This is a genomic window from Streptomyces sp. NPDC005820 (assembly GCF_040630255.1).
GTDB lineage: Bacteria > Actinomycetota > Actinomycetes > Streptomycetales > Streptomycetaceae > Streptomyces.
The window spans coordinates 1-57671 of record NZ_JBEXXE010000012.1 but is presented as its reverse complement, the minus strand read 5'-3'; the positions used below and the strand labels follow the sequence as shown (position 1 = coordinate 57671).

The window sequence follows — 57671 nt, the reverse complement described above, 5'->3', positions numbered from 1 at the left end:
GCGCGCTCCAGGCGTGCCAGAAGGTGATGGTCTGCTCCTTGGACGCGTCGTCGCTCGCGCCGGAGGACGCGGCCTGGCCGGTACAGGCGGTGGTGCCGAGGAGCAGGGCCGTCGAGGCGGTCAGGGCGAAAGCCGCCTTTCGGGCGACTGAGGGGATGCGTGCAGACATGGCGGGACCTCCCGGGGGCAGGGCAGGGCAGGGCAGGGTGAGGTGAGGGATCTGCGAAGAGGGAACGCGTGAAGGGAGCTTCTAGCGCGAGGTGTCGAAGACCTCGTCGCGGGTGGCCGCCAGCGCGCTCTCCAGCGCGCCGCGCAGCACGGGCCGTTCGGTGACGTCGCCCAGGACCAGCTGGGGCCGGGACGCGGCCAGTTCCTCCAGTTCCGCCTGGACGAGGGCGCGCAGCACTTCGCCGCCGGCGGTCAGGGAGGCGCCGCTGAGGACGACGAGTTCGGGGTCGAGGACGGAGACGAGCGAGGCGAGACCGGTCGCGAGCCGGGTCGCGTACGTCTGGAGCAGCAGCCGGTTCAGGACGGTGTCCTCGGCGGCGGCGCGGTGAAGAGTTGCGGCGGCGACCTCGGCGTACGGGCCGTCGGGGATGCCGGTCATCCCGAGTTCCCGGGCGAGCCGGGGGATGGCCTGGGAGCCGGCCAGCTCCTGGTAGCCGCCACTGTTGGCTTTGGTGACATGCCGGACCAGGGGCGCTCCGGGAACGGGAAGGAAACCTACCTCTCCCGCGCCGCCGGTCCAGCCGCGGTGCAGCCGGCCACCGAGGACGAGGGCGGCGCCGAGTCCGCCCTCGTTCCAGACCAGGACGAAGTCGTCGTGGCCCCGGGCCGCGCCGAGGCGTTGTTCGGCGACGGCGACGAGGTTGACGTCGTTCTCGTACTCGACCGGCATCGGCAGGGCTGCGGCGAGTTCGTCGAGCAGCGTCGGCGCGTGCCAGCCGGGGAGGTGGGAGGCGTAGCGCAGCCGGCCGGTGGTGGGGTCGAAGGCGCCGGGGGTGGCGACGACGAGCCGCCGTACGTCGTCCCGGGTCAGCGCCGCGGCCTTCACGGCGCCGTCGAGGGCTTCGGTGACCTGCCGTACGACGGTCCCGGCGGTCCTTCGTCCGGGGGTGGGCACCTCGTAGGTGCCCACGGTCCGGCCGGTGACGTCGGCGACGGCGGCGAGGACGCGCTCGGGGGTGACGTCCAGGCCGGCCGCGTAGGCGGCGGCCGGGTTGACCTCGTACAGCTGGGCGTTGGGGCCGGGTCGTCCCTCGGTGGTGCCGGTGGCGAGGACCAGGCCCGCCGCCTCCAGGCGGGCGAGCAGTTGGGAGGCGGTCGGCTTGGACAGGCCGGTGAGCTTGCCGATGCGGGTGCGGGACAGGGGGCCGTGCGCCAGGAGGAGATCGAGGGCGGCGCGGTCGTTCATGGCGCGCAGGACGCGCGGGGTGCCCGGCGTACCGGCGGTTCCTGCCATGGGGATCGACACCTGCCTTTCTGGACTGCCCAGCTTTTCAGTGAGGCCGGAGGCAAGTCCACTTCCGGTCACTGTTAGGAAAGTTTCCTATCGATGGAAGGGAAGGTAAGCCCGGCATGAAGGGGGCGTCAAGGCAGGAAAACGGAAACCGCCCCCCAGGCAACCCAGTCGTTACCTAGGGGGCGGTTCGGGTGGTGCGGGTGATGCGGGTGGCGCTGTGCCTACTTCACGTCGACATAGTCCGCGGCGGCCGTCCTGGCCGCGGTGGTGGCCGTGCCGGCGAAGGCGAAGCGGTAGTAACCGTCCTTGCTCGCCTTCACGGTGGTGGACAGGGCGCCGCCGGTACCGGAGGTGATCGTCTTGACGGTGCTGTAGGAGCTCGCACCCTTGGCCTTGAACTGGAGGGTCACCTTCTGGCCCTTGTAGCCGGTGTAGGCGCCCTCGTCCCAGTTGGCGCGGGTCAGCTTGCCCTTGACGGTGAGCGTCCCGCCCTTCTTGACGGGCTCGGGCGTGGCGTTGACGGTCAGCTTGGCGGCGCGCTGGATCTTCGCGGTCGCCGAGTTCGCCCACATGTCGTAGCCGAACTCGAAGCTGATGTGGCCGTCGGAGTCGTCGAGGTCCGAGGCGCCGTGGCCGTAGAAGCCCGCGGTCTTCCAGGTGCCGGCGTCGGCGGCCTCGTAGAGGTTGTCCCACGGGTCGATGACCAGGGTCTCGGTGCAGGACGCGGTCACCGTGGTGGCGGTGGCGGCGGTCGTGGTGCAGGTCGGCGCGGTGTCCGGTTCGATCGAGTTGTCCTGCTCGGCGAGGGAGCCGCGGTAGAGCATGACGCCCGCGAAGTTGTTCTTGTAGTCGATCGTCAGGTCGGCCGGGCGGGTCAGCGTGTACGTGACCGGCACCTTCACCTTGGCGGTGGTGCCCACGACGATCTTCTTGCCGTTGTTGACCTTCACACCGGCGAACGTCAGCGCCGGAGAATCCGCCTGCGCGGCGGGTGCGGCCAGAACCCCCAGAGCCAGGGCACCGGTCAGGGCGGTGCCTATGGCGAGCTTTCTCATCTATCCCCTATCCCCACATTCGAGCCGGGCCCCTGGGCGTTGCGCTCCAGAACAAGGGCCCGGTATCAGAGTGACGATATGGGGTGGTGTGATGCGGGGGAAGGGTGGGGCGCCTGTGAAGATCATGGGGATCGGGGCTGGTGGTTCACAGGGTTCTGCCCTTGGATGCGCCCGTGGATCCGAGACTCTTCCTGGCCCTGTGCCGTACGGCTCTGGCGAGTGCCGTGCCGCTGATGCTGACCCAGCTGCTGCTGCAACTCTGGGACGAGGGCTTCGGCTGGGACAGCCTGCGCGGGGCGCTCTACGTCCCGCTGATCTGGGCGGTGTTCACCGTGGCGTGGGCCACCGCGGGCTGCTTCTCGCTGACCCGCCGGGCCCGGGGCACGGGACTGCCGGTCACGGTGGACGCCCTGGAGGAGACGCAGTACGTGACCGTCCCCGGTGACCTCACCCGCGTCCACGAGGCGCTGCGGGCGGCCGAGCGATCCGTCGACGTCCGCGAGACCCCCGAGGGCGAACTCGTCTTCGCCTGGCGCCCGTTCCGCGGCAGGCGGCAGGTGTCCGGCAGCGCGGCCCACGACGAGAGCGGGGGAGGCGTACGGCTGACGGTCAGCGCCGGGGACGTGTCCCCGGGTGCGGCATTCCTCACCAAGGGGAGTGCGTTCATCGCGATCTGCCAGCTGACCCGCGCGGTCAGCCCTTGACGTCCTCCAGGTCCATGAGGTCGACGTTCATCGGTGAAAGCGTTCCCCCGCTGCCGTGCCCCTACTTCGGCGAGGCCGAAGGTGTCACCGCCCGCTGTGGAGTGATCGGGGACGCCGCCGCCACCTGCGGGGAGTCCGCGTTGGAGAAGACCGACGGGGCCGCGACGACCGCCGTCGGGTCGGCCGGGTCCTCCTCGGCGGGAGCCGTCGCGCCGCCCACGATCCGGATGTCCGCCGCGTCGAACGCCCGCTTGATGCGCCAGCGCAGCTCCCGCTCCACCTTCAGGGCCTTGCCCGGCATGGTCTTCGCCGAGACCCGCACCACCATCGAGTCCAGCAGCACGCTGTCCAGGCCCAGCACCTCGATCGGGCTCCACAGCAGCTCGTTCCAGGGCTCTTCCTTGCTCATCTTCTCGGCGACCTCGTCCAGCGTCGCCTTCACCCGGTCCAGGTCCTCGGACGCCTTCACGGTGACGTCGACACCGGCCGTCGCCCAGCCCTGGGAGAGGTTGCCGATCCGCTTGACCTCGCCGTTGCGGACATACCAGATCTCACCGTTGTCGCCGCGCAGCTTGGTCACCCGCAGCCCGACCTCGATGACCTCGCCGCTGGCGACGCCCGCGTCGATCTGGTCGCCGACGCCGTACTGGTCCTCCAGGATCATGAAGACGCCGGAGAGGAAGTCGGTGACCAGGTTGCGCGCGCCGAAACCGATCGCGACACCCGCGACACCGGCCGAGGCCAGCAGCGGGGCGAGATTGATCTCGAAGGCGGACAGCGCCATCAGCGCCGCCGTGCCGAGGATCAGGAAGCTCGCCATCGAGCGCAGCACGGACCCGATCGCCTGCGACCGCTGGCGCCGCCGCTCCGCGTTGACCAACAGCCCGCCCAGCGTGGAGCCCTCGGCGGCCGACTCGACCGTGCGGTTCATCCGGTCGATGAGCTTGGTGATCGCCCGCAGCACGAACTTTCTGAGCACCGCCGCGATCACCAGGATCAGCAGCACACGCAGACCGATCGCGAGCCACGTCGACCAGTTCTGCTCGACCCAGCTGGCCGCGTTCGTCGCGCTCTCCTGGGCGTCCTGGAGCGACGGCACGCTCACGGTCGGCGACTCCGAGGGGGTCGGCGAGGGCGAGGAGCCGGCGGCCAGTAGGACGGCGGGCAAGGACACGGCAGGTACCTCCAGGTGCAGCGGTCCGCCTCCGGTGCGATGGTCAGGGTCGTCAAGGTCGTCAAGGTCACGAAAGGGTCACCGGACGGGCAGAACCACCACACTAACGGGGCATTGTGTGTGGGTCCGTCCGATGCGGCAAGGAGAGACAACCCTCACCTGCGCTTGAACAGGCCATGATCCGGGGGATGTATCCGGGTGTGGTCGAAAACACTCCCAGCCCGTTACCGGGACATGGTGGCGCGTCCACCGGGCCAGAGGAGAGACTGACTGCAGATCGTCCCGGCGCGAGCCACGCGCCGCCGACGCCCAAGGAGGCATCCGTGCCGCATGTCCTGGTCCTCAACGCGTCGTACGAGCCGCTCGGCGTCGTACCGCTCCGCCGCGCGCTCGTCCTCGTCCTGGAGAACAAGGCCGTCTCCCTGGAAGAGTCGGGCGCCTTCATGCACAGCGCGACCGTCACGGTTTCCGCACCCAGCGTGGTCCGGCTCAAGCGATTCGTCCGGGTTCCCTATCGGGGGCCCGTTCCTCTCACCCGTCGAGCGCTCTTCGCGCGGGACGGGGGCCGGTGCATGTACTGCGGTGGCGTCGCAACCAGCGTCGACCACGTCATCCCGCGCAGCCGCGGAGGCAAGCACGTGTGGGACAACGTCGTGGCGTCCTGTCGTCGCTGCAACCACGTCAAGGCCGACCGCCATCTCGTCGAGATCGGCTGGCGACTGCGCCACAAACCCGCCCCACCCACCGGTCTCGCCTGGCGCATCATCGGCACGGGCCATAGGGACCCGCGCTGGCTGCCCTACTTGCAGCCATACGGCGCGGACGACGCCTTGGCCCGGATCGACGGCATCTCCGCCTGACGATCCGGGCTTCTTCATGCCCCGTGGCACCGGCGCCCGCCCGGTTCAGCCACGGGGCCCTTCGGGACGCGCCCCGCACACGGCGTACCAGGCCGTGCCCAGCGCGAACGCGCCCCCGGCCACCACCCAGGCCGCCGTCACGCCCCCCGGCTGCACCGGCCAGGCCCACAGGGTGACCGCCCGCCCGTGCACCCCCTCCGCCGCCAGGTACACCGCACCGACATAGCCGCCCGCAGGCAGCCAGCTCGACCGGGCCCCCAGCAGGACGGCCGACGCGGCGACGAGCCCCGTACAGCCCAGCAGGTTGCGCAGCACGGCCGGGCCGTCCCCGGGCACCGCGAGCGGCAGCAGGACCGCCGCGAGCGCCGCCGGCCCGAGCAGCAGACCCAGCCGACGCGGCCACCAGGGGCGTACGGCCGTACGGTCCAGGTCCTCCGAGGCCGAGTGCAGATGCGTCCCGATCACCGCCGCGACCAGCAGCGGGGCCAGCACCGCGACCGGCAGCAGCCGGTCCGGATCAGAGCCGGAGCCGGTCCGGGCCGCCGCCCCCAGCGCGAGGACGACGGTCCCGGCGAGGGTGCCGGGGACGGACCGGGACCGGACGTACAGCAGCACCCCGCTCAGGGGACGTCCTCGCCGAAGAAGGCCGTACCGGACTCCGCTCACAGGACCGGCACCTTCCCCGCGTCGCAGTCGCCGGCCGTCGCGAAGTACGCCGACAGCCACTCCCGGCGCGCGTCGGCCCCCATCGAGGCCAGCCGCTCCCGGGCCGCCCTGCGTTCCGCGAGCCCGGCCCGCCGCTCCTCGTCGCCCCGCGCGCCCAGCCCGTCGAAGTACTCCTCCGCCGGGCTCGGCGCGAGGTAGTGCTCCACGGCGTCGTCCGCCAGGCTCACGCGCGGGTCGAGCGTCCCGCAGTCCCCCCGGCCCTGCAGCATCGCCACGGCCTCCCACGCGTACTGTTCCGGATCCGTCAGCCGCCCCCGTACGACCGACCAGCCGATCGGGGTGAGCATCGGCAGCTGCACCTCCCCGGCGCGCGGCTCACCCAGGTGATCCTCGAACCGGACCGGCAGGTTCCGCACGCCCTCCAGACGGCCGGTGACCCCCGACAGGGCGGCCGTGACCTGCGGCAACAGCTCGCCGTAGCGGGCGCTGACACACACCTGCGGGGTCGTCGACGTGTCGCACACCTGCCGGTTCTCGACCGGGTTGCCGTGCCACAGCCCGTCCCCCGACTGCACCAGCAGCCCGCCCGCCGCGACCGCCGCCGCCAGCGGCAACAGGGCCGTCCACCGGCGCCGCGCCGCGTACGCCAGCACGGCGGCCGTCGCCAGACCCGCCACCCACACCGCCATCGCGACCCGCTGCCGGCCGGCCGGGACCTCCCAGTAGCTCACCGGAGAGGCCGGGTTCACGAAACGGCCCGTACCGTCGTCCGACGCCACCGACAGACCCAGCACCGCGTACCCGGCGAGCGCCAGCAGCGGCGCCGCCGGCCGCCACGCGACCACCCGCCCCACCACCTGCCCCGCCACCGAGGCCGCCGCGACGGCCACCACGTCCACCGGCAGCAGATCGAGATACGGCCGGTCGCCCCGCGCGTACGGCCAGGTCGCCAGCAGCGCCCCCACGACGGTGAGCGTGTACCCGGCCACCAGCCACAGCGCGAGCGGCACCGCCGACGCCAGGAACCGGGCCAGCGGCCCCCGTACGACCGACCCCCACAGCTCCTCGGTACCGCGCCGGCGCTCCCGCCCGCCCAGCCAACAGCCCGCCGCCGCAGCGAACGGAAGCAGGAGCAGCAGCACGTCGTGCAGCTCGGAGCGGGTCTCCACCCAGCCGCCCTGCCAGCGGTCCGCCGTCGCGGCGAGCACCGCACCCAGCGTCAGCACCACCGCGCCCCCGGCGGCGGGCGCCAACCCGCGCACGGCCTCGGCCCGCAACGGATGCCGCAGCACCGGCCTTTCCCCCGACCCGGCCGCCCTTTCCCGTACGACGGTCATCGCGTCCCCTTCGAGGGCCGGCGCGTCCGTTTCGGAGGTCATCGCGCTGCCTCCAGCCCGGTGCGGTGGGCGCGCAGGGCGGCGGTGTAGCCGCGCTCGATGACGCTGTCCCCCACACCCGGCGCCTCGCCCAGCGCGCCGAGGGACTCCGGGGTGCCCCGGTAGGCGACCCGACCCGCGTCCAGGAGGGTGACCTCGGTGCAGGCCGCCGCCACGTCCTCCACCAGGTGGGTGGAGACGATCACCGTCGAGGTGGAGCCCAGCTCCCGCAGCAGCGCACGGAACTCCACCCGCTGCTCCGGGTCGAGACCCGCCGTCGGCTCGTCGAGCAGCAGCACGTCCGGGTCGTTGACGACGGCCTGCGCGATGCCGACCCGGCGGACCATGCCACCGGACAGCGTCCGCACCTTCGCGTCGATCCGCGCCCCGAGACCGACCCGCTCGACGGCCCGCTCCACGGCGGCCGCGGTCCCGGCCACCGGCATCTCCTTCAGCCATGCCACGTACGCGACGAACTCGCGCACCGTGAAGCCCGGGTAGTGGCCGAACTCCTGCGGCAGATAACCGAGCCGGGCGCGGACCGCACCGCGCCGCGCGGGCTCGCCGACGTCCTGGCCGAGGATCTCCACCCGCCCGGCGTCCGGCCGCGCGACGGTGGCCAGCACCCGGATCAGGGAGGTCTTCCCGGCGCCGTTGGGGCCGAGCAGACCGTGCACGCCGACGCCGAGATCCAGATCCACGGAGTCCAGGGCGACGGTCCTGCGGTGCCGGACACGCAGTCCGGACACCCGTATCGTGCTCACTTCACGTTCTCCAGAGTTCACAGGGTTCATGGCGCGGCTCACCGTGGGTCCAGCCCGTCGTAGGCGCCGCGGCGGACGGCCAGCACGGCGGCGCACAGCACGGCCGCGGCCGCCCACGCGCCCTGGGCGGGGGCGCCGTCCAGACAGCGCGAGAGCTGCTCGGCGAGCCGGGTGAGCGGGGTGCCGCCGGCCGAGGTCAGGACCGGGGCGAGGACGGCGGCCAGCCATCCGCCGCCGGTCACCGCCGTCGCCGTACGGCAGCCGACGTACCCGGACAGGGCCAGCGAGGCCAGGGTCAGCGCGAGACCCGGCAGCAGCCAGGCCGCCGCGCCGGGGGCGCCGGAGGCGGGCAGCAGCAGTCCCGTGACGGTGAGCAGCGGCAGGCTGATCCCGAGGACGGCGGCCGTCCGCGTCAGCACCAGCCGCAGCCCCCCGGAGGGGGTGGCCGCCGCGATCTCGTGCAGCGGATCGGCGTACCCCCCGTAGGACACCGCGACCCCGGCCACGGGCAGCACCGGCGCGAGGGCGAGCAGCAGCGGCCGTGCACCCTCGACGCCCGCGCCGTACGCCAGGCCGAGCGCCCCCAGCGCGACCAGCAGCACGGCGGGCAGCCACGCCCCGCGCACGGCGGGCCCGGCGGCCCACAGGGCACGGGCGAGGAAGGCCGACCAGAGGCGGGCGCGGGGGGCGGGAGGGGTGGGAGGGGCGGGAAGGGGCTCGCGTACGTCCTTCTCCGGCAGGTCCTTCAGTACGGCGTTGCGGACCTCGGCGAGGACCAGGCGCGGCGCGGGCAGCCGCCGTACCGCCCCCGAGACGCGCCCCGCGCACTCCGCGCACCGCTCCACATGCCGCTCCAGCGACCAGGCGTCGGCCTCCGGGAGGGTGCCGTCGGCGTAGCGGGCGGCGAGGGAGTCGGACACATGCCACGGAGTGGTGCCGGTGCCGAGGTGATCGCTGCCGAGGTGATCGCTGCTGAGGTGATCGGTGCTGACGTGATCGCTGCTCATGCCAGGCCTCCCGAGGCCGGTGCGGGGCTCAACTGGGCGAGGGCGGTTCGCAGTTCGGCGCGGGCGCGCATCGCACGGGACTTGACCGTGCCCTCGGGGATACCGAGCAGCCGCGCCGCCTCCCGGGTGGTGAGCCCGTCGACGACGGTCGCACGCAGCACCTCCCGCAGCTCGGGCGAGATCCGGTCCAGGGCGGTGCCGACATCGCCGAACTCCAGCCCGGCCAGCACCCGTTCCTCGGCGGACGGGGCCTCGGCGGAGGCGGGGACCGTGACGGTCTCCAGCGGAGCCGTCTCGATCCGCCCGGCCCGCTCCTGCGCCCGCCGCGTGTCGACGAGCCGCCGGGCGGCGAGCGTCCACAGCCAGCCGCCCGCCTCCTCGCCCCGGTGCCCGCCCGCCGACCGCCACACGGTGACGAAGGTGTCCTGCACCACCTCCCGCGCCACCTCGGCATCCGCGCACCGCCGCACGAGCCGGGCGTACAACCACCCGGCGTGCCGGTCGTACAGCGTGGCCAACGCCCCCGCGTCCCCGTCCGCCACGGCCCGCAGCAGCACCGCGTCCGTATCGCTCTCCCCGTGGCCCCTCATGGGGCGGAACAGTCTCACACCTCCTCTATCGACGGGCGTCTCGCCGCCGGTTCACGCGCACGGGAGAATCGGGCACGTCTGTCCTCGCGTGCGCTGGGTAGGCCTGCGATGACCGGCGTCCTACCCCACAAGGAGTGCATCGTGATCGCGTCCGCCCCCTGCAAACGCCCGGCGGAGTCCTCCGCCGAACCCGTCCACGAGCCCCGCGTCCAGGTGTTCAGCGCGGAAGGCGCCATCGTGGAGCCCCCGCTGACCAGTGAGCCCCCGCTGCCCGACGCCGAGCCCCTCACCAGTGAGCCGCCGCTCGCCGCCGCGGATTCCGACACCACGAGGCCGTAGGGCCCTTCTGACGGATCTCCGCGGCGTCGCGTCGCCCGGCACGCTCCCCCACTCTCGGCTTCGCTCGAGCGGGAGGGGCCCCATCCGCCGCACGGCGCGAAGGGCCAGGTGGCTCCGCCACACGACCCTCCACACCGCATGCCGATTGCACGCACCGAACGCCGCTCCTTCTCCCACGGAGATCCATCAGAAGGGCCCCAGATGACCGCACCCCTCGGCGAGGAACTCGCCCGGCTCGCCGCGCTGCACGGAGTCGCCACCTCCTACCGGCCGTCCCCCGACCGCACGGTCACCGCCTCGCCCGCCGCCGTCACCCGCGCGCTCGCCGCGCTCGGCGTCGACGCGGACACCCCGCAGGCCGTACGGGCCGCGCTCGACGTACGGGAGCGCGAGCTGGCCGCGCGCCTGCTGCCGCCGACGGTCGTGAGCTGGAGCGGCGGCCCCTGCGACGCGCTCGCCGCCCTCCCCGGCGGCACCCGGCTGCGCGTCGAGACCGAGCAGGGCGAGATCCGGGACGCCGCCGAAGGGCTGCCGTACGGGGTGCACCGGCTGTCGGCCACCGCCCCGGACGGCCGCACCGCCCGCGTCCACCTGGTCGTGGCCCCGCCCCGGCTGCCCACGCCGCCGGACCGCTCGTACGGACTCCTCGTCCAGCTGTACTCCCTCCTCTCCCGCCGCTCCTGGGGCATGGGCGACCTCGGGGACCTCAGGGAGCTGGCCGACTGGGCGGGACGGGTGCTGGGCGCCGGGTTCGTGCAGGTCAACCCGTTGCACGCGGCCGTACCGGGGGCGCCGACCGATCCGTCGCCGTACCGGCCGTCCTCGCGGCGCTTCCCCGACCCCGTGCATCTGCGCGTCGAGGAGGTGCCCGAGTACGCGTACGTCGAGGACCGTGCGGCGGCGGAGCACGGGGCGCGGCTGCGGGAGGCCGTCCTGGAGAAGGGGGAGCTGATCGACCGGGACGCCGTGTGGGAGGCCAAGCGGACCGCGCTGGAACGGGCCGGCGAGGTGCCGCTCGGGCCGGGCCGGCGCGCCGCCTACTGCGACTTCCTCGCCGAACAGGGGCAGGCCCTGGAGGACCACGCCACCTGGTGCGCGCTCGCCGAGGTGCACGGGTCGCGGTGGAGCGGGTGGCCGGAGGAGCTCAGGGACCCCCGCTCGGCCGGGACGGCCCGCGCCCGGCGCGAGCTGATGGACCGGGTCGACTTCCACTCCCGGCTCGCCTGGCTCACCGACACCCAGCTCACCGCCGCCCAGCGCACGGCGCGCGAGGCCGGGATGGGGATCGGGATCGTGCACGACCTCGCGGTCGGCGTGCACCCGTCCGGCGCGGACGCCTGGGCGCAGCAGGAGTACTTCGCCGCCGGGATGTCCGTCGGCGCCCCGCCGGACGCCTTCAACGCCCGCGGCCAGGACTGGGGCCTGCCGCCCTGGCGCCCCGACCGGCTCGCCGAGTCCGGCTACGCGCCGTACCGCCGCCTCCTGCGCGGCCTCTTCCGGTACGCCGGCGCCCTGCGCATCGACCACGTCATGGGCCTGTTCCGGCTCTGGTGGGTCCCGCAGGGGGAGGCGCCGACCGAGGGCACGTACGTCCGCTACGACGCCGAGGCCATGCTCGCCGTCCTGGTGCTGGAGGCCTCGCGGGCGGGAGCGGTGGTGATCGGCGAGGACCTGGGCACCGTCGAGCCGGGCGTCCGGGAGGCGCTGCGCGCCCGCGGGGTCCTCGGGACGTCGGTCCTGTGGTTCGAGCGGGACTGGGACGGCGACGGGCGCCCGCTGCCCCCGGAGCGCTGGCGCGCCGACTGCCTCGCCACCGCCACCACCCACGACCTGCCGTCCACCGCCGCCCGCCTCACCGGTGAACACGTCGAACTGCGCGACCGTCTCGGTCTCCTCACCCGAACCCTCGAGGAGGAACGCGCGGAGGCCGCCGCCGACACGGGGGAGTGGCTGGCCCTGCTCACCCGCCTCGGGCTGCTGTCCGGAAGCGCGGGCGGCGGGGACCTCTCCTCCGAGGAGGCCGAGGTCCAGGCCCTGCACCGCTTCCTGCTGCGCACCCCCGCCCGCATGATCGGCGTCTGGCTCCCGGACGGCGTGGGCGACCGCCGCCCGCAGAATCTGCCGGGCACCTGGGACCAGTACCCGAACTGGCGGCTGCCGATCGCCGACGGCGGGGGCCGCCCGACGCCCCTGGAGGACCTGGCCGCCGCACCCCGTCTGCACGCCCTGTTCGACGTCCTCCGGGAGGCCGCCCGGGACTGACGGGCTCCCGTACGGCACCCCGGGCGCGCGGCCCCGCGAGGCGTTCGCTACTTTTGCTCTGTGGACAAGAAGAACGCCCTGCGCGCCGGCGCCCTGGCTGCCGGTACGACGCTGATGATGCTGCTCATGTCGTCCCCCGCGCTCGCGCTGACCCGCGACGACGGCGACGACCCCGGGACCGGCCTGAGCGTCGGCGCGACGCTGGGCCTCTACGTCGTGCTCCCGATCGTGATCTTCCTGGCCATCACCGGCCTGGTCATGGTCCTCGACAAGTCCAACCCCGACCACCGCGTCTTCAAGCCGGGCAAGGCCAAGGCCTGACCCTCCACCCCTCGGCACCCCACCACACCTGAGGCCGCCGCCCCGACCGAACGCGCACCCCGCGCGAACGGGTCGTGGGGCGGCGCCTTTTTCGGTTCGGGGCGCGGCCGCCCTGCCGGGTCACCCGGCCGTGAACTCGTACTGCAGCTCGTACAGATGACCGGCCTTGACCATGACCGTCGCCTCGATCGGGTGGTCGGAGGCGGTGTACACCACACGCAGCGTGCGCAGCACCGGAAGATCGCTGGGCAACTTGAGTGCCTGGTACTGCTCCTGCGTGGGGACCCGGGCGGAGACCCGGTCTGCGCTCAGGAGCGGCGGAAAGCCGAGTTCGGCGCCGCGGCCTCCTGGCTTCTCGCTCAGGAGACGCTGCCGCGGCATCAGACCACGAAACTCCTGGGCGACGACTTTCGCGTTCACCTGGAGCAGTTGATCCCGAAGGTCGAGCAGCTGGCCGAAGGGGGCGCCCAGGGGGGCCGGCCGGCAATGATCGCGCTGGCCGCCGCGGAAGAAGCTCGACGGCGGCTCGGTGAGGCGGAGCGGCCGGGGCTGAGGGGCGAGGTCGAACGCGTGAAGCTGCTGGCGCGATCCGTCATGACCCTGCGCGAGCATCACGACGTACTCGTCGGCGATGCCCGCTGAGCCGACTCCTGGCGGGGCTACGGGTGCGGTGCCGTCAGGTAGCGCTGGATCGTGGGGGACAGCCAGGCTGCGATCTCCTCGCGGCTCAGGGCGACGGCGGGCGGGAGGCGTAGGACGTATCGGGTCAGGGCCAGGCCGAGGAGTTGAGTGGCCGCGAGGCCGGCTCGGGTCGGGGCCTGTTCGGGGTCGGGGCATGCCAGGTGGGCGACCGGCAGGATCTGGTCGCGGAAGATGCTCTGCATGCGTTCGGCGCCGGCCTCGTTGGTCACGCCGACGCGGAGGAGCGCGGTGAGCACCTCGTTCCGCTCCCACATGGTGAGGAAGTGGGTGACGAGGGCGTGGCCGGTGTCCTCGCGGGGGAGCGCGGAGAGGTCGGGCAGCTTCAGGTCGACCGAGACCGTCGCCGCGAACAGGCCCTCCTTGTTGCCGTAGTAGCGCATGACCATGGAGGGGTCGATGCCGGCGTCCTTGGCGATGGCGCGGATGGTCGCCTTCTCGTAGCCGTCGGCGGCGAAGCGTTCGCGGGCGGCGTCGAGGATCGCGGTGCGGGTGGCGTCGGAACGTCGGCGGGGGGTGCCGGGGGCGGGGGCGGAAGCGGAATCTGTGCTGCTGCTGTTGCTGCCTTTCATGTCAACGAGCGTAGGCCAACGAGTGTGGGTCAACAAGTGTTGGCCAACGAGCGTTGACATTCCTTCGCGCGGTCCCCTACGGTTGCCAACAAGCGTTGACCAACACATGTTGACCAACAGGCGTTGGCACTCCAGGAGGCCAAGATGACCGGCACCACGGACACCACCGGCACCAAGGGCGCCACTGGCACCACCGGCACCACCAGCAACGTGATCGTCGTCGGCTCCGGCCCCACCGGCCTCCTCCTCGCCGGTGACCTCGCCGCCGCCGGCGTCCCCGTCACGCTCCTCGAAAAGCGCCCCCGGAAGATCAGCAACCTCTCCCGCGCCTTCGTCCTGCACGCCCGCACGCTCGAACAGCTGGATGCCCGCGGCCTCGCCGACGAGGTCGAGCAGGCCGGCCGCCCCCTGGACCGTCTCCGTCTCTTCGGCCGGCTCACCATCGCCCTCGACACCCTCCCCTCCCGCTTCAACCACCTCCTCGTCATCCCCCAGTACGAGGTGGAGAAGGCGCTGCTGCGGCGGGCGACGGAGGCCGGGGTCCGGTTCCGGTACGACACCGAGGTCACGGACGTCGTCCAGGACGCGGACGGGGTCACCGTCACCGTCCGCACGCCCGCCGGGGACACCGAGCACCTGCGCGCCGCGTACACGGTCGGCACCGACGGCATGCGAAGCGCCGTACGGAACGCCCTCGGGCTGGACTTCCCCGGCCACTCCGTCATCCGCTCCGTCGTCCTCGCCGACGTCCGGCTCGCCGAGGAGCCCGAGTCGCTGCTCACCGTCAACGCCGTCGGCGACGCCTTCGCCTTCCTCGCCCCCTTCGGTGACGGCTACTACCGGGTGATCGGCTGGAACCGCGCCCGCAACGTGCCCGACAGCGAGCCCCTCGACCTCGACGAGGTCAAGGAGGTCACCCGCCTCGCCCTCGGCCGGGACTACGGGATGTACGACGCGCGCTGGATGTCCCGCTTTCACAGCGACGAACGCCAGGCGCCCGCCTACCGCGTAGGCCGGGTCTTCCTGGCCGGCGACGCCGCGCACGTGCACACCCCGGCCGGCGGGCAGGGCATGAACACCGGTCTGCAGGACGCGGCCAACCTGGGCTGGAAGCTCGCCCAGGTGATCCACGGCCACAGCGGCCCGGAACTGCTCGACACCTACCAGACCGAACGCCACCCCGTCGGCAGGTCCGTGCTGCGCAGCAGCGGCGGCATCGTCCGCATGGCCATGGCCAAGCGCCCCTGGACCCTGGCCCTGCGCGCCGGTCTCACCGCCTTCCTGAACACCGCCGCCCCCGCCCGTCGCCGCGCGGTCGGGCAGATCACCGGCATCGGCTACCGCTACCCCGCCCCGCGCGGCGCCCACCGCCTCACCGGCACCCGCGTCCCGGACCTCGCCCTGGCCGGCGGCGGCCGCCTCTACGAGGCCCTGCGCGGCGGCCGGTTCGTCCTGGTCACCCCGGCCGACGACGCCGACCCCACCCCCGCCCGCAAGGACCGGCTCACGGTCGGGCACTGGGCGGGCGAACGCCGTACGGCCCTCCTCGTGCGCCCCGACGGATACGTGGCCTGGGCGTCCGACACCGCCGACGCACCCGTGATCGAGTCCGCCCTGGCCGCCCACGTCGGCTGAGGGAGGGGCAGCGTGCCGTCCCCCGTACGGCACGCTGCTGCTCATGGGGCCGGCGAGCGGTCCGGCATCTCCTCGTGCGCGGTGTCGCCAGGGACACGATGGAGGGGCGAGGTGGACGGGAAACTTGCGGGAATCTTGCCTCGCAGGTGGCCGGGTGGTTGGGTGACGCCCGGTGGGGAACGAGCGTGTGCGCAAGGCGGGGCAGGGGAGACGGGCGTGACGGGATTTCGGCTGCTGGGGCCCGTGGAATTATGGGTGTCGGGCCGGCCGGTGGACCTGGGTCCCGCCAAACGGCGCACGCTCCTCGCGGCGCTGCTCGTGGACGCGGGCCGCTGGGTGTCCGCCGAGACGCTGATCGACCGGGTGTGGGGCGAGGAGCCGCCCGCCCAGGTACGGGCCACGCTCTACGCCCATGTCGCCCGGATCCGCCGGGTTCTCGCGGAGACGCTCCCGCACCTCACCGACGATGACGGCGGTGGCGACGGCGGCGGCCGGGCGCCCTCGCCGCCGCCCCTGCGGCGCGGCTCGGGGGGCTACCGGCTCGACATCCCGCCGGACCTGGTCGACGCGCACCGGTTCCGGAACCTCGTCACGACGGCCCGTCAGACCGGCGGATCCGATACGGCGCGGTCGGCGGAGCGGCTCGCGGCGCTACGGGAGGCGATGGGGCTGTGGCGGGGTGAGCCGCTGGGCGGGCTGTCCGGTGACTGGGCGGCGCGTACCCGGGAGAGCTGGCTGCAGCAGCGGATCGACGCCGTCCTGGACTGGGCGGACGCCGAACTCCGCGTCGGCGGCCACCTCGTGGTCGTCGACACGCTGTCCGTCCTGGTGGCCGAGCACCCGCTGGTCGAGCCGCTCGCCGTATCGCTGATGCGGGCGCTGCACGCCGCCGGGCGCGCCCCGGAGGCACTCGCCTGCTACACCGCCCTGCGGAAGCGGCTGGCCGAGGAACTCGGCACCACCCCGGGAGCCGAGGCCCGGCACGAACACCAGACGATCCTGGGCGGCAAGGCGGCAGGACCCACCGCCCACCGCACACCACCCGGCACCGGCAGCAACATCACCAGCACCGGCACCGGCTCCCCGCGCGGCACGGCGGTTCCCGCCCAACTCCCCATGGAGGCCGCGGGGTTCACCGGCCGCGACGAGGAACTGGCCCGGCTGGACAAGATCCTGGTCGCGGCGTCGGAGCGGCCGGCCGCCGTGGTGGTCTCGGCGGTGTCCGGGACGGCGGGCGTGGGCAAGACCGCGCTGGCGGTGCACTGGGCGCACCGGGCCCGGGACCGGTTCCCCGACGGCCAGCTGTATGTGAACCTGCGCGGCTACGACCCCGAGCAGCCCATGACCGCCGCCGACGCGCTGGTCCGGTTCCTCACCGCGCTCGGCGTCGCGGGGCAGGACGTCCCGCTGGAGCCGGACGACCGGGCGGCGCGCTACCGCAGCGAGATCGCCGACCGGCGGATGCTGATCGTGCTGGACAACGCCGCCACCGTCGAGCAGGTCCGTCCCCTGCTGCCCGGCACCGGCACCTGCGCCGTCCTGGTGACCAGCCGCGACAGCCTGGCCGGGCTGGTCGCCCGGGAGGGCGCCCACCGCCTCGACCTCGATCTGCTGCCCGCCGACGCAGCCCGCGCCCTGCTGCGCCGGCTCGTCGGCCCCCGCGCCGAGGCCGAACCCGAGTCCGTCGACGCCCTCGCCGCACAGTGCGCCCGACTGCCGCTCGCGCTGCGGGTCGCCGCGGAACTCGCCGTCGCCCGTCCCGCCACGCCGCTCGCCGAGCTCGTCGCCGAACTCACCGACCAGCAGCGGCGACTGGACCTGCTCGACGTGGACGGCGACCCCCGGGCCGCCGTCACCGCGGTGTTCTCCTGGTCGCTGCGGCAGCTGCCGGCGGACGCGGCCCGCGCCTTCCGGCTGCTCGGCCTGCACCCCGGCCCCGACCTCGACGCCCACGCCGCCGCCGCGCTGACCGACGGCGACCCGGTGGACGCCCGCCGGGTCCTCGACGTCCTCGCCCGCGCCCATCTGGTCCAGCGCGTGGACGGCGCCCGGTACGGCATGCACGACCTGCTGCGCGCCTACGCCACCCGGCTCGCCACGGCCCAGGACGCACCGGCGGCCCGCGAGGCGGCCCTCGACCGGCTGTTCGACCACTACCTCGCCACCGCGGCCGCCGCCATGACCTGCCTCCACCCGGCCGAGGCCCATCTACGGCCCCCCGCCCCCGAGGCCGCCACCCCGGACCTGTCCGATCCCGACGCCGCGCGCGCCTGGCTGACCGCCGAGCGGGCGTGTCTGACGGCGATGTCCGCCCACACCGCCACCCACGGCCGGCCCACCCACGCCATCCGGCTCTCCCTCACCCTGTACCGGCACCTCATCACCGGCGGGCACACCGACGGCCTGACCATCCACGGCCACGCCCGGGACGCCGCCCGGCTGATCGGCGATCCGGCGAGCGAGGCCCGCGCGCTGCTCGGCATCGGCACCGCCTACTGGCAACTGGCCCGGCACGAACCGGCGAGACGGCACCTCGAGGACGCGCTGACGCTGTTCCGGCAGGCCGAGGACACGACCGGCCAGGCCCGCGCCCTCGTCAACCTCGGTCTCGTCGACGAGCGGCTGGGCCGTTTCGAGTCGGCCGTCGGCTGTCTCGAACAGGCGCTGGCGCTGTACCGGAAGGCCGGGGACCGGTCGGGCGAGGCGATCGTGCTGAAGGACCTCGCCACCGTCGAGGGCCAGCTGGGCCGCTACGGAGAGGCCGCCGACCGGCTCCAGCAGGCCCTGGCCCTGTTCCGCCGGACCGGCAACCGGTATCTGGAGGCCCACGCGCTCAACGACCTCGGCACCGTCGAGGCGCGGCTCGACCGGCTCGACTCGGCGGCCCGCCACCAGGAGCAGGCCCTGATCCTGCTCCGGGAGGTCGGCGACCGGTACGGCGAGGCCGGGGCCCTGCACAGCCTGGGCATCGTCCACACCCGGCTCGACCGGCCCGCGCAGGCCGCCGAGTGCCACCGGCAGGCGCTCGCCCTCTACCGCCAGAACGGCGACCGGGACGGCGAGGCCAGAGCGCTGAACGGCCTCGGCGAGGCCGCCCTGGCCGCCGGCCGCCCCGCCGACGCCCTCACCCCGCACACCGACGCCCTCGTCATCGCCGAGGACATCGGCAACCCCGGCCAGCAGGCCCGCGCCCACAGCGGCCTCGGCGACGCCCACCGCGCCCTCGGCGACACCTCCCTGGCCGTCAGGTGCTACGAGCGGGCCCTGGCCCTCTACACCGACCTGGGCATGCCCGAGTCGGCCCCGCTCCGGGCCACCCTGGCCGCGCTCACCCGCACGGAGCCATAGGAAAGGGCGCCCGATGCGACACCGGGCGCCCTCACCACCGTAGAAACCGCGGGAACGGCAGAAACCGCGGGAACGGCTACCGCGCGTCCGCCGCCTGGGCCTTCAGCGCGCGTTCCACGCCCGCGCGGGCCTCGGAGACGAGGCGGCGCAGGGCCGCGTTCGGCTCGGCGGCGGACAGCCAGGCGTCGGTCCTGGCCAGGGTCTCCTGGGAGACCTGGATCGCCGGGTAGAGCCCGATCGCGATCTGCTGGGCGATCTCGTGCGAACGGGACTCCCAGATGCCCTTGACCACCTCGAAGTACTTGTCGGTGTACGGGGCGAGCAGCTCGCGCTGGTCGGTCTGGACGAAGCCGCCGATGACGGCCTCCTGGACCGCGTTGGGCAGCTTGTCGGACTCCACCACCGAGGCCCACGCCTCCGCCTTGGCCTCCGGCGTCGGACGGGCGGCCCGGGCGGTCGCCGCGTGGCGCTCACCGGCGGCCGTCTTGTCACGCTCGTACTCGCCGGCGATCTCCGCCTCGTCGAACCGGCCCACGGCCGCCAGACGCTGGACGAACGCCCAGCGCAGCTCGGTGTCGACGGCCAGGCCCTCGATCGTCTGCGAACCGTCCAGCAGGGCCTCCAGGAGGTCCAGCTGCTCCGGCGTGCGGGCGGTGGCGGCGAACGCGCGGGCCCAGGCCAGCTGGTGGTCGCTGCCGGCGGCGGCCGTCCGCAGATGGGCGAGCGTGGCGTCGGTCCAGCGGGTGAGGAGGGCCTCGCGGGTGGCGGGGGCGCCGTACAGGTCGATGGCGAGCTTGACCTGACGGTGCAGCGACTGCACCACGCCGATGTCGGACTCCTTGCCGATGCCGGACAGCACCAGGGACAGGTAGTCGCGGGTGGGCAGTTCGGCGTCGCGGGTCATGTCCCAGGCCGAGGCCCAGCACAGGGCGCGGGGGAGGGAGGACTCGAAGTCGCCGAGGTGCTCGGTGACGAAGGCGAGGGACTGCTCGTCGAGGCGGACCTTGGCGTACGACAGGTCGTCGTCGTTGAGCAGGACGACCGCCGGACGGCGCGTGCCGACGAGCTGCGGTACGGCGGTCAGCTCGCCGTCGACGTCCAGCTCCACGCGCTCACCCCGCACCAGCTTGCCGCTCGCGTCGTCGAGGTCGTACAGGCCCACGGCGATGCGGTGCGGTCGCAGGGTGGGCTCGCCCTTGGCGCCCGCGGGGAGCGCCGGGGCCTCCTGGCGGATCGCGAACGAGGTGATGACACCGTCCGCGTCCGTCTCGATCTCGGGGCGCAGGATGTTGATGCCGGCCGTCTCCAGCCACGCCTTCGACCAGGCCTTCAGATCACGGCCGGAGGTCTCCTCCAGGGCGCCGAGCAGATCGGACAGGCGCGTGTTGCCGAAGGCGTGCGCCTTGAAGTACGCCTGGACGCCCTGGAAGAACTCGTCCATGCCGACGTAGGCGACGAGCTGCTTCAGCACGGACGCGCCCTTGGCGTACGTGATGCCGTCGAAGTTCACCAGCACATCGTCGAGATCGCGGATCTCGGCCATGATCGGGTGGGTGGACGGCAGCTGGTCCTGCCGGTAGGCCCACGTCTTCATGGAGTTGGCGAACGTGGTCCAGGAGTGCGGCCAGCGCGACTGCGGGTGGTACGCCTGGCAGGCGATGGAGGTGTAGGTGGCGAACGACTCGTTCAGCCACAGGTCGTTCCACCACTCCATGGTGACCAGGTCGCCGAACCACATGTGGGCCAGCTCGTGCAGGATGGTCTCGGCGCGCAGCTCGTACGCCGCGTCGGTCACCTTGGACCGGAAGACGTACTGGTCGCGGATGGTGACCGCGCCCGCGTTCTCCATCGCGCCCGCGTTGAACTCCGGCACGAACAGCTGGTCGTACTTCTTGAACGGGTACGCGTAGTCGAACTTCTCCTGGAACCAGTCGAAGCCCTGCCGCGTCACCTCGAAGATCGCGTCCGAGTCGAGGAACTCCGCGAGCGACGGCCGGCAGTAGATGCCGAGCGGGACGGACTGCCCGTCCTTCTCGTACACGCTGTGCACGGAGTGGTACGGCCCCACGATCAGCGCGGTGATGTAGCTGGAGATCCGGGGCGTCGGCTCGAAGGCCCAGACGTCGTCCTTGGGCTCGGGCGTCGGGGAGTTGGAGACGACGGTCCAGCCCGTCGGCGCCTTCACGGTGAACTGGAAGGTGGCCTTCAGGTCCGGCTGCTCGAAGGAGGCGAACACCCGACGGGCGTCCGGCACCTCGAACTGCGTGTACAGATACGCCTGCTCGTCGACCGGGTCGACGAACCTGTGCAGCCCCTCACCGGTGTTGGTGTACGCGCAGTCGGCGACGACCCGCAGCACGTTACGGCCCTGCAGCAGGCCCGGCAGCGCGATCCGGGAGTCCTGGAAGACCTCCGCCGCGTCCAGCGGATCGCCGTTGAGCGTGACCTCGTGGACGGCCGGGGCGACCAGATCGATGAAGGACTCGGCGCCACCCTCCGCGACATCGAAGCGCACCGTGGTCACGGACCGGTAGGTGCCGCCCTCCTGCGCGCCGGAGAGATCGAGATCGATCTCGTACGAGTCAACGGTGAGCAGCTTCGCCCGCTGCTGCGCCTCTTCGCGAGTCAGGTTTGTGCCAGGCACGCGGTCATCTCCTCGTTATGTGTGGGTTGCGCCATCCTTCCATGGGAGGGGCGCGCGCGGCGACGACGTTACGGGTGGTCCGGGGGGCGCGTTCGAGGACCGGCACGCCGCCGGGGACGGGTGACGGTCCGTCCGCTCTCCGGGACGGGGATGGGAAGCGCGGGCGGGGCGCTGAATGGTGGAGGCATGTCCTCCACCACCCCCACCACCGTCTCCTCGGACGACACCTCCCCCACCCCCGCCCGCCCCTGGGCCGCCGTTCTCGCCCTGGCCGGCGCCACCTTCTGTGTCGTCACCACCGAGATGCTGCCCGTCGGTCTGCTCACCTCGCTCGGGGACGGGCTGCGCGTCTCCGCCGGCACCGCCGGGCTCGCGCTCACCCTGCCGGGGCTGGTCGCCGCCGTGACAGCGCCCCTGCTACCCGTCGCCGTACGACGGACGGACCGGCGACACGTCCTCTGCGCCTTACTCCTCCTGCTCGCCGCGGCCGATCTGCTGTCCGCGCTCGCCCCCGGCATCGGCGTGCTGCTGGCCGCCCGTGCCCTGGTCGGCGTCTGTATCGGCGGGGTGTGGGCGGTCGCCGCCGGGCTCGCCGTACGGCTCGTTCCGGCGGCCTCGGTCGCCCGGGCCACCTCGGTCGTCTTCAGCGGGATCGCCCTCGCGTCCGTGCTGGGGGTGCCCGCCGGAACCTTCCTGGGCGAGGCCGCCGGCTGGCGCTGGGCGTTCGTCGCACCGGCCGTCCCGGCGCTCGCCGTGGCGGGCGCCCTGGCCGCCGTGCTCCCGCCGCTCCCCGCCGAACAGCCCGTCCTTCTGGGGGAGTTGGTGCGGCTGGGTGGGTCCCCGCGCCTGCGCCGCGGCCTGCTCGCGATCGGCCTCCTGGTCACCGGTCACTTCGCCGCGTACACCTACGTCCGCCCCGTCCTGGAACGGGTCCCCGCCCTCGGTCCGGGCAACTTCAACACCCTCCTCCTCGGATACGGCCTTGTCGGCGTCGTCGGCACCTTCGTCGCCGGGGCCCTCGCCGCCCGCGACCCGCGCCGCACGTTCCGCGCCCTCGCGGTGGCCCTGGGCACGGTGATCGCGCTCCTGGTCCCGGCGCGGGGCTCCCTTCCCGCGTCGGCCGTACTCCTGCTCCTCTGGGGTTTCCTCTACGGCGGTGTGTCCGTCGCCGCCCAGACCTGGCTGTCGGCTGCCGTGCCCCGCTCTGCCCGTGAGGCCGCTTCCGCGCTGGTCGCCGGCCTGTTCAACACGGCGATAGCGCTCGGCGCGTTCACAGGCGGCCGCCTCTCGGACACCCTGGGCCCGACGTCGGCCCTACTCCTGGCCGCCACCCTGTCCCTAACAGCCTCACCCACCCACCCACCCGACTCGGCCGATTAACACGGCACCGCCCCACCGGGCACGGTCGGCTGGAGGGCGCCGGTAGCAAGGGGCATGGCCGGCCGGAGTGCCACCGGCCGTCAAAGACGGCGTGTCGGCCGGGCGCCGGTCCGAGGGGGCGCGGTCAGGCACCGGCCGCCAGAGACGGCGTGTCGGCCGGGCGCCGGTCCCAGGTAGCGGCGCGGTCAGGCACCGGCCGCCAAAGACGGCGTGTCGGCCGGGCCCGGTCCCAGGGGCGCGGTCAGGCACCGGCCGTCAAAGACGGCGTGTTGGCCGGGCCCGGTCCCAGGGGCGCGGTCGGCTCGTGGGGGTACCGGCTCCGGGCCCGGATCGCCGGTGGGCGCCGGCCCGAGTCCGGCAGGCTGGAGGCGCGTCGGCCCCAAGGTCCGGCCCGTTGGGGAGAGGCGCGGACCTCGGTGCCGGTCGCGCGCATGCCCCCACCCCTGGGGGCAGCCAGCCGCTGACCCCAGGGGTTGTCACTCAGGTGCCGCTCTCACGCACCACGGCGGTCGCCGCGGCGGTCGGAGCCGCGGGTGCCGCCGCCGGCAGCGCTGCCCGTGGCTCCGGCCCCGCGGTTCCCCGCGCGACGACCGGTTCCGCGGGCGCCGCCCGAGGCGGCGCCGGTGGCCGTACCGGCCGTGGCCCGGCGGTCCGAGCCGCGCCCGCCTCCTGTGCCCGCAGCGGCGCCGGAGCCGCGCACGGCCTTGCCGGAGGTGCCGCCGGTGGCGGTACCGGCCGTGGTGCGGCGGCCGGTGGTCCGACTGCCTGTCCCGGTGCCGGTGCCGGTGCCGGAGCCCGAGGCCCCGCCGGATCCTGCCGGCCGGCCGGACCCGCGTACGGCCTTGCCGGAGGTGGCGCCGGTCGCCGCCGTGTCGGGGGTGGTCCGCCGGCCGGCCCCGCGACCGCCTGCTCCGCCCGCGGCGCCCGCAGCTGCGCCGGATCCGCGTGCCGCCTTGGCGGCGGTCGCCTCGGACGTGGTCCGGCGGCCCGGGCCGCGGCTGCCCGCTTCGGCGGCGGTGCCCGTGGCCCCGCCGGATCCCGACCGGCGGGTGGAGCCGCGTCCGCCGCCCGTGGAGGCGGCGCCGGCCCCGGCCGTGCCGGCTGTGCCGCGGCGTCGGCGGGACGGGCGGCTGCGTTCCGGGCTGGGGGCGGCGGGGGGCTGGGGGAGTTCGATCGTGACCGCGACTCCGGATGGTTCGCGGGCGCCCGTGAGGGTGGTCAGTTCCGTGTCGCTCGAGGTGATACGGGCCGTCCGGGGGCGGATGCCCGCGTCCGACATGAGCCGGGTGACCTCCCGCTTCTGGTCGGGCAGGACCAGGGTGACCACGCTGCCGGAGCCGCCGGCGCGGGCCGTGCGGCCGCCCCGGTGCAGGTAGTCCTTGTGGTCGGTGGGGGGATCGACGTTGACGACGAGGTCGAGGTCGTCGATGTGTATACCCCGGGCCGCGACGTTCGTCGCCACCAGCGCGGTGACGTGACCGTTCTTGAACTGTTCCAGGGTGCGGTTGCGCTGCGGCTGCGAGCGGCCCCCGTGCAGGGCCGCCGCGCGGACCCCCACGGACAGCAGCCGCTTGGCGAGCCGGTCGGCGGACCGCTTGGTGTCGAGGAAGAGGATGACCCGGCCGTCACGGGCCGCGATGCGCGTGGTGACGGCCTTCTTGTCGGTCTCGTCCTGGAGGTGGAGGACGTGGTGCTCCATGGTGGTGACCGCCCCCGCCGAGGGGTCCACGGAGTGCACCACCGGGTCGGTCAGGAACTGCTGCACCAGACGGTCGATGTTGGCGTCCAGAGTGGCCGAGAACAGCATCCGCTGCCCGTCGGCCCGCACCTGCCGGATCAGCTTGGTGATCTGCGGCAGGAAGCCCATGTCGGTCATCTGGTCGGCTTCGTCCAGCACCGTGATGCGCACCTGGTCGAGGACGCAGTCCCCGCGTTCCACGAGATCGTTGAGCCGGCCGGGGCTCGCCACGACCACCTCGGCGCCGCGCCGCAGCGCGTCGGCCTGCTTGGTGATCGACAGCCCGCCGACCACGGTGGTCAGCCGGAGGTTCACCGCCGTCGCGTAGGGTGCCAGCGCGTCCGTCACCTGCAGCGCGAGCTCACGGGTCGGCACCAGCACGAGGGCGAGGGGCGCCTTCGACTCGGCACGCAGCCCGGCGGTACGGGCCAGCAGCGCCAGCCCGAACGCCAGGGTCTTCCCGGAGCCGGTGCGTCCCCGCCCCAGCAGGTCGCGGCCGGCGAGCGAGTTGGGCAGGGTGGCGGCCTGGATGGGGAAGGGGGCGGTCACGCCCTGCGCGGTGAGGGTCTTCAGCAGCCCCGCGGGCATGTCCAGCGCGGCGAAGTCCTCGACGGCGGGGAGCGCCGGGGTGGTGCTCTCCGGCAGCCGGAATTCCTTCGGCGACGACGAGGACGGTGGCGGTGCCGAGACACGCCGGTTCGTTTTCTTCTGGGGCCTGCGGGACATGCGGGGGTCTGCCTTCCTGGAAACAGCACAAACCGGGGTCCGCACCATGACGGTGCGGACCCCGGTGAGCGGAATACGCGTCCGGCGATCAGGCGGGGACGATGTTCTCCGCCTGCGGGCCCTTCTGGCCCTGCGTGACGTCGAAGGAGACCCGCTGGCCCTCCTGCAGCTCACGGAAGCCCTGGGTCGCGATGTTCGAGTAGTGGGCGAAGACGTCGGGGCCGCCGCCGTCCTGCGCGATGAAGCCGAAACCCTTTTCAGAGTTGAACCACTTCACGGTGCCCTGTGCCATTGTTTTCTCCTTCAGTAGGCATTCTGTAAGCAGAGGCCCCATCCGGAGATGCCGGTAAAACAAATAATGCGCCTGGAGGAAAACATTCCCAGCAGGCGCACATAGGTTCATGGGTACCACAACTGCAACACCACGACCGTAGCACAGCTCGACGCCTCGAGGTCGGGATTACGCCCGTGACACGGAACGCCTTCGACGGCCCCGACGTGGCGCTGGTCCACGTCGGGGCCGTCGACTAGCCCTTCAGCTCCGCCGCCACCAGCTCCGCGATCTGCACCGCGTTCAGCGCCGCGCCCTTGCGCAGGTTGTCGTTGGAGACGAAGAAGGCGAGGCCGTGGTCCACGGTCTCGTCGCCGCGGATGCGGCCGACGAACGACGGGTCCTTGCCGGCCGCCTGGAGGGGCGTCGGGATGTCGGTGAGGACGACGCCCTCGGCGGCGGCGAGCAGCTCCGTGGCGCGCTCCACCGACAGCGGACGCGCGAAGCGGGCGTTGACCTGGAGGGAGTGGCCCGAGAAGACCGGGACGCGGACACAGGTGCCGGCGACCTTGAGGTCCGGGATCTCCAGGATCTTGCGGGACTCGTTGCGGAGCTTCTGCTCCTCGTCGGTCTCGTTCAGGCCGTCGTCGACGATCGAGCCGGCGAGCGGGACGACGTTGAAGGCGATCGGGCGCCGGTAGACCTGCGGCTCGGGGTAGTCGACCGCCTCGCCGTCGTGCGCGAGCTTGTCCGCGTCGGCGACGACCTTCTGCGCCTGGCCGTGCAGCTCCGCCACGCCCGCCACGCCCGAGCCGGACACCGCCTGGTAGGTGGCGACGACCAGCGCCTCGAGGCCGGCCTCCTGGTGCAGCGGCTTCAGGACCGGCATCGCGGCCATCGTCGTGCAGTTGGGGTTGGCGATGATGCCCTTGGGGCGGTCCGCGATCGCGTGCGGGTTCACCTCGGAGACCACCAGGGGGACCTCGGGGTCCTTGCGCCACGCGGACGAGTTGTCGATCACGACCGCGCCCTGCGCGGCGACCTTCTCCGCCAGCGCCTTCGAGGTCGCGCCGCCCGCCGAGAACAGGACGATGTCCAGGCCGCTGTAGTCGGCCGTCGCCGCGTCCTCCACCGTGACGCCGTCCAGCTCGGTGCCCGCCGAGCGGGCCGAGGCGAACAGCCGCAGCTCCGTGACGGGGAAGTTCCGCTCCTTGAGGATCCTGCGCATGACCGTGCCGACCTGACCGGTGGCTCCGACGATTCCGACCCTCACGGCGACTCCCTCTGTCTCGTTACGTACGCATTGCCTGGCCGTGGCTTTTCCATCATGCGGCCGACACCGGCCCGCCTGTCCAATTCTTTGCCCCCCATGCCCGAGGGATGGGACGCCCCGGCCCGCCCGACGGCTGCGGAAATCCCCCGCACACCCCCGCTGAGCTGCAGATGTTCCCCTCATGCCGCTCCCGCACCGCAAGCTGTGCTGCCGCGCCCCCGGGTGTGACGTACACCTCTGCCCGTCGCCCCGAAAAGATCTCGGGATCCCCCCGAACGTTTCCGCCCCGCCACGCGTCGTAGGGGAAACGCGGCTAGGGGAGGGTGTCTGTGCTGCGCAGAATGATCCGCCGTGGACAGGGGGACGGCCTCGTGCCGGGCGACCCGCTGGACGCGGCGCAGGAACGTCGGGTGCGGGCGGTGCTCGCGCTGGGCGGGGTGCCGCAGGCGGACCTGCTGGACGGGGTACAGCAGGTACGCCTGCGGCTGCTGGAGCGGGCCGCCAAGGGGTACGAGGCTCCGCGTGACGTCTCCGCGTGGGCGGCGGTCGTCGCCTCCAACCTCGCCATGGACTGGCACCGCGCCCGGCGCCGGCAGGAACGCCTCGGCGAGCGGCTGGCCTCCCTGCGCCAGCACGAGCACCCCTCGGGCGAGGACACCAGCGTGCTCTCCCTCGCCGTCGCCCAGGGCCTGGACGATCTGCCCGACGCCCAGCGCCAGGTCGTCGTCCTGCGTTTCTTCGCCGATCTGCCGGTCGCCTCGATCGCCCACGAGCTCGGCGTCCCGGAGGGCACGGTCAAGAGCCGCCTGCACACGGCGGTCCGGGCCCTGCGCGCCCGCCTGCACGAGGACGAGGTGGTGTGACATGCCCGGACAGCAGCACGAGAACCGCGACGGGGACGACGGCATGGACGCCCTCATGGCCGACGCCCTGATGGCCGCGATCACCGGCGACCCCCTCCCGGACGGGACCCGGGCCGACCCCGCCTCCCAGGCCGCCCACCGCGCGGCGACGGCCGACGTGGCGCTGCTGAGGGAGCAGCTCGGCCTCATCGCGGCGGCGCTCACGGAGCCCGCCGAGGAGCCCGCGCCGGCGGTCGTACGGCCGCTGCGGCCCCGGTCCCGGCTGCGCCCCTTCGCCCTGCGTGCCGTGGGGGTCGCCGCCGCCGGTGCGCTGGTGTTCGGGGCCGGGTGGGTGGTGGTGCAGATCGGGCACGGCGTGGCCGGCAGCCAGTCGAGCTCCGACAGCGGGGCGAAGGCCGCGTCGGGCGCGGGCCGGGAGGACGCCGACAGCCCGCTGGGCGACCCCGGCTACCTCGCCTGCGTCCGTCTGGTCGTCGAGGGCGAGGTGACGGCCGTACAGCCGCTGCCCGGTACGGACGAGGAGCGCGTCACCCTGCGCGTGACCCGGGCGTACAAGCCGGAGCAGGCGCCGCGGGACGTCCGGTTCGTGCTGGCGCGGGACATGGATCCGCTGGTGGCGAAGGGCGACCAGGTGCTGGTCGCCCTTCCGAAGGGGTCGTCCTCGCCGGACGTCTGGGCGGTCGGCGAGCCGGACATCGCCCCCGAGCGCCGGGCCCTCGCCCGCGCCCTGCCGCAGTCGACGGAGTCGTCGGCGGCGGCGGCGCCGGCCTGCGGCGAATGACGAAGGGGCGGGTGTCCCCCCGGACACCCGCCCCCTTTGTGTTCTTCGCCTTCTTCTTCCTACGGCGTTACGGGGTGACCTTCTCGATCGCCACGTTGCCCGAACCCGTGACGGTGCCGCGGGCGTTCACCAGCTGGACCTGGCCGAAGAAGGCCCGGCCCTCCGGCGCGGCGGCCGCGGCGGTGACCTTCGCGGAGACCTGCGCCGAGGCGCCCGTGGCCAGCTTCACCGGCGTGGCGTCGTCCACGGAGATGGTGCCGAGCGAGGCGGCGTAGAAGACGTCGAAGTAGTCGTACGCCGTCGTCCCGGCCGGGACCGCGTAGCCGGAGACCACGATGGTGTAGGTGCCGGCGGCGGGCGAGGCGAGGGAGACGGCCTCCTCCGAGTCGCCGTCGGCGGAGATCCCGACCTGCTTGCCGCTCGCGTCCAGGACCACCAGGTCGAGGTCGGCGGAGGCGTCGGACACCTTGCCGATCTTGACGTCGAGGGACTTGGCGCCCGCGGGGACGTCGACCGTGGTGGTCTGGTCCTCGCCCTGCGCGATGGTCGGGCGGGTCGTCTTCGAGGAGCCGAGCGGGCCGCCCACCAGGTGGCCGTCGACGGCCGCGTAGCCGTTCGTCACCTTCCAGGAGGCGGTGGCGGGCTCGCCGACCTTGGCCTCGGGCACGGTCACGGTCGCCGGGTCGAACACGGCGCCGTACACGGTGACGTCCAGCTTGTACGGGTTGTCGAGCAGCGGAGAGGTGCGGCGCGACTCGACCTCGATCTCCCAGACGCCCGGCTGCGGGTCGGCGTAGGAGCGGGCGTCGGGCTTGCAGCCGTTGCCGTCGAGGTAGTTGTTGTAGCAGTAGGGCGTGCCGTTGTCCTCGACCGAGACACCGTAGGGGTGGATCGACAGGAACCGGGTCTGGCTCTTGTCCTTGAGCCCGCCGATCGCGACCTCCAGCGACTTCGCGCCCTCGGGCACGGTCAGGAAGTAGTGCTGCGAGCTGTTGCGCTGCACGGTGTTCGCGGCGTGGAAGGTGTGGTTCACCGGGGTGGAGACCACGACGGTGTTGAGGATCTGCCGGTCGACGCCCTCGGTCTTCGGGTCGTCGACCTCGAGGATCGCGCTCTTGATGCCGGCGGACTTCGGGGCGGCCTGGATCTTCACGGTGACCGGCTTGTTCAGCTCCAGCTTCACCGTGTCCGAGCCGAGGATCCGGAAGGTGCCGGCCGCGTTGTTCGCCAGGCTCAGCTCGTGCCGGACCGCCTTGTCGGCGCCCGTCGTACGGGTGACGGTGACCTCGTACGTCTTCTTCTGACCGGCCTTCAGGCCGCCCTCACGGTCGTAGATCCCGGTGCCGAAGCCGGGCGTCTTCAGCGCCTGGTCGAGCACGGTGTCGACCGGGGCCTTGACCGTGTAGTCGTGCGCGGTGGCGCCCTTCCGGATGGACTTCCAGGCGTCCACGATGTTCATGAGGCCCGCGCCCTCCTCGTAGGCCTGCACACCCTTGATGTGGTCGGCCGTGGAGGTGAGCGCCGTGCGCAGGTCCGCCGGGCTGAGGGCGATGCCCTTCTGCTTGGCGGCGGAGATCAGCAGCGCCGAGGCGCCCGCGGCCTGGGGGGAGGCCATCGAGGTGCCCTGGAGCATGGAGTAGCCGGCGGGCAGGGTGTAGCCCGACTCGGCGACCGGGCCGCCGGGCAGCCAGGTCTGGGTGGTGTTGATGGCGGCGCCGGGCGCGACGAGCGTCGGCGTGAAGCCGCCGTCCTCACGCGGGCCGCGCGAGGAGAAGGGCAGCAGCGCGTACTTCTTGGTCACCTGCGAGCCGTAGTTGGCGGCCCAGGTCTCCTTGGAGATGGACGCGCCGACCGAGATCACCTTGTCGGCCAGACCGGGGTCGCCGATGGTGTTGGCGCCCGGGCCCTCGTTGCCCGCGGAGATCACGAGCTGGACGCCGTAGGTGTCGATGAGGCGGGTGTACAGCTCGTCGCGCGCGGTGTTGCCGTCGTTCAGCGGCGGCAGACCGCCGATCGACATGTTGACGATGTCGACGCCGCGGTTGACGACGAGGTCGATCATGCCCTCGGTGAGCGCGATGTTGGTGCAGCCGCCGGTCCAGGTGCAGGCCCGGGAGGAGACGATCTTCGCGCCGGGCGCGGCGCCGTTCATCTTGCCGCCGAACAGGCTGTTCGCGGCGGTGATGCCGGCGACGTGGGTGCCGTGCTCGGACTCGATGATGCCGATGTTGACGTAGTCGGCCTTGTCGCCGGCCGCGTTGTAGACGACGTCCTTGCGGGTCTCGACGACGAACGGGATGCGCTCGGCGACGTCGGTCGCCGGGTTGTCGGTCCCGAAGTAGCCGACCTGGTAGCCGTCCTTGTACGGCTTCATCGGCGCGTCGTCGGTGAAGTCGAGGTTGTCGTTCGCGTCCACGCGGACGGTCCCGGTGGCCGCGTCGTACAGCACACCGAAGGCGTCGGTGGTGTCGCCGTCCCGGTTGACGTCGCCCTTCTCGTCGCCGCCGGCGGTGATGGACTCGTAGAAGTAGTTGAACTTGTACGAGCCGGCCGGGGCCTTGAACGTCTCGGGCACGCCGGTGCTCGCGGGCGTCGCGGAGAACTGCGGGCCGCTCACCGAGGTGACCATCCGGCGCCAGGTGGCGTCGCTGTCGGAGACCGGGTCGGTGGCCGTCACCCAGTCGACGATCTTGCGCTCGCCGGTGGTGGTCTTCTGCAGCGCGGGGTGCGCCAGGTCCACACCGGAGTCGAGGATGCCGATGGTGACACCGCGGCCGTCCGCCTTCGGGTTCTTCTTCACGAAGTCGACGGCGCCCGTCTCGAAGGACGGGTTGTACGGGTTCTCGGCGGGGGTCTTCTTGTTCGGCGCGGCGTAGGTCTTCGCCTTCGAGGCGGTCGCGGCGCCCTTCGCGGTGTCCGCGCTCGGCGTCGGGTCGTCCAGCGCGATGTCCTGGCGCAGGTCGATGGCGTGCACGGAGGACAGCTTCGCGGCGGCGGCGATCGCGGAATCGGCCTTCGCGGTGGGGACGGTGGCGCGGACGTAGCCGACCTTGTCGAAGGTCCGGCCGACGATCCCGCCCTTCACCGCGTCCAGCTGCTCGGCGACCTGCTCGGTCTTCCCCGGCGCGGTCGCGACCATCATCGTGACGGTCTTGTCGCCCTCGGCCTTGGCCTCGGCGAGCAGGCCGGCGTCGTCGGAGCCGAGCTTGTCGTGGGCGGACTTCACGCCCGGGTCGGCGGCGGCCGGGGCGTGGCCCGCGTCGGCGGCGAACGCCAGGGGTATCGGTCCGGCCGCGGACAGCGCGGCCACCAGGCCGACGGCCGCGGCGACGCGGGCGGCGCGTCTGGTGCCGGATATCGGTTCGCGCTGGGGGGTGAAAGGCATCGGCATCCCTTGTTGGTAAAGGAACGGTCGACCGGGCTGGTCATACCTGATCGAGAACGTCCGGAACATGGTTCCGGACGAGCGGAAAGCTTTACGCAAGAGACGGTTGTTTGGGGAGTGTTGACCGAAACGATATGGATCTATGGGGAAAACCCTCTACGAGAACCCTGTGCGGTGAATATTCGCTCCCTGTCCGGGATCCACGCGGCTAACGTGCCCGTATGCGCGAGAAGTTGAGGGTGGCGGCCTACGCCGTGGTCGTCCGTGACGGTCAGGTCCTGCTCGCCCGCTCACCGGCCGACGGCGGTGGCTTCGAGTGGGTCCTGCCGGGCGGCGGCATGGACCACGGCGAGGACCCGCTGGACACCGTCGTGCGTGAACTCGACGAGGAGACCGGCTACCGCGTCGAGGTGACGGGCCTGCTCGGCCTGGACTCCTCCCGGCACGTCATCCGCCACTGGGAGGGGCTGCGGGGTCCCGTCGACCACCACGGGCTGCGGATCGTCTACGAGGGCCGGGTCGTCGGCGGCGAACTGCGCAACGAGGTCAACGGCTCCACCGACATGGCCGCCTGGCACGACCTGGACGCGGTGCCCGCCCTCACCCGGGTCCGGCTGGTCGACACCGCCCTGACGCTGTGGCGGGAGCGGCCCGTGAACGGACGGGTTACCCCGTGAGATGAACACGGAGTGACTGCTTCCCGGCCGTTTCCCGGCGGCGCGAGGAGCAGCCGAGGGCGCTGCGGGCGCCCATGATCCACGTACGGCGATCGGCGCTTCACGTTGCGGAAGCGTTCACGCACAGGCCATACCCGGTGTCGAGCATCCGGTACGAGCGGGACGTTCGCGGCTGCGACCGCCCCGCGTCCACTGCCGACGCGTTCGCACTCGGGGAGATCGCGCCATGTCGCGCTCACGCTCTGTCACGTCCTCCGCGCTGGGGGTCGACCGTCGTACCGTCCTCGCCGCCTCCGCGGCCGTCTCCGTCTCCGTGGGCGTCGGTTACGCCCTGCGGCCCACCGAAAGCCAGGCCGCGTCCGTGCCCCCGCAGGCACCGGCCCCGGCTCCGGAAACCACGGCCGCCTCCGCCTCCGCCAGCCCCGTCGCAGCCCCCCTCGCCCCCTACACCAGGGGCACCACCCTCGCCTCCGTGGCCGCCCCGCGCTCCGGCTCCGGATACCGCCGCCTCGGCAGCGCCGCCGGCTGGAAGCGCGTCGTCCGCACCGACCTCGCCGCCGCCGGGTCCGGCCGCGCGGGCCGCCGTACGACCCTCGCCGCCTTCGTCCAGCTCACCGATCTGCATCTGATCGACAGTCAGCACCCGCTGCGTCTGGAGTACCTGCGCGCCGCGAGCCCGATCTCCTGGCGGCCGCACGAGGCGCTGACCGTGCAGGGCGCGGTCTCGCTGATCGAGCGGGTCAACTCGCTGCGGGCCGCCCCCGTCACCGGCGCCCCGCTGGACTTCGTCGTCACCACCGGCGACAACACCGACAACAACGCCCACACCGAGCTGGACTGGTACCTCACGGTGATGAGCGGCGGCCGGATCACCCCCAACTCCGGTGACCCGCGCCGCTACGAGGGCGTCCAGAACAGCGGCATCCCCCTGTACTGGCAGTCCGACTCCACCTCCCGCGACAGCTTCAAGCAGCGCGGCTTCCCCCACCTCGACGGCTTCCTCGCCGCCGCGATCCGCGAGGTCAACAGCCCCGGCCTGACGCTGCCCTGGTACTCCACCGTCGGCAACCACGACGCGATGCCGCTCGGCTGCTACGCGCACGGCGACTCCTGGCTCGCCGAGTACGCGGTCGGCGGCCGCAAACTGATGGAGCTGACCCCCGCCGAGGCGTCCCGGCTCCAGCTGAGCATCAGCCAGGACCGGGACCCCAGGGGCACGGTCATCCGCGACCTGCTGAAGTCCAAGACCCGCGCCATGCGCACGGTCACCCCGGACGAGCGCCGCGCCCCCTACACCCCCGCCGAGCACGTCAAGGCCCACCTCGACCCGGCGTACAAGGGAGTGGGCCCGGTCGGCCACGGCTACACCGCCGGCAACCTGGCCGCGGGCACCCAGTACTACACCTTCGAGGTCGCCGAGAACGTCATCGGCATCAGCCTCGACACCACCGACCCCGGCGGCCACTACGACGGCTCGATCGGCACCGCCCAGCTGAAGTGGCTGGACGCGACCCTGCGCGCCCACAAGGACACGTATGCGATCGTCTTCAGCCACCACACCAGCCAGAGCATGAGCAACACCCGCCCCGACCCGGCCCACCCCCGGGAGCGGCGGCACACCGGTGCCGAGCTGACCGCCCTCCTCGGCCGCCACCGCAATGTCGTCGCCTGGGTGAACGGCCACATCCACCGCAACGACATCACCCCCCACCAGGGCGCCGCGGGCACCTTCTGGGAGGTCTCCACGGCCTCCCACGTGGAGTTCCCGCAGCTCGCGCGGGTCATCGAGCTGGTCGACAACAAGGACGGCACCCTCTCGATCCACACCACGCTGATCGAGTCCGCCGCCCCGCACCGCACCGACTTCACCGATCTCTCCCAGACGGGCCTCGCCGCCCTCTACCGGGAGCTGTCGGCGAACGCCCGCACCGACGGGGACCGGCTGAGCGGCGAGCCGAAGGACCGGAACACCGAGCTGGTACTGAAGAAAGCCTGAAGAACAAGGCCTGAAAAAGATCCGTAACCGGCGGTGGCGCTTCCGTCATCCAGGCTGCGCGCACATGTGACGTCCAGTTCACGTGTACGAAACGTCCGTACCGCCTCATATCGGCTAACCCGCAGTGGGCGGGGGTGGCTGGTTATCGGTGTGAGGCGGGTGAGGGTGTTGCGTACGGGACGCGGACTGCGGGTGCTGTCGGTCTACGAGGGGTTCTTCTCCGGAGGGGCCCGGATCGTGCACAGCGATGTGGTGCTGGGACTGCGGGAAGGCGGCCAGCACCACCGGGTGCTCAGCATCCACGGCGAGGTGCACCGCGAGGCCACCCGCCAGCGGATGGAGGACGACGCCTGCTACCGGGCGCTCACCGGCGCCGAGGTGGGCGTCACCTCCCTCGGTCGTACGTTCGGGATCGGGGGAACGGATCCGGCCGCCTTCAGCGGGCCGGAACTCGCCGACACCGCCCGGGCGACGGCCGACGCCGATGTGATCCTCTCCCTCAAGGAGCAGCCGCTCGCCCTGCTGCGCCAGGCGGGCCTGCCACGCCGCCCGGTCGTGGTCTGTCTGCACCGCTCCGACCCGGAGAACCAGGGCCGCGCCCTGCACGACCTCAAGGCCGGGATCGCCGACGGCACGGTGGCGGCGGCCGTGTGCTGCGCCGAGTCGACCCGGGCGGCGTACGAGGCGGCGGGCGTCCCGTCCGCCCTTCTGCAGGTGATCCCGAACGGGGTCGACCTGATCCGCTTCCGCCCGGACCCGGCCCGCCGCCTCGCCGTGCGCACCTCCCTGGGCGTCCCCGCCGAGGCCCCGGTGGTCGTCTTCGCCGCCCGCTACGACGGCATGAAGAACGTCCCCCTGTTCCTGGCGGCCGCCCGGGCCTGGCTGGACACGGTGCCCGAGGGGCACGTCCTGATGTGCGGGGCGGGCATGACGGCGGCGAACCCGGGCCTGACCGCCGACATCGCGGAGGCGTTCGAGGGGCGGGAGCGGGGCCGGCTGCACCTGCTCGGCGTCCGGCACGACATGGAGACCGTGTACGCCGGCGCCGACGTGGTGGCCCTCACCTCCTCCTGGGGCGAGGCGGCCCCGCTCTGCCTGATCGAGGGCATGATGTGCGGCGCGGTCCCGGTCTCGACGGACGTCGGCGACAGCGCGGCGATCGTCGCGGGCCACGGCCTGGTGACCCCGCCCGACCCGGCGGCGATCGCGGCGGCCTGGTCGGAGGCGGTGGCGCACCGGGAGGCGTACGCCCCCGCGCTCGCCGCGAGCCGCGAGCGCTTCAGCCGCACCCGCATGATCGCCTCGTACGCGGCCCTGATCGACCGCGTCCACGACACGAGGAGGGGCCACCGGTCGCCGGTGGCCCCTCCTCTCCCCTCCTGATCCCGCCCCGGTCCTCGCTAACGGGGCAGCACCACGACATACGCGGCCGGGTCGCGGTCCCCCGAGGCCATCAGCGCCGTACGGACCACCGTGGCCTGCTGCTCCATCGCGTCCCGCAGCTTCTTCGGGGTGATGTGCACGACCGTGATGCCGAGCCGCTCCAGGTGCTCGCGCTTGCGGGCGTACTCGGACCACAGCGCGTCGTCGTCCTGCCGATGGCCTTGGCGCGGCGCCCGGGTGTCCAGCTCCACCGCCACCGCCTGCTCCGGCCAGTAGGCGTCGAGTCCGCCGAGGTGCGGGCCGCCCGGGAGGCGCAGGTCGACGTTCCAGACCGGGTCGGGCAGGCCGTACTCGACGACCATCCGGTAGAGGCGGTCCTCGGCGATCGCCCGGCCCTCGGCCAGCAGGGAGTCCACCGCGTCCACCACATGCGGCCGGCTCAGCAGCTTGGCGTGGTTCAACTCCCGTACCACGGAGGCCGGTTCGCAGTGGCCGCCGCGGACCGCCTCCGACAGCAGCCGCCGTACCGTGCCCGCGTCCGTCAGCCCCGCCACCGCGTCGGCCAGCGCCCGCGGGACGGGCGCCACCGGTACGCCCGTCGCCTGCTCGGGAGCCGGCAGGCAGCCCGTGCGGACGACGTGGGCGCAGCCCGTCGAGCGCAGTCGGCGCAGGCGCGGGACCAGGACGTCGATCCGCTCCAGGGAGGACAGCGCGGGGGCGGCGGTGAAGCCGTGCAGGGTGAGGGCCGCGAGGCCGGTGATCATCGCCTCCTGGTACATCGGCCGGTGCGGGCCGTCGGCCTCCGGCTGGACCGGCACCCCGGCCGGCTCCGGCAGCTCGCGGGCCGCGTACAGCAGGACCGCGTGCAGCCGCTCCTCGCTGGTCGGCGGCCCCTGGTGCAGCATGAACACGCCGGGGAGGAGCTGCTGCCAGGGGCCGCCGGGCCGGCACTGTTCGGCGGCCTCGGCGGGGGAGACGCCGTGCGAGCGGAGCTGGGCCGCAGTCAGGACCCGGCGTCGGCCGTCGTGGGAGAGGTGGCGCAGCGGGCGGGGGGTGGCCGGGGGGAGCGGCGTGTTGGGGTTCATGCAACGGGGATTCCGCGCCCGATCCGCCCCTTAACCGCTGTTACACGCCTGTCGACAAACCTGGACAAGCTCGTCCTAAAGGACGGGTGTTCGGATGCCGAGTAGGCATCGAAAACCCCTGGTCCCGTCGGGCGGGGCCAGGGGTTACGGGTCCGATTGCCTGAATTCCGTAACGGTCACCGCCGACGGAATCCATGGCCAGAACTAGTGGTGTTCTTCGGCCCTGGCATCACACGCCTGGCCGCGCAGGCCCCGGGCCAGGTCGTCCCAGGCCTCCAGCACCAGCCGGCGCAGCGCCGGCGGCGCCCCGTCGTGGGCGGCGAGCCAGACATCCGTCTCCACCAGGGTCTGCGGGGAGTCCTGGAGATAGGGGTACAGGCCCTTCACCACGGTCATCGCGATCTGGATCGACCGCTCGGACCACACCCGCTCGATCGCCGCGAAGTACTTCTGCGCGTACGGCGCGAGCAGCTCCCGCTGGGAGGGCTGGGCGAAGCCCGCGATCGTCGCCTCCACCAGGGCGTTGGAGAGGTCCTCGGACTCCACCACCAGCGCCCACGCCTGCGCCTTGACCGCCGCCGAGGGGCGCGCGGCCAGGCAGCGCACCTGGTGGCGCTTGCCGGACGCCGTGTCGTCCCGGGCGAGCTCCGCCTCCAGCGCCTTCTCGTCGGCGTACCCGTGCGCGACCAGCGGCTCCAGGAACATCCACCGCAGTTCCTGGTCGACGTCCAGCCCCTCGATCACCGAGGTGCCGTCCAGCAGGCCCTGCAGCAGCTCGAAGCCGCCCTGGTCCTCGGCGGTCTGCGCGAAGAACCGCGCCCACGCCAGCTGGTGCTCACCGCCCGGCTCGGCGGCGTACAGCTCGCGCTCGGCGCCCTCGGCCAGCAGCCGCGCCCCGGTCGCCCGCAGCGGCGGCGCCACGTAGTGCACCAGCGCCGACTCCGCCCAGGCGTGCAGCATCTGCAGCACCCCGATGTCCGACTCGCGCCCCGCGAACCGCAGCACCAGCGCGATGAAGTCCCGCGCGGGCAGCAGCGCGTCCCGGGTGAGGTTCCACAGCGCCGACCAGCACAGGGCACGGGCCAGCGGGTCGGCGATGTCGCCGAGGTGCGTGTGCAGCGTCTCCAGCGAGGTCTCGTCGAAGCGGATCTTGCAGTAGGTCAGGTCGTCGTCGTTGACCAGCACCAGCTCCGGGGCCGCCTCGCCCACCAGGTCCGGCACGACCGTACGCGGCCCGTCGACGTCCGCCTCGGTGCGCGCGTACCGCACCAGCGCGCCCTCCTCCCGGCGGTACAGACCGATCGCCACCCGGTGCGGCCGCAGCTCGGGGTGCGACTCCGGGGCCTCCTGCACCACCGCGAGCTCCGCGATCCGGCCCTGCGCGTCCAGCAGCACCTGCGGGGTCAGCGAGTTCACCCCGGCCGTCTGCAGCCAGGACCGCGCCCACGCACCCATGTCCCGGCCGCTGGTCTCCCCGAGCACCGACAGCAGATCACCGAGACGCGTGTTGCCGTACGCGTGCCGCTTGAAGTAGCGGCGGGCGCCCTCCAGGAACGCGTCCTGCCCGACGTACGCCACCAGCTGCTTGAGGACGGAGGCGCCCTTGGCGTAGGTGATGCCGTCGAAGTTGAGCTTGGCGTCCTGCAGGTCGCGGATGTCGGCGGTGATCGGGTGGGTGGAGGGCAGCTGGTCGGCGCGGTACGCCCAGGCCTTGCGGCGGTTGGCGAAGGTGATCCAGCCCTGCGTGAAGCGGGTGGCGCCCACCAGCGAGAAGGAGCCCATGAAGTCCGCGAAGGACTCCTTCAGCCACAGGTCGTCCCACCACTCCATGGTGACCAGGTCGCCGAACCACATGTGCGCCATCTCGTGCAGGATGACGTTCGCCCGGCTCTCGTAGGACAGCCGCGTCACCTTCCCCCGGAAGATGTACTCCTCCCGGAAGGTCACGAGCCCCGGGTTCTCCATCGCCCCCAGGTTGTACTCCGGCACGAACGCCTGGTCGTACTTCCCGAACGGGTACGGGTAGTCGAAGTGCTCGTGGAAGAAGTCCAGGCCCTGCTTGGTGATCAGGAAGACGTCGTCGGCGTCGAAGTGGGGCGCGAGGCCCTTGCGGCACAGGGCGCCCAGGGGGATCTCCAGGGTCGTGCCGTCGCCGAGGTCACGGGTGTAGGAGTCGGTCACGTAGTGGTACGGGCCCGCCACCACACAGGTGATGTACGTCGAGATCGGCTTCGTCTCCGCGAACCGCCACACCCCGTCGGCGCGCTCGCCCACGCCGTTGCTCCACACCGTCCACTCCTCGGGCGCCCGCACCTCGAAGCGGAACGGGGCCTTGAGGTCGGGCTGCTCGAAGTTCGCGAACACCCGGCGGGAGTCGGCCGGCTCGTACTGCGTGTAGAGATAGACCTCGCCGTCCTCGGGGTCGACGAACCGGTGCAGGCCCTCGCCGGTGCGGGAGTAGGCGCACTGCGCGTCCACGACCAGCTCGTTCTCGGCGGCCAGGTCCTCCAGCAGGATCCGGGAACCGTCGAACACCTCGCCCGGGTCCAGATCGCGGCCGTTGAGGGAGACGGACGTCACACTCGGCGCGATCAGATCGGCGAAGCTCGCGGCGCCCGGCTCGTTGCAGCGGAAGCGGATCGTGGTGACCGAGCGGAACGTGCGCTCCCCTCGGGAATCGCCCACGGCCGACCGCACGTCGAGGGACACGTCGTACCCGTCGACGGACAGCAGGGCGGCCCGCTCCCGGGCCTCGTCGCGGGACAGGTTCTCACCGGGCACGGGCGGTACTCCCTCTTGGTGGCCGGACGGTGTGCGGACAGGAGTGATCCTGCCACGCGCCCCTGACCGGGGCAGCGGGGAATGCGTGCCGCAGGTGACGGTGTTGACGATGGGAAGGCCCTTTCTCACGCATCTCTCGAAGTTCCCTTGAAGACCTCCTGAGGAGACACATGTCCGAGAAGACCCCCGTCGACTTCTGGTTCGACCCCCTGTGCCCCTGGGCGTGGATGACCTCCCGCTGGGTCCTCGAAGTCGAGAAGGTCCGGGACATCGAGGTGCGCTGGCACATCATGAGCCTCGCCGTCCTCAACGAGGACAAGCTCGACGAGCTGCCCGAGGAGTACCGCGAGATGCTCGCCGTCAAGGCCTGGCAGCCGGTGCGCGTGGTCACCGCCGCCTGGCAGCTGCACGGCGCCGACGTCCTCGGCCCGCTCTACACCGCGCTCGGCACCCGGATCCACAACAACGGCGAGGGCCCGACCGTGGAGGCGATAGCGGGCGCGCTGGCGGACGTGGGCCTGCCCGCCTCCCTCATCGACTACGCCGAGCAGACCGACTTCGAGTTCGACGCCCAGCTGCGCGCCTCCCACAAGGAGGGCATCGAGAAGGTCGGCCAGGACGTCGGCACCCCGGTCATCGCCGTCCCCGGCCCCGACGGCGAGCAGATCGCCTTCTTCGGCCCGGTCGTCACCCCCGCCCCGAAGGGCGAGGAGGCCGCCCGCCTCTGGGACGGCACCGTCGCGGTCGCCTCGGTCCCCGGTTTCTACGAGATCAAGCGCACCCGTACCAAGGGCCCCGACTTCAGCAATCTGTGACAACTCCTGCCCGGGAATCACCCCCGCGAGCACCCCTCGCGGGGGCACCATGGGCTCCATGACGGAGATCGACACCTCGGTACCCCACTCGGCCCGCATCTGGAACTACTGGCTGGGCGGCAAGGACAACTACCCGGTGGACGAGGCGGCGGGTGACGCCTACACCGCCGTCTTCCCCGGCATCGTCACCATCGCGCGCAGCAGCCGCGCCTTCCTCGGCCGCTCCATCACCCATCTGGTGGAGGAGGCGGGCATCCGCCAGTTCCTCGACGTCGGCACCGGACTGCCCACCGTCGACAACACCCACGAGGTCGCCCAGCGCCTCGCCCCCGAGTCGAAGATCGTCTACGTCGACAACGACCCCCTGGTCCTCGCCCACGCCCGCGCCCTGCTCACCTCCAGCCCCGAGGGCGCGACCTCCTACGAGGACCTCAGCCTCTACGAGCCCGAGCGCATCCTGGAGGCGGCCGCGCGGACCCTCGACCTCTCCCGGCCGACGGCCCTGATCCTCAGCGGCATCCTCGGCCACGTCGACGGCTACGACCGCGCCCGCGACCTCGTCCGCGCCTTCCTGGACGGCCTCCCCTCCGGCAGCTACCTCTCCCTCAACGAGGGCTCCCGGGGCACCGACCCCGTCTACGAGCAGGCCCAGGACGCCTACAACGAGACCGGCGCGGTCCCCTACTTCCTGCGCCCGATCGACCAGATCGAGGGCTACTTCGAGGGCCTGGACCTGGTCGACCCGGGCGTCGTCTCCGTCCCCCTGTGGCGCCCCGCCCCGGGCGCCGGCACCACCCCGATCGGCCAGCACGGCGGCCTGGGCCGCAAGCCCTGACCCAGGTCACCGCATGCCGGACGGCCGTGGCGCCAAGGGGGTGTCCGCAAAGTCCCTCCCCCAGAGGGGGTACCCCCAGCCCTGCGACGCCCGGCACGCCCTCTCGCCGCACCGGGCGAACACCCGAGTACGACCAGTACGCGGGTGTCCGCCCGGCACGCCGAGAGCACGCTCCCCCACGCTCGGCTTCGCTCGCGCGGGAGGGGCCCCCACGACGCCGCAGCGCCCGCCCTTCGGGCGGACGACGCGACTTTGCGGACACCCCCTACGCCGCCACGGCCGTGTAGTGCGCGGCGCTCCCCTCGATCGAGTGGCTCTCCTTGCCGTCGACGCCCACCGGCACGTCCCCCGCGGCCGTCACCCGGTGCAGCCGGCGTGGCGCGCCGTCGTAGTTGTCGACGGCGTAGTGCTGGGTGATCCGGTTGTCGAAGACGACCAGCTGGTTCTCGGACCAGCGGTGGCGCAGGACGTTCTCCGGCCGGGTCACATACGACTGGAGCAGATCGAGGATCTTGCGGGACTCACCGGCCGACAGGCCCACGATCCGCTGGGCGAACCCGCCGATGAACAGCCCGCGCTCGCCGGTCAGCGGGTGGACGCGGACCACCGGGTGGACCGTGCGGTACTTGATGGAGGTGAACTGGGCGCGGGCGGCGGCCTGCGCCTCGTCGAGGGCCTCGTCCGGCACGGCGTAGTCGTAGTCGTTGGTGTGCTCCGCCCACAGGGTGTCGGCCAGCCGCCGCAGCGGCTCGGGCAGATCGCTGTAGGCGGCCGCGGAGCTGGCGATCAGCGTCTCGCCGCCGTACGGCGGGACGGTCAGGCTGCGCAGAGTGGTGGCCTGGGGCGGGTTGAGGACGAAGGTCACGTCGGTGTGCCAGTGGTTGGCGGCCCGGCCGCGCCCGCTGTCGACGGGCAGGACGTTCGGGGCGCCGTCGACCGAGGCCACCGTCGGGTGCGCGGTGGTGACCTCGCCGAAGTGCCGGACGAAGTCCTGGTGGGACTCGTCGTCGAGGTTCACCTCGTCGAAGACCAGCGCCTTGTGGACGTTGAGCGCCTCACGCAGTGCGGTGTAGGTCTCCTCGTCGAGCGGCTTGGAGATGTCCACGCCGAAGACATGGGCGCCGATGTTCGCGGTGACCTTGCGGATGTCGAGCGTCATGGTGGTGTCCTCTCAGACCAGGGCGGGTGTCTTGACGTACTGGTTGGCGGGGCGCGGCAGGCCGTAGCGCTCCCGCAGGGTCTGGCGGGGGCCGTATTCCGTGCGGAGCAGGCCGCGGGCGCGCAGCAGGGGGACGACGTGGTCGACGAAGGCGGACAGGCCGGAGGGCAGCACGGCGGGCATGATGTTGAAGCCGTCGGCGGCGCCCTGCGTGAACCAGGTCTCGATCTTGTCGGCGACCTGCTCGGGCGTCCCCGTGAACGTGAGGTGCCCGCGCCCGCCGCCCAGCCGCCCGATCAGCTGCCGCACGGTCAGCCGCTCCCGGCGGGCCAGCTCCACGACCAGCGTGTAGCGGCTCTTGGCGCCCTCGACGGCGTCCTCGGAGGGCAGCTCGGCCGGCAGCTCGGCGTCCAACTCCAATGAATCCAGGGGGAGTTGCAGCAGCCGTTCCAGATTGGCCACCCCGTGCCGGTGCACGATGTGGTCCTCCAGCACCTGCTCGTTCGCCCGCGCCTCGGCCTCCGTCGAACCGAGCACCGGCACGATGCCCGGCAGCACCTTGATGTGCCCGGGGTCCCGGCCGACCGCCGCCGTGCGCGCCTTGAGGTCGGCGTAGAAGTCCTGCGCGTCGGCGAGCGTCTGCTGCGCGGTGAACACCGCCTCCGCATACCGGGCCGCGAACGCCTTGCCGTCCTCGCTCGATCCCGCCTGCACCAGCAGCGGGTAACCCTGCGGGCTGCGCGGGACGTTGAGGGCGCCCTCGACGCTGAAGTACGTCCCCCGGTGCCGGGGCGGATGAATCTTGGCGTCGTCGCCCCACACCCCGGACGTCTTGTCGGCGAGGACCGTGTCGTCCTCCCAGCTGTCCCAGAGCTTCAGCGCCACGTCCAGGAACTCGGCGGCCCGCGCGTACCGCTCCGCGTGCGCCGGCTCCGCGTCCAGGCCGAAGTTGCGGGCGGCCTCCGCGCCGGCCGTGGTGACGATGTTCCAGCCGGCCCGGCCGCCGCTGATGATGTCCAGCGAGGCGAACTTGCGGGCCAGGTTGTAGGGGGAGTTGTAGGACGTGGAGGCGGTGGCGATCAGCCCGATGTGCCGGGTCGCCGTGGCCAGCGCGGTGAGCAGCGTCAGCGGCTCCAGCGCCCCGGCCGGGCGCTGCGCGACACTGCTCCACAGCTGCGGCCCGTCCGCCAGGAAGAGGGAGTCGAAGGTGCCGCGTTCGGCGGTCCGCGCGAGCTCGACGTAGTGGTCCAGCTCCACATGGGCGTGCGGATCGCTCTCCGGGAGCCGCCAGGAGGCCTCGTGGTGGCCGGTGTTCATCAGGAACGCGTTCAGGTGCAGCTTTCTCGTACTCACTGGTGGTCCTCCGTGACGCCCAGCGCGGCCAGCAGCCGCTCGCGGTACTCGCCCAGCAGCGGATCGCGGTACGAGCGCGGATGGGGTCGGTCGATGGTCAGGTCGAGGCCGATACGGCCGTGGTCGAGGACGAGGACCCGGTCGGCGAGCACGATCGCCTCGTCCACGTCATGGGTGACGAGCAGCACGGAGGGCCGGTGGCGCTCCCACAGCTCGCGCAGCAGGCTGTGCATCCTGATCCGGGTGAGCGCGTCCAGCGCCCCGAACGGCTCGTCGGCCAGCAGGAGTTCGGGCTCCCGGACCAGCGAGCGGGCCAGCGCCGCCCGCTGCGCCTCCCCGCCGGACAGCTCGTTCGGCCAGGCCCGCTCCCGGCCGGCCAGCCCGACCTCGGCGAGCGCCTCGCGCCCCTGCCGCTCGGCCTGCTTGCCGTCGAGTCCGAGGAGTACGTTGTCCAGCACCCGGCGCCAGGGCAGCAGCCGGGAGTCCTGGAAGACGACCGACACCCGCTCGGGCGCCGTCAGCTCCCCGTCCCCCGCGACCTCGTGGTCCAGGCCCGCGACCGCCCTGAGCAGGGTGGACTTGCCGGAGCCGCTGTGTCCGAGGAGGGCGACGAACTGTCCGGCGGGGAGGTCCAGGTCGATGCCGTCGAGGACGGTACGCCCGTCGAAGGACCGGGTCAGGCCCCGCAGCCGTACGGCGGGACGGGTCAGTTGCTCAGTGTGCGGCGCCACGACAGCACCCTCCGTTCGATGAGACGGACCGCGCTGTCGGAGACCAGGCCGAAGACGCCGTAGATCAGCAGACCGACGAGGATGACGTCCGACTGGCCGTAGTTCTGGGCCTGGAACATCATGTAGCCGAGGCCGCTGGTGGCGTTGATCTGCTCCAGGACCACGAGTCCGAGCCAGGATCCGGTGACGCCGAGCCGGAGTCCCACGAAGAATCCGGGCAGTGCGCCGGGGATCACGATCTGCCGGACGAACCGGAGCCTCGACAGGCCCTGCACCTCGGCGAGTTCGACGAACCGGTGGTCGATGCCGGACAGCGCGGCATGCGTGTTCAGATAGATCGGGATGTAGACGACGATCGCGATGATCGCGATCTTGAAGGTCTCGCCGATGCCCAGCCACAGGATGAACAGCGGGATCAGACCGAGCACCGGGATCGCCCGGTTGAGCTGCACGGTCCCGTCGATCAGCGCCTCCCCGGTTCGGCTGAGCCCGGACGCGAGCGCCAGCACCACCCCGGCGGTCAGCCCGATCGCGAAGCCGTACGCGGCGCGTTCGAGGGAGGTGAGGACATCGGTGGGCAGGGTCCCGTCGGTCCACAGCCGGACGCCGGTCCCGAGGACCGTCCAGGGCGCCGGGATGGCGCCGGGGTCGAGCCGGCCCGCGGCGGAGGCGGCGGCCCACAGGGCGAGCAGGAGGAGGGGCCCGGCGAGCCGGGCGGCGGGCAGGCGCCTGCCGGGGGCGAGACCGCGGCGCCGTCGGCGCGGCTGCTCGGCGGCCACGGCGACGGGGGCGGCCGTGCCCAGGGTGGTGGTCGTCATGGCGGTCAGCTCCGGTACTCGGCGGGTACGGACTTCGCGGCGATGCCCTCGAAGCGGTGGTCGAAGAGGGAGGCGACGTCGAACTTCTTCACGAAGCCGCCCTCGGCGAGCAGATCGGCGGTCTCCTGCTCCCAGGCGATCGCCTCGTCCCAGCTCGGCGGGAACAGCGGCTTGTTGGCGAGGTCGGAGATCGCCTTCGCCTGGGCGGAGGTCAGGTTCTGCGTCTTGACGTAGAACTCCTCGTTCCAGAGGTCGGGGTTCTCGTACTGCCACACCTGGCCCTGGGCCCACTGCGGGATGTACGCGGCGATCGCCGCCGCCTTCGCCCGGTCGTTCAGCACCGACACCGGCGCCCACAGCAGGTTCAGCAGATCGACCACGTCGGTGGTGATCGAGCGGGCGCCCTTGGAGCCGTACTGCTGGAGGTAGGCGGGCGCCTGGCTGTTGGCGAGCGGCGCGATGTCGACCTGGCCGGACTGCAGGGCGGTCAGGAACTGGTTGCTGGTCAGCGGGACCAGCGTGACGTCGTCGTACGACAGCCCGGCCTTCTTCAGCGCCCGCAGCAGTACGACCCCCTGCGCCTGGCCCTGCGAGAACGCCAGCTTCTTCCCCTTGAAGTCCTCGACGGTGCGAATGTCGCTGCCGGGCTTGGTGGCGAAGAGATAATTCGGCTTCCGGGTGATGTCGATCGCGACGATCTTCGCGTCATAACCCTGGTAATGCGCCTGGATCGGCGGGATGCCCGCGTTGTTCGCGAGGTCCAGGGATTTCGCCCGGAAGGCGTTGATGACATCGGGGCCGGCGCCGATGTTCACCCAGCTCGACACCGTGAACGGCAGATCGGGCAGTTTCGCCAGCTTGAACTGCAGCTGCTGCACGTTCAGATACGAGGCGATCTTCAGGCTGGTGCCGGCGGGCACCTTCGCGGCGAGCGGGGCCGTGGCGGCGCCCTTGCTCGTGGCGGCGGCGCTGCTCTCGGCGCAGCCGCTGAGCCCGGCGACACCGGCGGCGGCACCGAGCAGCGAGGTGAGGAACAGACGGCGGTCAAGGGACGAAGGCATGGGAGAACCCCTCAGGGGAAAGCGGTGAAAAAGGGCATGCGGAATTCCGGGCACGACGTGCTCGTCAAGGGGAACTCACGCGAAGAAAGACAGGAAGAAGGGCGCGCTCCCGGCGCACCGGGGCGTCAGCAACAGAGAGTGCGACAGCTCATGGAATCATCGTCCGTTCCTCGTGCGATGCCTGTCAACATTCGGAGTTTCTGAATTAATCGAGTTCCGGCGACACGGTGAACGGATCCCGGTAGAGGACGTCGAGCGCCACCGCGCCGCCCGCCACGGCGAGCACGGAGTCCCGGAAACTGGTGGGCGCCACGCACCCCGCCCGCTCCGCCCCCACCTCCGCCCGCAACGCGGCGAGGCAGTCCTCCCGGAACAGCACACCCACCTCGGTGACGACCACCCGCTCCGGGTTGAGGACGTCCAGCAGCAGTCCCGCCGCCCGTCCCGTCATCCGGGCCCGCTCCCGCAGCAGCCGGACCGCCACCGGGTTCCCCGCGTCCGCGGCGGCGAGCACCGCCATCGGGTTCACCCCGTCCGTCACCCCCGCCTCCCGGGCCCGCCGGCACAGCGTCCGCTCGCTCAGCTCGACCTGGAGGCAGCCGGTCCGGCCGCAGGAGCACGGCTCGATGCCCCCGGCCAGCGGCAGATGCGCGACGGCCCCCGCCTGGGAACGGGGGCCGTGGTGCACCTCGTCATGGGTGGCGAACGCCGCGTCGACCACGTTCCCCACGAACAGATGCAGCACACTGCGGCTGCCGCGCGCCCGCCCGAACAGCCGCTCCGCGTTCACCAACGCCCGTGCGTGCCCGTCCACATGGACCGGCAGCCCGGTGTGCGCGGCGAGCAGCTCCCGCACCGGTACCTCGCGCCAGCCGAGCAGCGGATGCTCGACGACGGTCCCCGAGTCCCGGTCCACCCAGCCGCCGACGGCCACCCCGACCCCCAGCGGCCGGCTGTCCGCCGTCTCCGCCGACAGCGCCGCCAGCCCCTCGGCGGCCCGCGCCAGCACCTCGTGGGGATCGGTGCCGCGGTGCCTCAACTCGCGGCGCGCCAGCACCCGTCCCCGCAGATCGAGCAGCGCCACCGTGGTGTACGGCACGGCCACATGCACCCCGCCGACCACGAACCGCGAGTCGTCCAGGTCGACGGGGACGTGCGGCCGGCCGGCCCCGTTGTTGCGGCGGGGCACGGCCGACTCCCGGATGAGGCCGAGGGCCGTGAGCCGGGTGCAGTGGTCGGTGACTGCGGCGGGGGAGAGCCCGGTCAGCCGGGCGATGGTGGAGCGGGCGACCGGTCCGTGCTCCAGCACGGACCGCAGGATCACACTGGCGCTGGTGCGCCGCCGGTCGCTGTCGGCGACCCGGGTGACGGGGGACGTGCGGTGGTGGGCGGGGGGTGCCGCGGTACGGGGCATGGGGGACCGTCCTCGGAACGGGGGGCCGACATGTCTCGGAGGCCGAGGCGGGTCGGGGCCCGCCTCAGACCGGGCGGCGACAGGTGGCCGTGCCCTGGCGGCGCAGGTCGACATAGCGACGCGACGTGAGGTTCAGGGCCTGGGCAACCATGGCTGGAAGAGTAGGGCAGGAAAGGGGAATCCGACCAGAGCACTAGGATTCCTTTGGCGAGAGTTCACAATCCGCTCACCAGGCACCCGGTGAGCGAAACCTCGCCACCTCAGTGATCGTTGTCACGCCCGAACCGGTGTAGCGGACACCCTTTGTGTGAACCCCATCAAGCTCCCGTCACCCTCTTTGTCGACCGCTGACGGTGGGTGGCTGAAGGCCCCTGGGATAGCGTCACGGTGTCCCCGACCTCCCCTCCTCCCCGCGGAGTCCCCATGAGCACCGCCGCCGCCAGCGCCAGCCCCGGACAGGTCCTCGCCGACCTGCTGCCCGCGTCCCGCGTCCGTGACGTCGCGCTCGTGCTCGGCGGAGCCGCGCTCACCGGCCTCGCCGCCCAGATCTCGGTGCCCGTGCCCGGCTCCCCGGTCCCGGTGACCGGCCAGACCTTCGCCGCGCTCCTCGTCGGCACCTCCCTCGGCGCCCGCCGCGGGGTCTCCGCGCTCGTGCTGTACGCGCTGGCCGGCCTCGCCGGTGTGCCGTGGTTCGCGGGCGGCGCCTCCGGGCTCTCCGTCTCCTTCGGCTACATCCTCGGCATGATCCTCGCGTCCGCCGCCGTGGGCGCGCTGGCCCGCCGGGGCGCGGACCGCACCGTGTGGCGCACCGCGGGCGCGATGCTGATCGGCGAGGCGATCATCTACGCCGTCGGCGTCCCCTACCTCGCCTACGCGGCCGACATCCCCTTCTCCACCGCGGTCTCCGTCGGCCTCACCCCGTTCCTGATCGGCGACGCCGTCAAGGCGCTGCTGGCGATGGGCCTGCTGCCGACGGCCTGGAAGTTCGCCGACCGCTGACGAGGCCCATGACCGAAAGAGGTTCGCCGGGCCACACCACGACGTGATCCCGGCGAGCCTCTTCCGGGTCTCCGGGTCTCCGGGGCTCCGGGTCTCCGGGGCTCTGCGTCTGCGGGTCTCCGGGGCTCCGGGGCTCCGGGGCGAACAGCCCGCCGGCCCGGTCACCGGCGCCGAAGGCGGGGTCGAGGAGTGCGCGCGCCTGCTCCACGCACCGCGTGCGGCGCGGGCCGGGACAACGCCCCGCCCAGCTGATCGACCTGGACCCCGCACATGCCACCGGCGTCCGGCCCGACGAGCCCCAGCCGGTCGGGCCCGGTCTCCAGCGCGGCGACGACCCCGAGCCCGGTGGCGGTGCCGCAGCCGAGCGGAGCCCCGGACAAGTCGGGGTCGGGGTCGGGGTCGGTGTCGGGGCCGTCGCGGATGACGCGTCAGTCTTGCGGACGTCGCCGGGCCCACCACAAACCTGCCGTGCCCGCCACGAGCAGGGAGACCCCGGTCGCGCCGAGCGGCAGCAGGTCCCGGCCGACGCCCGTCTTCGGGAGTTCGTCGCCGCCGGGCGCCGCGGGCGCGTTGTCCGTGCCGAGCAGCAGCGGGGTGGCGGGGGCGTTCGGGGACGGGTTCGTCGTGCCGAACGGCACCGGGCCCTGCTGCCAGTACGTCTTCTTCCCGTCGTCGCTCTGCACGGGCAGACAGATCTTTCCGGTCTTGTCGAGAGCGAAGGTGGCGTCGACGGCGTACGATTTCGAGCCGCCCGCCGCGAGATTGTCGATGGGGCAGGTGAAACCGCTGTTGGAGCCGTCCGGGAGATCCTTCTCGGCGATGACGGTGCACCCTGGAACATTTTTCACCGTGAGACCGTCGAATCCGACGATCCACATCCTGATCTTTCCGCTGTCCTTGGTCCCCTCATTCTTCACCGTGGCGGTGAGCGCCGTTTCCTGCGAGCTGTTGTCCACCGAGATCCGCTCGGGCAGCAGCGTGGTCAGCCGCACGCCCGCCGGAGCCTCGTCGACGGCCTTTCCCCCCTTGTCGCTGTCCGCGCCGGCCGGGGCGGCGAAGATCATCACCGTCGCGAAAGATGCGGCGGTCAGTGAGCCGACGATGGTCGCCGAACGGCGAGAACTCATGTTCGTCCCCCTTGGCTGCGTCTGAATTCGCAGTACTTGAAGAGGTACCACAAGATTTCTCCGCACTATGCAGGTACGCCGCGAAGTGTGACCATTGTGTTGGCGGCACGGGGAATAGGAGGGGGTGCAGGGAATTGCCGGGAAATGGGGGGAGTCCGGGAAATCCGGGAGCGTGGGGAAATCCGGGGGGCGCGGGGAACGGCGGTGTTCCGGGTCTGTTGGTGACGGGGCGCTATCGGCTGGTCGAGAGTATCGGCCAGGGGGGAATGGGACGGGTGTGGCGGGCCACCGACGACGTCCTCGACCGGCAGGTCGCCGTGAAGGAGATGCGTATCGACGGCCTCGACCCGGAGGACAGCCGCACCCGCCGGGAGCGCACCCTGCGCGAGGCGCGGGCCACCGCCCGTATCGACCACCCCAACGTGGTGCGCGTCTACGACGTCGTCGACGAGGGCGAACGTCTGTGGATCGTCATGGAGCTGGTGGCCGGGCGCTCGCTGGAGCGGGTGATGGCCGAGGACGGGCCGCTGGGGCCGCGTGAGACGGCCCGGATCGGGCTGGGGCTGGTGGAGGCGCTGCGACAGGTGCACGCGGGGGGTGTCCTGCACCGGGACATCAAGCCGGGGAACGTGCTGGTGGAGCGGGGCGGGCGGGTCGTCCTCACCGACTTCGGCATCGCGGCGATCCAGGACGCCGAGGCGCTGACCATGGTCGGCATGCTGGTCGGCTCCCCCGACTACATGGCGCCGGAGCGGATCTCGGGCCGCCGACAGGGACCGCCGTCGGACGTCTGGTCCCTCGGCGCGACCCTCTGCGCGGCGCTGGCCGGCCACTCCCCGTTCTCCCGCGACACCACGCTGGCGACCCTGCACGCCGTCCTCTACGAGGAACCCCGGCTCCCGGCGACCGCGGGCCCCCTGACCGACATCCTGCGCGCCCTCCTCCAGAAAACCCCGGAGGCCCGCCCCTCCCTACCCACCCTGGAAGACACCCTCCGCCCCCTGGCCCACCCACCCGAACCCCCAACCCGCCCACTCCACACCCCAACCCGACCGGACATACCCCTGGAGGACCTCGACGCCTCCGACACGGAGGGCGTCCCCGGCGAGCGACAGGGGCTGCCAGAGGCTCCGGGTGGCTCGGCCGAGCGGCCGGGGGTGTTCGGGGAGGCGCCGGGGGGCTTCGCCGAAGGGGCTGGGGCGTCGGCGGGTGCGGGTGGCTTCGCGGAGGGGCCGGGGGTGTTTGGGGAGGGTCCGGGGGGCTTCGCCGAGGGGGCTGGGGCGTCGGCGGGTGCGGGTGGCTTCGCGGAGGGGCCGGGGGTGTTTGAGGAGGCGCCGGGGGGCTTCGCCGAGCGGCCGCGGGTGCTTCCGGAGAGGACGGGTGGCTTTGGCGAGCAGGCTGAGGCGCCGGTGGAGGGCGCGGGTGGCTTGGCCGAGCCGCCGGGGGTGTTTCGGGAGGGGCCAGGTGGTTTCGCCGAGCGGCCGCGGGTGCGTCCGGAGGCACCGGGCGGCTTCGCCGAGCAGGCTGGGGCGTCGGTGGAGGGTGCGGGGCCGCTGGTCGAGGGGGCCGGCGCGCCGGCCGAGGGCGCGGGGGTGCCGGTCGAGCGGCCGGGCGGCTCCGCTGAACACGACGGCGCCTCCGCCCAGCGGGCCGGGACCTCAGGCGGGCGGGCTGGTGCCCCTACCGAGCGGGCCGGCACCCCCGGTGAGTGGGCTGGTGGCTCCGCCCAGCGGGCCGGTGCCTCTGACGAGTGGGCTGGTGCTCTCGGCGAGCAGGCTGGTGGCTCCGCCCAGCGGGCCGGGACCTCAGGCGGGCGGGCTGGTGCCCCTACCGAGCGGGCTGGTGCTCCCGGTGAGTGGACTGGTGCCTCCACCGAGCGGCCTGGGGCCCCTGGTGAGTGGGCTGGTGGCCCCGCCGAGTGGGCCGGTGCCTCCGCCGAGCGGCCTGGGGCCCCCGGTGAGTGGGCTGGTGGCCCTGCCCAGCGGGCTGGTGCCTCCGCCGAGTGGGCCGGTGCCTCCGCCGAGCGGGCCGGCGCCCCCGGTGAGTGGGCCGGTGGCCTCGCCCAGCAGGCCGGTGCCTCCACCGAGCGGCCCGGGGCCCCCGGTGAGTGGGCTGGTGTCCCCGCCCAGCGGGCTGGTGCCTCCGCCGAGTGGGCTGGTGCCTCCGCCGAGCGGGCCGGCGCCCCCGGTGAGTGGGCCGGTGGCCTCGCCCAGCAGGCCGGTGCCTCCACCGAGCGGCCTGGGGCCCCCGGTGAGTGGGCTGGTGGCCCTGTCCAGCGGGCTGGTGGCCCCGCCGAGTGGGCCGGTGCCTCCGCCGAGTGGGCCGGCACCCCCGGTGAGCGGGCCGGTGGCCCCGCCCAGTCGGCGGGGGCCTCCGGTGAGCAGGGCGGGGCTTCTGGCCGGCGGGCCGGTGTCCCCGTTCAGTCGGGCGGTGTTGGTTCCCGGCAGTCCCGTGGCTTCTTTGGTTTGACGCGGGGCGAGGCCGAGAGGGCGTCTCCTTCCGCGGCCGCGGCCCCGGCCCCGTCCCCGGGAGGTGAGCTGCCCGGGCCCGTTGTTGTGTCTCGGCGTGGGGTTCGGGGGAGGGGGCGGGGGGTGGTCGGTGCCGGGGTCGGGGTCGTCGCGGTCGTCGTCACCGTCGTACTGGTGCTGGCGCCCTGGTCGGACGGGGGCGGGGAACAGGCGGGGGGTGGGGGTTCGCCGAGGTCGTCCTTGTCCCCTTCTCCCCATCCGTCGCTCAGCTCCACCTCGACGGCGTCCGCCGGCGGCAGCCCCGCGGCCACCGTCGAGGGGACGTACCGGCCGCCGAGTCCGCCGCCGGGCGCGCACCAGGAGGCCGGGGGGTTCGCCTGGGCGACCCCCAAGGGCTGGCGGCGGGACGTGAAGACGGGCGCGGAGGTGCACTACACCTCCCCCGACGGCACCCAGGAACTCGCCGCCAAGTCCTCCCTCGCCCGCGGCGACCTGATGGACAGTTGGCGGACCTCCGAGCAGAACGCCCAGCAGGGCCGCGACTACCGCAAGATCCGCCTGGAGCGGACGACGTACAAGGGCCGCCCGGCGGTCGTATGGGAGTACACGTTCACCCTCCAGGGCGCCCGCTGGCACGCCCGTCTGCTCGGCTTCGACCAGGCGGGGAAGTCGTACCAGATCAACACCTGGTACCGGCCGGCGGTGGAGACTCAGGCCCTGAAGACGTACGACGAGGTGAAGGAGAGCTTCACGGTGCTGTGACTTGCGCCGGGCCGAGCGCCACCCCCCGGGGACCCGCATGACACACTCGTCCCATGCGCGTGTATCTCGGCTCGGACCATGCCGGCTTCGAACTCAAGAACCACCTCGTCGAATGGCTCAGGGCGGCGGGCCACGACCCGGTCGACTGCGGCCCCCACATCTACGACGCCCAGGACGACTACCCGCCGTTCTGCCTCCGCGCCGCGGAGCGGACCGCCGCCGACAAGGACGCCCTCGGCATCGTGATCGGCGGCTCCGGCAACGGTGAGCAGATCGCCGCGAACAAGGTGAAGGGCGTCCGTGCGGCCCTCGCCTGGAGCGAGGAGACCGCGTCCCTCGGCCGCCAGCACAACGACGCCAACGTCGTCGCCGTCGGCGCCCGGATGCACACGACGGACGAGGCCACCAAGTTCGTCGAGACCTTCCTCGCCACCCCGTTCTCGGGCGACGAGCGCCACATCCGCCGCATCGACATGCTCGCCGACTACGAGACGACCGGCGACCTCCCGGCCATCCCGGCCCACCACCCGCGGCAGGACTGAGACCGGCAGGCGGCGGAGGCGGGGGCCCGACGGCCCCCTCTCTCCCACCGAGGAAGGACACGGCGACCGTGCCAGAGGGGCACACCATCCACCGGCTGGCGCTGGACTACGGCGACCGCTTCCGCGGCACGGCACCCCGGGTGACCAGCCCCCAGGGCAAGTTCTCCGACGCCGCCGCCCTCCTGGACGGCACCGAACTCACCGCCACCGAAGCCCACGGCAAGCACCTCTTCCTCGGCTTCCGCGACGACGAGTGGATCCACATCCACCTCGGCCTCTTCGGCAAGGTCTCCTTCGGCCCCGCCCCCGCACCCCCGCCCACCGACACCGTCCGCCTCCGCCTCACGAACACCACCGCGTACGTCGACCTGCGCGGCCCCACGACCTGCGCCCTCGTCCCGGACGCCGAGAAACAGGCCATACACGCCCGCCTCGGCCCCGACCCCCTGCGCACCGACGCCGACCCCGCCCGGGCCTACGCCCGCGTCTCCCGCAGCCGTACGACGATCGCCGCCCTCCTCATGGACCAGAAGGTCATCGCCGGCGTCGGCAACGTCTACCGCGCCGAGGTCCTCTTCCGGCACCACATCGACCCGTACCGCCCGGGCCGGGACATCACCCCCGCCGAGTGGGACGCGATCTGGGCCGATCTCGTCGCCCTCATGCGCGAGGGCGTCCGCAACAACCGCATCGACACCGTCCGCCCCGAGCACACCCCCGAGGCGATGGGCCGCCCGCCGCGCGTCGACGACCACGGCGGCGAGGTGTACGTCTACCGTCGCACCCACCAGCCCTGCCACCTCTGCGGCGACGGAATCCGCACCGCCGACCTCGCGGCCCGCAACCTCTTCTGGTGCCCGACCTGCCAGAAGAACTGACGCCCGGCGGCGCTCAGAAGCCGTGCGGCAGCCAGGGCGCCACCGCCGACCCGAACCCCACGGCGGCCGCCGCCAGCGCCCCCTCCCGCAGCTCGCGCACCCGCCCGGCCGCCCCGAGCGCGGCCAGGCCCACCCCGCCCAGATACGCCGCCCCCAGCTCCCGTACCGACACGGCGAGGTCGGCCGGGTCCGTCGTACGCGCGCACACCGCGCCCTTCGGATCGCCCGACAGCCGCCAACGCCCCGTGTTCCACGGGCAGAAGGCGTCCTCGACCTCCAGCACCACGTCCATCGGCGCCTGGTACGTCCGCGCCTGAAGCGCCGCGCCCACGTCCACCAGCCGTACGTACAACTGGTCCCGCACCCGCAGCTCGCACCGGCGGACGTCGGACACCTGGTACTGCCACGCCTCGTCCAGCGGCCGCCCCCGCACCTTCAGCGACGACGTCAGGTCGATCCCGAACAGGAACCGCCACAGCGCCGCCTCGGACACCGGATCCAGCCCCGCGAGGTCCTGGAGCAGCACCTGCCCGTTGTGCCCGCTGTCCGTGTACTGCGGCCGCACCCGGAAGCGGGCGAAACCGGTCACCCGCCCCTCCCGCTCCGCGAGCACGCATTGCAAAGGCGACGCCCCGTCCCGCTCGGCCTCCGCCTCCAGCACCCCCAACCCCTCCCAGCCGGGCCGCCGGTCCAGCAGCCCCGGCCGCCCGGACACCGTGCGGGCGTACACCGCCTCGCAGGCGTCCAGCGCGGCGCGCGGATCGGCGTACCGCAGCCGTACGTCGTCCGTACCGGCCGGTACGGACAGTCGCACCCGGCCGGTGTCGATCTCGGCGTGCAGACCGAAGGTCGCCGCCGCGTAGCCGAACCGGCCGTAGATCACCGGCTCCGAGGCCGTCAGGACGGCGAGCGGCTCGCCCCACGCCCGGATGTCGTCCAACTGCCGCCGCATCATGGCGGTCAGCAGCCCGCGCCGCCGGTGCGTGGCGCTCACCGAGACCATCGTCACGCCCGCCGCCGGCACCGAGGCCCCGCCCGGCACGGTCAGCCGGAAGTCGAACGCCCCCGCCGTACCGACCAGCTCCTCGCCGTCCCAGGCGCCGACCGACCGGGCGCAGGGGGTGAGCCGACGCCACAGCTCCCGCTCCTCGGCCGGCTCCGCGACCCCGCCGAAGGCGCGCAGCAGCACGTCGTACCAGCCGTCCCAGTCCTCGGGCCGCAGCACGCGCAGCTCGACCCCCGGGACCGTGGAAGCGCCAGAAGAGGTCGCGCGGCCTGTGGACCCTGTCGTCGTCGCCCCAGTCGTCATGCATCCATGCCTAGCAGCCCAATGCGGGACGAGCCAGGGAATTTCTCCCTCCGTGCCACGTGAGCGCTTTCCATGAAGTTCACTGTGAAGTTGAACCTCGGACGGGGGACAAGTGGGACCTCCCGTGCCAAGCGGTGGGTTGGATGGATAGGGTCCCGAACTAATGGCAGAAGGACGACAGCGGCGCGCGGAAGCCGAGACGTTGGCGGCCCGGTTGAGGCACTTGATGCACCGGGTCCGCACCGGCGTGCGCAGAAGCGCCGTCGACTACTTCCGCGGCGACGGTTCGGACTGGATCGCGCTGGCCTTCCTGCTGCTCACCGTCCCCCTGATCGCGATCACCACCCTCGCCAACTCGGTGTGGTGCTCACCGGCCGCGCTGGTCCTGCCGATCGTCGCCGGCGGACTGCTGCTGCGCCCGTCCAGCCTGCTCGGCCTGTACGCGGCGGCGGCCACCGCGCTGATCGTCGAGTCCGTCCAGCTCGGCCCGTACACCCAGGGCCCGTCCCGGGTCACCCCGGGCGTGGTCCTGGTCGTGGCCGCATGCGGTTTCTTCGGCCTGCTCATCGCCCAGTTCCGCAGCCGGGTCGGCGTGCCCTGGCGGCGCGGCGGCACCATGCTCTTCGACCTGCGCGAACGCATCCGGGTCCAGAGCAAGCTGCCGAAGCTGCCGCACGGCTGGCACCGCGAGATGGCCCTGCGCCCGGCCGGCGGCCAGTCCTTCTCCGGTGACTTCGTCGTCGCCGCCCGCACCAACGGCGGCCGCACCATGGAGGTCGTCCTGACGGACGTCTCCGGCAAGGGCATGGACGCGGGTTCCCGCGCCCTGCTCCTGTCGGGCGCCTTCGGCGGCCTGCTCGGCTCCCTGCCCCCGCACGCCTTCCTCCCGGCCGCCAACGGCTATCTGCTCCGCCAGGACTGGGACGAGGGCTTCGCCACCTCCATCCACCTCGTCCTCGACCTCGACTCCGGCGACTACGAGCTCTACTCGGCCGGACACCCGCCGGGCCTCCAGCTCAGCGCCGGCAGCGGCCGCTGGGAGGAGAAGGCCGCCGAAGGACCGCTGCTGGGCGTCTACGAGGGCGCCCAGTTCGACCCCGTGAAGGGCTCCCTGCGCCCCGGAGACGTCCTCATGCTCTTCACCGACGGCCTGGTGGAGACCTCCGACCGCGACATCGTCGAGGGCATCGACCGCCTCACCGGCGAGGCCGACCGCTATGTCGCCGGCGGCTTCCAGGGCGCCGCGTGGCACCTCATCGAGGCGGTCGCGAAGGACGTCAACGACGACCGGGCCCTGCTGCTGGTGTGCCGCGAGGGCCCGACGACGACGGCACCGGCGGCGCATCCGGTCCCCTGAACGTCCGTTTGTGCCACCCCTGTAACTACTGCGGCTTCGCGATTGCACCGGCAACCGAGGACTTGCTACAGATGGAGGTGCGTACGGTCACGGACGTGACAGACAGACCTCACCGGGGGAGGCGGTTTCGACATGAAGTTCGACATGGGTGCGCAGACGTTGTCGACGTTGCAGCGTGATTCGCGTGGGTCGAGTGATGATCTGGGTTCGTTGATCAAGCAGTTGG

General features: G+C 72.7%; 46 protein-coding genes and 1 pseudogene (1 of these 47 running past the window's edge). 21 read left to right on the top strand and 26 right to left on the bottom strand.

The window, feature by feature from the left end; genetic code table 11:
* The 3 genes from ABZ464_RS16670 to ABZ464_RS16660 all read right to left on the bottom strand — a co-directional run.
* Positions 1-169, bottom strand: the 5' end (the start) of a protein-coding gene (locus ABZ464_RS16670; protein ID WP_359276967.1) for an ABC transporter substrate-binding protein. Its footprint begins 1184 nt before the window's first position; 169 of the gene's 1353 nt are visible here — the first part of the coding sequence; its start codon is at positions 167-169; its stop codon lies beyond the left edge, outside the window.
* Between the two features lie 81 nt (positions 170-250).
* On the bottom strand, positions 251-1462 hold the full coding sequence (locus tag ABZ464_RS16665; protein ID WP_359276964.1) for an ROK family transcriptional regulator: 1212 nt from the start codon (positions 1460-1462) through the stop codon (positions 251-253).
* Between the two features lie 221 nt (positions 1463-1683).
* Positions 1684-2517, bottom strand: coding sequence for a hypothetical protein (locus ABZ464_RS16660; RefSeq protein ID WP_359276962.1), 834 nt, complete (start codon positions 2515-2517; stop codon positions 1684-1686).
* A 173-nt stretch (positions 2518-2690) separates the two neighbouring features.
* On the opposite strand from ABZ464_RS16660, the gene ABZ464_RS16655 reads away from it, so the two are divergent.
* Positions 2691-3221, top strand: coding sequence for a hypothetical protein (locus ABZ464_RS16655; RefSeq protein ID WP_359276959.1), 531 nt, complete (start codon positions 2691-2693; stop codon positions 3219-3221).
* Positions 3222-3282: 61 nt separating this feature from the next.
* Here ABZ464_RS16655 and ABZ464_RS16650 read toward each other — a convergent pair whose 3' ends face one another.
* Positions 3283-4395, bottom strand: coding sequence for a mechanosensitive ion channel family protein (locus ABZ464_RS16650; RefSeq protein ID WP_359276957.1), 1113 nt, complete (start codon positions 4393-4395; stop codon positions 3283-3285).
* Positions 4396-4718: 323 nt separating this feature from the next.
* On the opposite strand from ABZ464_RS16650, the gene ABZ464_RS16645 reads away from it, so the two are divergent.
* Positions 4719-5255 (top strand): HNH endonuclease, encoded by a 537-nt coding sequence (locus tag ABZ464_RS16645; protein WP_359276955.1) that lies wholly within the window; start codon positions 4719-4721, stop codon positions 5253-5255.
* A gap of 45 nt (positions 5256-5300) precedes the next feature.
* Here ABZ464_RS16645 and ABZ464_RS16640 read toward each other — a convergent pair whose 3' ends face one another.
* The 5 genes from ABZ464_RS16640 to ABZ464_RS16620 are packed head-to-tail and all read right to left on the bottom strand — an operon-like array spanning position 5301 to position 9658.
* Positions 5301-5870 (bottom strand): hypothetical protein, encoded by a 570-nt coding sequence (locus ABZ464_RS16640; protein WP_359276952.1) that lies wholly within the window; start codon positions 5868-5870, stop codon positions 5301-5303.
* A 47-nt stretch (positions 5871-5917) separates the two neighbouring features.
* Positions 5918-7300, bottom strand: a complete 1383-nt coding sequence (locus tag ABZ464_RS16635; protein ID WP_359276949.1) for a hypothetical protein — start codon at positions 7298-7300, stop codon at positions 5918-5920.
* The gene (locus ABZ464_RS16630; RefSeq protein WP_359276948.1) at positions 7297-8061 is read right to left on the bottom strand and encodes an ABC transporter ATP-binding protein; all 765 of its coding nucleotides are present in this window, start codon (positions 8059-8061) and stop codon (positions 7297-7299) included. The genes ABZ464_RS16635 and ABZ464_RS16630 overlap by 4 nt, the downstream gene beginning before the upstream one ends.
* A 38-nt stretch (positions 8062-8099) precedes the next feature.
* A complete protein-coding gene (locus tag ABZ464_RS16625; RefSeq protein ID WP_359276945.1) occupies positions 8100-9068 on the bottom strand; it encodes a zf-HC2 domain-containing protein in 969 nt (322 codons plus the stop codon).
* On the bottom strand, positions 9065-9658 hold the full coding sequence (locus tag ABZ464_RS16620) for an RNA polymerase sigma factor (RefSeq protein ID WP_359276942.1): 594 nt from the start codon (positions 9656-9658) through the stop codon (positions 9065-9067). Before ABZ464_RS16620 ends, ABZ464_RS16625 begins: the two co-directional genes overlap by 4 nt.
* A 108-nt stretch (positions 9659-9766) precedes the next feature.
* Here ABZ464_RS16620 and ABZ464_RS16615 point away from each other — a divergent pair, with 108 nt between their 5' ends.
* From ABZ464_RS16615 to ABZ464_RS16605, 3 genes are all read left to right on the top strand, one after another.
* Positions 9767-9997, top strand: a complete 231-nt coding sequence (locus ABZ464_RS16615; RefSeq protein WP_359276940.1) for a hypothetical protein — start codon at positions 9767-9769, stop codon at positions 9995-9997.
* A 201-nt stretch (positions 9998-10198) separates the two neighbouring features.
* Positions 10199-12259, top strand: a complete 2061-nt coding sequence (gene malQ / locus ABZ464_RS16610) for a 4-alpha-glucanotransferase (protein ID WP_359276938.1) — start codon at positions 10199-10201, stop codon at positions 12257-12259.
* A 60-nt stretch (positions 12260-12319) separates the two neighbouring features.
* Entirely contained in the window at positions 12320-12580 is a 261-nt protein-coding gene (locus tag ABZ464_RS16605) for a hypothetical protein (RefSeq protein WP_359276935.1), read from the top strand.
* Positions 12581-12700: 120 nt separating this feature from the next.
* On the opposite strand, the pseudogene ABZ464_RS16600 reads toward ABZ464_RS16605, so the two are convergent.
* Positions 12701-12916 (bottom strand): annotated as a pseudogene (locus ABZ464_RS16600) (UTRA domain-containing protein); the annotation flags it as partial.
* On the opposite strand from ABZ464_RS16600, the gene ABZ464_RS16595 reads away from it, so the two are divergent.
* Complete coding sequence (locus ABZ464_RS16595) at positions 12821-13222, top strand: DUF6415 family natural product biosynthesis protein (RefSeq protein ID WP_359277407.1); 402 nt, start codon at positions 12821-12823, stop codon at positions 13220-13222. The pseudogene ABZ464_RS16600 and the gene ABZ464_RS16595 sit on opposite strands and share 96 nt — an antisense overlap.
* A gap of 17 nt (positions 13223-13239) precedes the next feature.
* Here the strand turns inward: ABZ464_RS16595 and ABZ464_RS16590 are convergent, their stop codons facing one another.
* Positions 13240-13851 carry a TetR family transcriptional regulator gene (locus tag ABZ464_RS16590; RefSeq protein ID WP_359276933.1) on the bottom strand — a complete coding sequence of 204 codons (612 nt, stop codon included), beginning with the start codon at positions 13849-13851 and terminating at the stop codon, positions 13240-13242.
* Positions 13852-13995: 144 nt separating this feature from the next.
* Here ABZ464_RS16590 and ABZ464_RS16585 point away from each other — a divergent pair, with 144 nt between their 5' ends.
* Both ABZ464_RS16585 and ABZ464_RS16580 read left to right on the top strand, forming a co-directional pair.
* The gene (locus tag ABZ464_RS16585) at positions 13996-15486 is read left to right on the top strand and encodes an FAD-dependent monooxygenase (RefSeq protein ID WP_359276930.1); all 1491 of its coding nucleotides are present in this window, start codon (positions 13996-13998) and stop codon (positions 15484-15486) included.
* Between the two features lie 255 nt (positions 15487-15741).
* Positions 15742-18834, top strand: a complete 3093-nt coding sequence (locus ABZ464_RS16580; RefSeq protein ID WP_359276927.1) for a tetratricopeptide repeat protein — start codon at positions 15742-15744, stop codon at positions 18832-18834.
* 76 nt (positions 18835-18910) lie between these two features.
* Here the strand turns inward: ABZ464_RS16580 and pepN (ABZ464_RS16575) are convergent, their stop codons facing one another.
* Positions 18911-21478, bottom strand: coding sequence for an aminopeptidase N (gene pepN, locus ABZ464_RS16575; RefSeq protein WP_359276924.1), 2568 nt, complete (start codon positions 21476-21478; stop codon positions 18911-18913).
* Positions 21479-21664: 186 nt separating this feature from the next.
* On the opposite strand from pepN (ABZ464_RS16575), the gene ABZ464_RS16570 reads away from it, so the two are divergent.
* Positions 21665-22858, top strand: coding sequence for an MFS transporter (locus tag ABZ464_RS16570; protein WP_359276922.1), 1194 nt, complete (start codon positions 21665-21667; stop codon positions 22856-22858).
* A 493-nt stretch (positions 22859-23351) separates the two neighbouring features.
* On the opposite strand, the gene ABZ464_RS16565 is transcribed toward ABZ464_RS16570, so the two are convergent.
* From ABZ464_RS16565 to ABZ464_RS16555, 3 genes are all read right to left on the bottom strand, one after another.
* The gene (locus ABZ464_RS16565) at positions 23352-25322 is read right to left on the bottom strand and encodes a DEAD/DEAH box helicase (protein ID WP_359276919.1); all 1971 of its coding nucleotides are present in this window, start codon (positions 25320-25322) and stop codon (positions 23352-23354) included.
* An 88-nt stretch (positions 25323-25410) separates the two neighbouring features.
* Positions 25411-25614: a cold-shock protein gene (locus ABZ464_RS16560; protein ID WP_020943502.1), complete on the bottom strand. Its 204-nt coding sequence runs from the start codon at positions 25612-25614 to the stop codon at positions 25411-25413.
* A 235-nt stretch (positions 25615-25849) separates the two neighbouring features.
* On the bottom strand, positions 25850-26866 hold the full coding sequence (locus ABZ464_RS16555) for an aspartate-semialdehyde dehydrogenase (RefSeq protein WP_359276916.1): 1017 nt from the start codon (positions 26864-26866) through the stop codon (positions 25850-25852).
* Positions 26867-27207: 341 nt separating this feature from the next.
* On the opposite strand from ABZ464_RS16555, the gene ABZ464_RS16550 reads away from it, so the two are divergent.
* A complete protein-coding gene (locus ABZ464_RS16550) occupies positions 27208-27729 on the top strand; it encodes a sigma-70 family RNA polymerase sigma factor (protein ID WP_359276913.1) in 522 nt (173 codons plus the stop codon).
* Position 27730: 1 nt separating this feature from the next.
* Positions 27731-28510 (top strand): hypothetical protein, encoded by a 780-nt coding sequence (locus ABZ464_RS16545; protein WP_359276910.1) that lies wholly within the window; start codon positions 27731-27733, stop codon positions 28508-28510.
* Positions 28511-28577: 67 nt separating this feature from the next.
* On the opposite strand, the gene ABZ464_RS16540 is transcribed toward ABZ464_RS16545, so the two are convergent.
* Positions 28578-31895 carry a S8 family serine peptidase gene (locus ABZ464_RS16540; protein WP_359276908.1) on the bottom strand — a complete coding sequence of 1106 codons (3318 nt, stop codon included), beginning with the start codon at positions 31893-31895 and terminating at the stop codon, positions 28578-28580.
* Between the two features lie 221 nt (positions 31896-32116).
* Between ABZ464_RS16540 and ABZ464_RS16535 the strand changes: the two genes are divergently transcribed.
* The 3 genes from ABZ464_RS16535 (at position 32117) to ABZ464_RS16525 (ending at position 35951) form a co-directional block, all read left to right on the top strand.
* Positions 32117-32572, top strand: a complete 456-nt coding sequence (locus ABZ464_RS16535) for an NUDIX hydrolase (protein ID WP_359276905.1) — start codon at positions 32117-32119, stop codon at positions 32570-32572.
* A gap of 226 nt (positions 32573-32798) precedes the next feature.
* Entirely contained in the window at positions 32799-34568 is a 1770-nt protein-coding gene (locus ABZ464_RS16530) for a TIGR03767 family metallophosphoesterase (RefSeq protein WP_359276902.1), read from the top strand.
* Between the two features lie 192 nt (positions 34569-34760).
* A complete protein-coding gene (locus ABZ464_RS16525; protein ID WP_359277404.1) occupies positions 34761-35951 on the top strand; it encodes a glycosyltransferase in 1191 nt (396 codons plus the stop codon).
* A 17-nt stretch (positions 35952-35968) separates the two neighbouring features.
* On the opposite strand, the gene ABZ464_RS16520 is transcribed toward ABZ464_RS16525, so the two are convergent.
* Both ABZ464_RS16520 and pepN (ABZ464_RS16515) read right to left on the bottom strand, forming a co-directional pair.
* Positions 35969-37036, bottom strand: a complete 1068-nt coding sequence (locus ABZ464_RS16520; RefSeq protein ID WP_359276901.1) for a hypothetical protein — start codon at positions 37034-37036, stop codon at positions 35969-35971.
* Between the two features lie 204 nt (positions 37037-37240).
* Positions 37241-39817 (bottom strand): aminopeptidase N, encoded by a 2577-nt coding sequence (gene pepN / locus ABZ464_RS16515; RefSeq protein ID WP_359276898.1) that lies wholly within the window; start codon positions 39815-39817, stop codon positions 37241-37243.
* A gap of 170 nt (positions 39818-39987) precedes the next feature.
* Here pepN (ABZ464_RS16515) and ABZ464_RS16510 point away from each other — a divergent pair, with 170 nt between their 5' ends.
* Both ABZ464_RS16510 and ABZ464_RS16505 read left to right on the top strand, forming a co-directional pair.
* Positions 39988-40632: a DsbA family protein gene (locus ABZ464_RS16510; RefSeq protein ID WP_359276895.1), complete on the top strand. Its 645-nt coding sequence runs from the start codon at positions 39988-39990 to the stop codon at positions 40630-40632.
* Between the two features lie 58 nt (positions 40633-40690).
* Positions 40691-41467, top strand: coding sequence for an SAM-dependent methyltransferase (locus ABZ464_RS16505; protein WP_359276892.1), 777 nt, complete (start codon positions 40691-40693; stop codon positions 41465-41467).
* Between the two features lie 265 nt (positions 41468-41732).
* Here ABZ464_RS16505 and ABZ464_RS16500 read toward each other — a convergent pair whose 3' ends face one another.
* The 6 genes from ABZ464_RS16500 to ABZ464_RS16475 all read right to left on the bottom strand — a co-directional run bounded on the left by ABZ464_RS16500 (position 41733) and on the right by ABZ464_RS16475 (position 48003).
* Positions 41733-42626, bottom strand: coding sequence for a TauD/TfdA family dioxygenase (locus ABZ464_RS16500; RefSeq protein WP_359276889.1), 894 nt, complete (start codon positions 42624-42626; stop codon positions 41733-41735).
* 12 nt (positions 42627-42638) lie between these two features.
* On the bottom strand, positions 42639-43979 hold the full coding sequence (locus ABZ464_RS16495; RefSeq protein WP_359276887.1) for an LLM class flavin-dependent oxidoreductase: 1341 nt from the start codon (positions 43977-43979) through the stop codon (positions 42639-42641).
* Positions 43976-44710 (bottom strand): ABC transporter ATP-binding protein, encoded by a 735-nt coding sequence (locus tag ABZ464_RS16490; RefSeq protein WP_359276885.1) that lies wholly within the window; start codon positions 44708-44710, stop codon positions 43976-43978. Before ABZ464_RS16490 ends, ABZ464_RS16495 begins: the two co-directional genes overlap by 4 nt.
* Entirely contained in the window at positions 44686-45528 is an 843-nt protein-coding gene (locus tag ABZ464_RS16485) for an ABC transporter permease (protein ID WP_359276882.1), read from the bottom strand. The genes ABZ464_RS16490 and ABZ464_RS16485 overlap by 25 nt, the downstream gene beginning before the upstream one ends.
* 5 nt (positions 45529-45533) lie before the next feature.
* Positions 45534-46589 carry an ABC transporter substrate-binding protein gene (locus ABZ464_RS16480; RefSeq protein WP_359276879.1) on the bottom strand — a complete coding sequence of 352 codons (1056 nt, stop codon included), beginning with the start codon at positions 46587-46589 and terminating at the stop codon, positions 45534-45536.
* A 205-nt stretch (positions 46590-46794) separates the two neighbouring features.
* The gene (locus tag ABZ464_RS16475) at positions 46795-48003 is read right to left on the bottom strand and encodes an ROK family transcriptional regulator (protein WP_359276876.1); all 1209 of its coding nucleotides are present in this window, start codon (positions 48001-48003) and stop codon (positions 46795-46797) included.
* Between the two features lie 423 nt (positions 48004-48426).
* Here ABZ464_RS16475 and ABZ464_RS16470 point away from each other — a divergent pair, with 423 nt between their 5' ends.
* The gene (locus tag ABZ464_RS16470; protein WP_359276873.1) at positions 48427-49002 is read left to right on the top strand and encodes a biotin transporter BioY; all 576 of its coding nucleotides are present in this window, start codon (positions 48427-48429) and stop codon (positions 49000-49002) included.
* 428 nt (positions 49003-49430) lie between these two features.
* On the opposite strand, the gene ABZ464_RS16465 is transcribed toward ABZ464_RS16470, so the two are convergent.
* The gene (locus ABZ464_RS16465; protein ID WP_359276871.1) at positions 49431-50129 is read right to left on the bottom strand and encodes an LPXTG cell wall anchor domain-containing protein; all 699 of its coding nucleotides are present in this window, start codon (positions 50127-50129) and stop codon (positions 49431-49433) included.
* A gap of 221 nt (positions 50130-50350) precedes the next feature.
* On the opposite strand from ABZ464_RS16465, the gene ABZ464_RS16460 reads away from it, so the two are divergent.
* The 3 genes from ABZ464_RS16460 to ABZ464_RS16450 all read left to right on the top strand — a co-directional run bounded on the left by ABZ464_RS16460 (position 50351) and on the right by ABZ464_RS16450 (position 54779).
* Complete coding sequence (locus tag ABZ464_RS16460) at positions 50351-53359, top strand: protein kinase (protein ID WP_359276868.1); 3009 nt, start codon at positions 50351-50353, stop codon at positions 53357-53359.
* Positions 53360-53412: 53 nt separating this feature from the next.
* On the top strand, positions 53413-53901 hold the full coding sequence (locus ABZ464_RS16455) for a ribose-5-phosphate isomerase (protein WP_359276866.1): 489 nt from the start codon (positions 53413-53415) through the stop codon (positions 53899-53901).
* 68 nt (positions 53902-53969) lie between these two features.
* The gene (locus ABZ464_RS16450; protein ID WP_359276863.1) at positions 53970-54779 is read left to right on the top strand and encodes a DNA-formamidopyrimidine glycosylase family protein; all 810 of its coding nucleotides are present in this window, start codon (positions 53970-53972) and stop codon (positions 54777-54779) included.
* Positions 54780-54792: 13 nt separating this feature from the next.
* On the opposite strand, the gene ABZ464_RS16445 is transcribed toward ABZ464_RS16450, so the two are convergent.
* The gene (locus ABZ464_RS16445) at positions 54793-56004 is read right to left on the bottom strand and encodes a GNAT family N-acetyltransferase (protein ID WP_359277402.1); all 1212 of its coding nucleotides are present in this window, start codon (positions 56002-56004) and stop codon (positions 54793-54795) included.
* 247 nt (positions 56005-56251) lie between these two features.
* Here ABZ464_RS16445 and ABZ464_RS16440 point away from each other — a divergent pair, with 247 nt between their 5' ends.
* Entirely contained in the window at positions 56252-57445 is a 1194-nt protein-coding gene (locus ABZ464_RS16440) for a PP2C family protein-serine/threonine phosphatase (protein ID WP_359276860.1), read from the top strand.
* The last annotated feature ends 226 nt before the right edge of the window (positions 57446-57671 follow it).

Bases quoted from the DNA above. Each gene is read 5' to 3' on its own strand.
- ABZ464_RS16470 (WP_359276873.1), top strand. From the start codon at position 48,427: ATGAGCACCGCCGCCGCCAGCGCCAGCCCCGGACAGGTCCTCGCCGAC.
- ABZ464_RS16440 (WP_359276860.1), top strand. From the start codon at position 56,252: ATGGCAGAAGGACGACAGCGGCGCGCGGAAGCCGAGACGTTGGCGGCC.
- ABZ464_RS16590 (WP_359276933.1), bottom strand. From the start codon at position 13,851: ATGAAAGGCAGCAACAGCAGCAGCACAGATTCCGCTTCCGCCCCCGCC.
- ABZ464_RS16455 (WP_359276866.1), top strand. From the start codon at position 53,413: ATGCGCGTGTATCTCGGCTCGGACCATGCCGGCTTCGAACTCAAGAAC.
- ABZ464_RS16570 (WP_359276922.1), top strand. From the start codon at position 21,665: ATGTCCTCCACCACCCCCACCACCGTCTCCTCGGACGACACCTCCCCC.
- ABZ464_RS16635 (WP_359276949.1), bottom strand. From the start codon at position 7,300: ATGACCTCCGAAACGGACGCGCCGGCCCTCGAAGGGGACGCGATGACC.
- ABZ464_RS16620 (WP_359276942.1), bottom strand. From the start codon at position 9,658: ATGAGGGGCCACGGGGAGAGCGATACGGACGCGGTGCTGCTGCGGGCC.
- ABZ464_RS16530 (WP_359276902.1), top strand. From the start codon at position 32,799: ATGTCGCGCTCACGCTCTGTCACGTCCTCCGCGCTGGGGGTCGACCGT.
- ABZ464_RS16475 (WP_359276876.1), bottom strand. From the start codon at position 48,003: ATGCCCCGTACCGCGGCACCCCCCGCCCACCACCGCACGTCCCCCGTC.
- ABZ464_RS16560 (WP_020943502.1), bottom strand. From the start codon at position 25,614: ATGGCACAGGGCACCGTGAAGTGGTTCAACTCTGAAAAGGGTTTCGGC.
- ABZ464_RS16535 (WP_359276905.1), top strand. From the start codon at position 32,117: ATGCGCGAGAAGTTGAGGGTGGCGGCCTACGCCGTGGTCGTCCGTGAC.
- ABZ464_RS16565 (WP_359276919.1), bottom strand. From the start codon at position 25,322: ATGTCCCGCAGGCCCCAGAAGAAAACGAACCGGCGTGTCTCGGCACCG.
- ABZ464_RS16585 (WP_359276930.1), top strand. From the start codon at position 13,996: ATGACCGGCACCACGGACACCACCGGCACCAAGGGCGCCACTGGCACC.
- ABZ464_RS16485 (WP_359276882.1), bottom strand. From the start codon at position 45,528: ATGACGACCACCACCCTGGGCACGGCCGCCCCCGTCGCCGTGGCCGCC.
- ABZ464_RS16625 (WP_359276945.1), bottom strand. From the start codon at position 9,068: ATGAGCAGCGATCACGTCAGCACCGATCACCTCAGCAGCGATCACCTC.
- ABZ464_RS16500 (WP_359276889.1), bottom strand. From the start codon at position 42,626: ATGACGCTCGACATCCGCAAGGTCACCGCGAACATCGGCGCCCATGTC.
- ABZ464_RS16660 (WP_359276962.1), bottom strand. From the start codon at position 2,517: ATGAGAAAGCTCGCCATAGGCACCGCCCTGACCGGTGCCCTGGCTCTG.
- ABZ464_RS16545 (WP_359276910.1), top strand. From the start codon at position 27,731: ATGCCCGGACAGCAGCACGAGAACCGCGACGGGGACGACGGCATGGAC.
- ABZ464_RS16465 (WP_359276871.1), bottom strand. From the start codon at position 50,129: ATGAGTTCTCGCCGTTCGGCGACCATCGTCGGCTCACTGACCGCCGCA.
- ABZ464_RS16480 (WP_359276879.1), bottom strand. From the start codon at position 46,589: ATGCCTTCGTCCCTTGACCGCCGTCTGTTCCTCACCTCGCTGCTCGGT.
- ABZ464_RS16510 (WP_359276895.1), top strand. From the start codon at position 39,988: ATGTCCGAGAAGACCCCCGTCGACTTCTGGTTCGACCCCCTGTGCCCC.
- ABZ464_RS16615 (WP_359276940.1), top strand. From the start codon at position 9,767: ATGACCGGCGTCCTACCCCACAAGGAGTGCATCGTGATCGCGTCCGCC.
- ABZ464_RS16665 (WP_359276964.1), bottom strand. From the start codon at position 1,462: ATGGCAGGAACCGCCGGTACGCCGGGCACCCCGCGCGTCCTGCGCGCC.
- ABZ464_RS16550 (WP_359276913.1), top strand. From the start codon at position 27,208: ATGATCCGCCGTGGACAGGGGGACGGCCTCGTGCCGGGCGACCCGCTG.
- ABZ464_RS16505 (WP_359276892.1), top strand. From the start codon at position 40,691: ATGACGGAGATCGACACCTCGGTACCCCACTCGGCCCGCATCTGGAAC.
- ABZ464_RS16520 (WP_359276901.1), bottom strand. From the start codon at position 37,036: ATGAACCCCAACACGCCGCTCCCCCCGGCCACCCCCCGCCCGCTGCGC.
- malQ (WP_359276938.1), top strand. From the start codon at position 10,199: ATGACCGCACCCCTCGGCGAGGAACTCGCCCGGCTCGCCGCGCTGCAC.
- ABZ464_RS16540 (WP_359276908.1), bottom strand. From the start codon at position 31,895: ATGCCTTTCACCCCCCAGCGCGAACCGATATCCGGCACCAGACGCGCC.